The 55,296-nt window shown below is 58.3% G+C and carries 56 protein-coding genes and 1 pseudogene (2 of these 57 running past the window's edge); 24 read left to right on the plus strand and 33 right to left on the minus strand.

What is annotated here, in order from left to right:
- Nucleotides 1-2,444: the 3' portion of a molybdopterin cofactor-binding domain-containing protein gene (locus ACYZTZ_RS12010; protein ID WP_461998338.1), read on the plus strand. The gene continues 1,111 nt to the left of window position 1, outside the view; 2,444 of the gene's 3,555 nt are visible here — the last part of the coding sequence; its start codon lies beyond the left edge, outside the window; it ends in the stop codon at nt 2,442-2,444.
- Between the two features lie 106 nt (nt 2,445-2,550).
- Here the strand turns inward: ACYZTZ_RS12010 and ACYZTZ_RS12015 are convergent, their stop codons facing one another.
- From ACYZTZ_RS12015 to ACYZTZ_RS12025, 3 genes are all read right to left on the minus strand, one after another.
- The gene (locus ACYZTZ_RS12015) at nt 2,551-3,213 is read right to left on the minus strand and encodes a TetR/AcrR family transcriptional regulator (protein WP_461998339.1); all 663 of its coding nucleotides are present in this window, start codon (nt 3,211-3,213) and stop codon (nt 2,551-2,553) included.
- A 53-nt stretch (nt 3,214-3,266) separates the two neighbouring features.
- Entirely contained in the window at nt 3,267-4,715 is a 1,449-nt protein-coding gene (locus ACYZTZ_RS12020; protein ID WP_461998340.1) for a nucleobase:cation symporter-2 family protein, read from the minus strand.
- Between the two features lie 208 nt (nt 4,716-4,923).
- On the minus strand, nt 4,924-5,817 hold the full coding sequence (locus ACYZTZ_RS12025; protein ID WP_461998341.1) for a LysR family transcriptional regulator: 894 nt from the start codon (nt 5,815-5,817) through the stop codon (nt 4,924-4,926).
- A gap of 102 nt (nt 5,818-5,919) precedes the next feature.
- Between ACYZTZ_RS12025 and ACYZTZ_RS12030 the strand changes: the two genes are divergently transcribed.
- Nucleotides 5,920-7,011: a polyamine ABC transporter substrate-binding protein gene (locus ACYZTZ_RS12030; RefSeq protein WP_461998342.1), complete on the plus strand. Its 1,092-nt coding sequence runs from the start codon at nt 5,920-5,922 to the stop codon at nt 7,009-7,011.
- Nucleotides 7,012-7,024: 13 nt separating this feature from the next.
- Entirely contained in the window at nt 7,025-7,984 is a 960-nt protein-coding gene (speB, locus tag ACYZTZ_RS12035; RefSeq protein ID WP_461998343.1) for an agmatinase, read from the plus strand.
- A gap of 50 nt (nt 7,985-8,034) precedes the next feature.
- Here speB and ACYZTZ_RS12040 read toward each other — a convergent pair whose 3' ends face one another.
- Nucleotides 8,035-9,087 (minus strand): aldo/keto reductase, encoded by a 1,053-nt coding sequence (locus tag ACYZTZ_RS12040; RefSeq protein ID WP_461998344.1) that lies wholly within the window; start codon nt 9,085-9,087, stop codon nt 8,035-8,037.
- Between the two features lie 205 nt (nt 9,088-9,292).
- Here ACYZTZ_RS12040 and ACYZTZ_RS12045 point away from each other — a divergent pair, with 205 nt between their 5' ends.
- The 5 genes from ACYZTZ_RS12045 to ACYZTZ_RS12065 all read left to right on the plus strand — a co-directional run bounded on the left by ACYZTZ_RS12045 (nt 9,293) and on the right by ACYZTZ_RS12065 (nt 12,751).
- On the plus strand, nt 9,293-10,009 hold the full coding sequence (locus ACYZTZ_RS12045) for a helix-turn-helix transcriptional regulator (protein ID WP_461998345.1): 717 nt from the start codon (nt 9,293-9,295) through the stop codon (nt 10,007-10,009).
- A 52-nt stretch (nt 10,010-10,061) separates the two neighbouring features.
- Nucleotides 10,062-10,403 (plus strand): nuclear transport factor 2 family protein, encoded by a 342-nt coding sequence (locus ACYZTZ_RS12050; RefSeq protein WP_008069241.1) that lies wholly within the window; start codon nt 10,062-10,064, stop codon nt 10,401-10,403.
- 26 nt (nt 10,404-10,429) lie between these two features.
- Complete coding sequence (zapE, locus tag ACYZTZ_RS12055; RefSeq protein WP_461998346.1) at nt 10,430-11,548, plus strand: cell division protein ZapE; 1,119 nt, start codon at nt 10,430-10,432, stop codon at nt 11,546-11,548.
- A 16-nt stretch (nt 11,549-11,564) separates the two neighbouring features.
- On the plus strand, nt 11,565-12,146 hold the full coding sequence (locus tag ACYZTZ_RS12060; RefSeq protein ID WP_461998347.1) for a DinB family protein: 582 nt from the start codon (nt 11,565-11,567) through the stop codon (nt 12,144-12,146).
- Between the two features lie 113 nt (nt 12,147-12,259).
- Nucleotides 12,260-12,751 carry a GNAT family N-acetyltransferase gene (locus ACYZTZ_RS12065; protein WP_008149916.1) on the plus strand — a complete coding sequence of 164 codons (492 nt, stop codon included), beginning with the start codon at nt 12,260-12,262 and terminating at the stop codon, nt 12,749-12,751.
- A gap of 48 nt (nt 12,752-12,799) precedes the next feature.
- Here the strand turns inward: ACYZTZ_RS12065 and ACYZTZ_RS12070 are convergent, their stop codons facing one another.
- The 3 genes from ACYZTZ_RS12070 to ACYZTZ_RS12080 form a co-directional block, all read right to left on the minus strand.
- The gene (locus ACYZTZ_RS12070; RefSeq protein WP_461998348.1) at nt 12,800-13,006 is read right to left on the minus strand and encodes a hypothetical protein; all 207 of its coding nucleotides are present in this window, start codon (nt 13,004-13,006) and stop codon (nt 12,800-12,802) included.
- A gap of 96 nt (nt 13,007-13,102) precedes the next feature.
- Entirely contained in the window at nt 13,103-15,340 is a 2,238-nt protein-coding gene (locus tag ACYZTZ_RS12075) for a TonB-dependent siderophore receptor (RefSeq protein WP_461998349.1), read from the minus strand.
- 302 nt (nt 15,341-15,642) lie between these two features.
- Complete coding sequence (locus ACYZTZ_RS12080; protein WP_461998350.1) at nt 15,643-15,825, minus strand: DUF6026 family protein; 183 nt, start codon at nt 15,823-15,825, stop codon at nt 15,643-15,645.
- 272 nt (nt 15,826-16,097) lie between these two features.
- Here ACYZTZ_RS12080 and gnd point away from each other — a divergent pair, with 272 nt between their 5' ends.
- From gnd to ACYZTZ_RS12095, 3 genes are read left to right on the plus strand one after another with little or no spacing between them, the layout of a single operon-like run.
- A complete protein-coding gene (gnd, locus tag ACYZTZ_RS12085) occupies nt 16,098-17,078 on the plus strand; it encodes a phosphogluconate dehydrogenase (NAD(+)-dependent, decarboxylating) (RefSeq protein WP_056739989.1) in 981 nt (326 codons plus the stop codon).
- Nucleotides 17,075-18,598, plus strand: coding sequence for a glucose-6-phosphate dehydrogenase (zwf, locus tag ACYZTZ_RS12090; protein ID WP_461998351.1), 1,524 nt, complete (start codon nt 17,075-17,077; stop codon nt 18,596-18,598). The genes gnd and zwf overlap by 4 nt, the downstream gene beginning before the upstream one ends.
- Entirely contained in the window at nt 18,595-19,416 is an 822-nt protein-coding gene (locus tag ACYZTZ_RS12095) for an HAD family hydrolase (protein WP_461998352.1), read from the plus strand. The genes zwf and ACYZTZ_RS12095 overlap by 4 nt, the downstream gene beginning before the upstream one ends.
- A 118-nt stretch (nt 19,417-19,534) precedes the next feature.
- On the opposite strand, the gene nhaB is transcribed toward ACYZTZ_RS12095, so the two are convergent.
- The 3 genes from nhaB to ACYZTZ_RS12110 all read right to left on the minus strand — a co-directional run bounded on the left by nhaB (nt 19,535) and on the right by ACYZTZ_RS12110 (nt 22,914).
- The gene (gene nhaB / locus ACYZTZ_RS12100; protein ID WP_461998353.1) at nt 19,535-21,037 is read right to left on the minus strand and encodes a sodium/proton antiporter NhaB; all 1,503 of its coding nucleotides are present in this window, start codon (nt 21,035-21,037) and stop codon (nt 19,535-19,537) included.
- Nucleotides 21,038-21,115: 78 nt separating this feature from the next.
- The gene (locus ACYZTZ_RS12105) at nt 21,116-22,405 is read right to left on the minus strand and encodes an NHL repeat-containing protein (protein ID WP_461998354.1); all 1,290 of its coding nucleotides are present in this window, start codon (nt 22,403-22,405) and stop codon (nt 21,116-21,118) included.
- 239 nt (nt 22,406-22,644) lie between these two features.
- Nucleotides 22,645-22,914: a hypothetical protein gene (locus ACYZTZ_RS12110; protein WP_282479154.1), complete on the minus strand. Its 270-nt coding sequence runs from the start codon at nt 22,912-22,914 to the stop codon at nt 22,645-22,647.
- 342 nt (nt 22,915-23,256) lie between these two features.
- On the opposite strand from ACYZTZ_RS12110, the gene ACYZTZ_RS12115 reads away from it, so the two are divergent.
- Nucleotides 23,257-24,582, plus strand: coding sequence for a sigma-54 dependent transcriptional regulator (locus ACYZTZ_RS12115; protein WP_129444367.1), 1,326 nt, complete (start codon nt 23,257-23,259; stop codon nt 24,580-24,582).
- Between the two features lie 68 nt (nt 24,583-24,650).
- Here the strand turns inward: ACYZTZ_RS12115 and ACYZTZ_RS12120 are convergent, their stop codons facing one another.
- From ACYZTZ_RS12120 to ACYZTZ_RS12160, 9 genes are all read right to left on the minus strand, one after another.
- Nucleotides 24,651-25,931, minus strand: a complete 1,281-nt coding sequence (locus ACYZTZ_RS12120) for a coiled-coil domain-containing protein (RefSeq protein WP_461998355.1) — start codon at nt 25,929-25,931, stop codon at nt 24,651-24,653.
- A gap of 46 nt (nt 25,932-25,977) precedes the next feature.
- On the minus strand, nt 25,978-26,718 hold the full coding sequence (locus tag ACYZTZ_RS12125) for a hypothetical protein (RefSeq protein ID WP_461998356.1): 741 nt from the start codon (nt 26,716-26,718) through the stop codon (nt 25,978-25,980).
- A 34-nt stretch (nt 26,719-26,752) separates the two neighbouring features.
- Nucleotides 26,753-27,433 (minus strand): C39 family peptidase, encoded by a 681-nt coding sequence (locus ACYZTZ_RS12130; RefSeq protein WP_461998357.1) that lies wholly within the window; start codon nt 27,431-27,433, stop codon nt 26,753-26,755.
- Between the two features lie 62 nt (nt 27,434-27,495).
- Nucleotides 27,496-28,962 (minus strand): heme utilization protein, encoded by a 1,467-nt coding sequence (locus ACYZTZ_RS12135; protein WP_461998358.1) that lies wholly within the window; start codon nt 28,960-28,962, stop codon nt 27,496-27,498.
- Nucleotides 28,963-29,013: 51 nt separating this feature from the next.
- Entirely contained in the window at nt 29,014-29,586 is a 573-nt protein-coding gene (locus tag ACYZTZ_RS12140) for an adhesin (RefSeq protein ID WP_461998359.1), read from the minus strand.
- A gap of 1 nt (nt 29,587) precedes the next feature.
- Nucleotides 29,588-30,025 carry a hypothetical protein gene (locus ACYZTZ_RS12145; RefSeq protein ID WP_461998360.1) on the minus strand — a complete coding sequence of 146 codons (438 nt, stop codon included), beginning with the start codon at nt 30,023-30,025 and terminating at the stop codon, nt 29,588-29,590.
- Between the two features lie 330 nt (nt 30,026-30,355).
- Entirely contained in the window at nt 30,356-30,880 is a 525-nt protein-coding gene (locus ACYZTZ_RS12150) for an AAA family ATPase (RefSeq protein ID WP_461998361.1), read from the minus strand.
- Nucleotides 30,877-31,440, minus strand: coding sequence for a nicotinamide riboside transporter PnuC (gene pnuC / locus ACYZTZ_RS12155; protein ID WP_461998362.1), 564 nt, complete (start codon nt 31,438-31,440; stop codon nt 30,877-30,879). The genes ACYZTZ_RS12150 and pnuC overlap by 4 nt, the downstream gene beginning before the upstream one ends.
- A 98-nt stretch (nt 31,441-31,538) precedes the next feature.
- Nucleotides 31,539-33,173 carry a methyl-accepting chemotaxis protein gene (locus tag ACYZTZ_RS12160; protein ID WP_461998363.1) on the minus strand — a complete coding sequence of 545 codons (1,635 nt, stop codon included), beginning with the start codon at nt 33,171-33,173 and terminating at the stop codon, nt 31,539-31,541.
- A gap of 294 nt (nt 33,174-33,467) precedes the next feature.
- Here ACYZTZ_RS12160 and ACYZTZ_RS12165 point away from each other — a divergent pair, with 294 nt between their 5' ends.
- A complete protein-coding gene (locus tag ACYZTZ_RS12165; protein WP_461998364.1) occupies nt 33,468-34,298 on the plus strand; it encodes an undecaprenyl-diphosphate phosphatase in 831 nt (276 codons plus the stop codon).
- Nucleotides 34,295-34,723 carry a DUF1294 domain-containing protein gene (locus ACYZTZ_RS12170; RefSeq protein WP_461998365.1) on the plus strand — a complete coding sequence of 143 codons (429 nt, stop codon included), beginning with the start codon at nt 34,295-34,297 and terminating at the stop codon, nt 34,721-34,723. Before ACYZTZ_RS12165 ends, ACYZTZ_RS12170 begins: the two co-directional genes overlap by 4 nt.
- On the opposite strand, the gene ACYZTZ_RS12175 is transcribed toward ACYZTZ_RS12170, so the two are convergent.
- A complete protein-coding gene (locus ACYZTZ_RS12175; protein ID WP_008149946.1) occupies nt 34,720-35,079 on the minus strand; it encodes an MmcQ/YjbR family DNA-binding protein in 360 nt (119 codons plus the stop codon). The two genes, ACYZTZ_RS12170 and ACYZTZ_RS12175, sit on opposite strands and share 4 nt — an antisense overlap.
- The gene (locus ACYZTZ_RS12180) at nt 35,076-35,984 is read right to left on the minus strand and encodes a LysR substrate-binding domain-containing protein (RefSeq protein ID WP_046047151.1); all 909 of its coding nucleotides are present in this window, start codon (nt 35,982-35,984) and stop codon (nt 35,076-35,078) included. Before ACYZTZ_RS12180 ends, ACYZTZ_RS12175 begins: the two co-directional genes overlap by 4 nt.
- 129 nt (nt 35,985-36,113) lie before the next feature.
- On the opposite strand from ACYZTZ_RS12180, the gene ACYZTZ_RS12185 reads away from it, so the two are divergent.
- Together ACYZTZ_RS12185 and ACYZTZ_RS12190 are read left to right on the plus strand one after the other, a co-directional pair.
- The gene (locus ACYZTZ_RS12185) at nt 36,114-36,725 is read left to right on the plus strand and encodes an FMN-dependent NADH-azoreductase (protein ID WP_056740026.1); all 612 of its coding nucleotides are present in this window, start codon (nt 36,114-36,116) and stop codon (nt 36,723-36,725) included.
- Nucleotides 36,726-36,904: 179 nt separating this feature from the next.
- The gene (locus tag ACYZTZ_RS12190) at nt 36,905-37,942 is read left to right on the plus strand and encodes an alpha/beta hydrolase family protein (protein WP_461998366.1); all 1,038 of its coding nucleotides are present in this window, start codon (nt 36,905-36,907) and stop codon (nt 37,940-37,942) included.
- A gap of 103 nt (nt 37,943-38,045) precedes the next feature.
- On the opposite strand, the gene ACYZTZ_RS12195 is transcribed toward ACYZTZ_RS12190, so the two are convergent.
- Together ACYZTZ_RS12195 and ACYZTZ_RS12200 are read right to left on the minus strand one after the other, a co-directional pair.
- Nucleotides 38,046-39,233 carry an MFS transporter gene (locus tag ACYZTZ_RS12195; protein ID WP_461998367.1) on the minus strand — a complete coding sequence of 396 codons (1,188 nt, stop codon included), beginning with the start codon at nt 39,231-39,233 and terminating at the stop codon, nt 38,046-38,048.
- Nucleotides 39,234-39,480: 247 nt separating this feature from the next.
- On the minus strand, nt 39,481-41,070 hold the full coding sequence (locus ACYZTZ_RS12200; RefSeq protein ID WP_008149954.1) for an ABC-F family ATPase: 1,590 nt from the start codon (nt 41,068-41,070) through the stop codon (nt 39,481-39,483).
- Between the two features lie 498 nt (nt 41,071-41,568).
- On the opposite strand from ACYZTZ_RS12200, the gene lpxO reads away from it, so the two are divergent.
- Complete coding sequence (gene lpxO, locus ACYZTZ_RS12205; protein ID WP_461998368.1) at nt 41,569-42,468, plus strand: lipid A hydroxylase LpxO; 900 nt, start codon at nt 41,569-41,571, stop codon at nt 42,466-42,468.
- 119 nt (nt 42,469-42,587) lie between these two features.
- Here lpxO and ku read toward each other — a convergent pair whose 3' ends face one another.
- Complete coding sequence (ku, locus tag ACYZTZ_RS12210; RefSeq protein WP_461998369.1) at nt 42,588-43,448, minus strand: non-homologous end joining protein Ku; 861 nt, start codon at nt 43,446-43,448, stop codon at nt 42,588-42,590.
- 203 nt (nt 43,449-43,651) lie between these two features.
- Here ku and ACYZTZ_RS12215 point away from each other — a divergent pair, with 203 nt between their 5' ends.
- Together ACYZTZ_RS12215 and ACYZTZ_RS12220 are read left to right on the plus strand one after the other, a co-directional pair.
- The gene (locus ACYZTZ_RS12215; RefSeq protein WP_461998370.1) at nt 43,652-44,008 is read left to right on the plus strand and encodes a hypothetical protein; all 357 of its coding nucleotides are present in this window, start codon (nt 43,652-43,654) and stop codon (nt 44,006-44,008) included.
- A 51-nt stretch (nt 44,009-44,059) separates the two neighbouring features.
- Nucleotides 44,060-45,211, plus strand: a complete 1,152-nt coding sequence (locus ACYZTZ_RS12220; protein WP_461998371.1) for a PQQ-dependent sugar dehydrogenase — start codon at nt 44,060-44,062, stop codon at nt 45,209-45,211.
- A 52-nt stretch (nt 45,212-45,263) separates the two neighbouring features.
- Here the strand turns inward: ACYZTZ_RS12220 and rimI are convergent, their stop codons facing one another.
- Entirely contained in the window at nt 45,264-46,361 is a 1,098-nt protein-coding gene (gene rimI, locus ACYZTZ_RS12225; RefSeq protein ID WP_461998372.1) for a ribosomal protein S18-alanine N-acetyltransferase, read from the minus strand.
- 92 nt (nt 46,362-46,453) lie between these two features.
- On the opposite strand from rimI, the gene ACYZTZ_RS12230 reads away from it, so the two are divergent.
- Both ACYZTZ_RS12230 and ACYZTZ_RS12235 read left to right on the plus strand, forming a co-directional pair.
- Nucleotides 46,454-48,028 carry a RimK family protein gene (locus ACYZTZ_RS12230; RefSeq protein ID WP_461998373.1) on the plus strand — a complete coding sequence of 525 codons (1,575 nt, stop codon included), beginning with the start codon at nt 46,454-46,456 and terminating at the stop codon, nt 48,026-48,028.
- Between the two features lie 7 nt (nt 48,029-48,035).
- Nucleotides 48,036-48,959, plus strand: a complete 924-nt coding sequence (locus ACYZTZ_RS12235) for a magnesium transporter CorA family protein (protein ID WP_461998374.1) — start codon at nt 48,036-48,038, stop codon at nt 48,957-48,959.
- 145 nt (nt 48,960-49,104) lie between these two features.
- Here the strand turns inward: ACYZTZ_RS12235 and ACYZTZ_RS12240 are convergent, their stop codons facing one another.
- Nucleotides 49,105-49,440, minus strand: a complete 336-nt coding sequence (locus tag ACYZTZ_RS12240; protein ID WP_461998375.1) for a DUF2834 domain-containing protein — start codon at nt 49,438-49,440, stop codon at nt 49,105-49,107.
- 248 nt (nt 49,441-49,688) lie between these two features.
- Here ACYZTZ_RS12240 and ilvA point away from each other — a divergent pair.
- A pseudogene (gene ilvA, locus ACYZTZ_RS12245) lies at nt 49,689-50,684 on the plus strand (threonine ammonia-lyase, biosynthetic); the annotation flags it as partial.
- Between the two features lie 24 nt (nt 50,685-50,708).
- Here ilvA and ACYZTZ_RS12250 read toward each other — a convergent pair.
- Nucleotides 50,709-51,014 carry an NIPSNAP family protein gene (locus ACYZTZ_RS12250; RefSeq protein ID WP_033055038.1) on the minus strand — a complete coding sequence of 102 codons (306 nt, stop codon included), beginning with the start codon at nt 51,012-51,014 and terminating at the stop codon, nt 50,709-50,711.
- 29 nt (nt 51,015-51,043) lie between these two features.
- On the minus strand, nt 51,044-51,526 hold the full coding sequence (eco, locus tag ACYZTZ_RS12255) for a serine protease inhibitor ecotin (protein WP_461998376.1): 483 nt from the start codon (nt 51,524-51,526) through the stop codon (nt 51,044-51,046).
- Between the two features lie 305 nt (nt 51,527-51,831).
- On the opposite strand from eco, the gene ACYZTZ_RS12260 reads away from it, so the two are divergent.
- The gene (locus ACYZTZ_RS12260) at nt 51,832-52,101 is read left to right on the plus strand and encodes a DUF1652 domain-containing protein (RefSeq protein WP_056740112.1); all 270 of its coding nucleotides are present in this window, start codon (nt 51,832-51,834) and stop codon (nt 52,099-52,101) included.
- On the opposite strand, the gene ACYZTZ_RS12265 is transcribed toward ACYZTZ_RS12260, so the two are convergent.
- Both ACYZTZ_RS12265 and ACYZTZ_RS12270 read right to left on the minus strand, forming a co-directional pair.
- Complete coding sequence (locus ACYZTZ_RS12265; RefSeq protein ID WP_461998377.1) at nt 52,098-52,493, minus strand: hypothetical protein; 396 nt, start codon at nt 52,491-52,493, stop codon at nt 52,098-52,100. The genes ACYZTZ_RS12260 and ACYZTZ_RS12265 overlap by 4 nt on opposite strands.
- A gap of 92 nt (nt 52,494-52,585) precedes the next feature.
- On the minus strand, nt 52,586-52,855 hold the full coding sequence (locus ACYZTZ_RS12270; RefSeq protein WP_056740042.1) for a DUF2790 domain-containing protein: 270 nt from the start codon (nt 52,853-52,855) through the stop codon (nt 52,586-52,588).
- A 509-nt stretch (nt 52,856-53,364) separates the two neighbouring features.
- Between ACYZTZ_RS12270 and ACYZTZ_RS12275 the strand changes: the two genes are divergently transcribed.
- Complete coding sequence (locus ACYZTZ_RS12275; RefSeq protein ID WP_056740044.1) at nt 53,365-53,661, plus strand: hypothetical protein; 297 nt, start codon at nt 53,365-53,367, stop codon at nt 53,659-53,661.
- Between the two features lie 119 nt (nt 53,662-53,780).
- Here the strand turns inward: ACYZTZ_RS12275 and ACYZTZ_RS12280 are convergent, their stop codons facing one another.
- The 3 genes from ACYZTZ_RS12280 to ACYZTZ_RS12290 form a co-directional block, all read right to left on the minus strand.
- On the minus strand, nt 53,781-54,134 hold the full coding sequence (locus tag ACYZTZ_RS12280) for a hypothetical protein (RefSeq protein WP_461998378.1): 354 nt from the start codon (nt 54,132-54,134) through the stop codon (nt 53,781-53,783).
- 243 nt (nt 54,135-54,377) lie between these two features.
- Nucleotides 54,378-54,755 carry a hypothetical protein gene (locus ACYZTZ_RS12285; protein ID WP_461998379.1) on the minus strand — a complete coding sequence of 126 codons (378 nt, stop codon included), beginning with the start codon at nt 54,753-54,755 and terminating at the stop codon, nt 54,378-54,380.
- Between the two features lie 2 nt (nt 54,756-54,757).
- Nucleotides 54,758-55,296, minus strand: the 3' portion of a protein-coding gene (locus tag ACYZTZ_RS12290) for a sel1 repeat family protein (protein ID WP_461998380.1). 4 nt of this gene lie beyond the right edge of the window; the window shows 539 of its 543 coding nt (coding positions 5-543); its start codon lies beyond the right edge, outside the window; the stop codon is at nt 54,758-54,760.

The raw sequence follows: 55,296 nt of genomic DNA on the forward strand, positions 1-55,296 counted from the left end.
ACCTCGCCTGGTTGCTGGAGTGCGCAGAAGAGTCGATCGAGATTATTCGCATGGAAGCGTCGGGCTGTTATGGACGTAACTGTGCCGACGATGTCTGCGCCGATGCCTTGCTGTTGTCCCGCGCCGTGGGCAAACCGGTCCGGGTGCAATTGACCCGGGAGCAGGAGCACCTGTGGGAACCCAAGGGCACCGCGCAACTGATGGACGTCGACGGCGGTTTGAACGCCGATGGCAGTGTGGCTGCTTACGATTTCCAGACCAGCTACCCGTCCAACGGCGCGCCGACCCTGGCCTTGCTGTTGACCGGACGGGTAGAGCCGGTGGCGGCGATGTTCGAGATGGGCGATCGCACGTCGATCCCGCCTTATGACTTCGAACACCTGCGCGTGACCATCAATGACATGGCGCCGATCGTCCGGGCTTCGTGGATGCGTGGGGTGTCAGCGCTGCCCAACACCTTCGCCCACGAGTCGTACATCGATGAACTGGCGTCCGCGGCGGGCGTCGATCCGGTGGAGTATCGACTGCGTTATCTGCGCGATGAGCGCGCCATTGACCTGGTGAAATCCACTGCCGAGCGCGCCGCCTGGACCCCGCGCACCGCGCCGATGCAAACCCCGAACGACGATCAGTTCCTGCGCGGTCGCGGCTTTGCCTATGCACGCTACATCCACAGCAAGTTCCCCGGGTTCGGTGCGGCGTGGGCCGCATGGGTGGCGGACGTGGCGGTGGATCGTCAGACCGGTGATGTGTCCGTCACGCGGGTGGTGATCGGTCATGACTCGGGGATGATGATCAACCCGGCGGGCGTGCAGCATCAGATCCACGGCAACGTCATTCAATCCACCAGCCGGGTGCTCAAGGAGCGGGTGACCTTTGAGGAGTCCACAGTAGCCAGCAAGGAGTGGGGCGGTTATCCGATCCTGACCTTCCCCGAGGTGCCGCAGATCGACGTCTTGATGATGCCGCGTCAGGACCAGCCGCCCATGGGCGCCGGTGAGTCCGCCTCGGTGCCGAGTGCGGCGGCGATTGCCAACGCCATTTATGACGCCACCGGGATTCGTTTTCGCGAACTGCCGATTACCCCCGAGCGGGTGCTGGCGGCGTTGAACGCCGGCACCTGTGACGAGCCACCGAAGTCGCCGGCCAAACGCTCGAAGTGGCTGTTCGGTTCTCTGTTTGCGGCGTTCGGCGCGGTGCTCGGTATGGCCGCCACCGCGTGGCCGTTTCACGGTGAAATAGCGCCAATTGCCCCGCCAAGTGCTGGCACCTGGTCGGCGGCAACCCTTGAGCGCGGGCGTTTGCTGGCGGCCGTCGGCGATTGCGCGGTGTGCCATACCGCGCCAGGTGGCGCGACCAATGCCGGAGGCCTGGCGATGCAGACACCCTTCGGCACGCTCTATAGCAGCAACATCACGCCGGATGTGAAGACCGGCATCGGCAGCTGGTCGTACCCGGCATTCGAACGGGCGATGCGCGATGGCATCGGCCGCGACGGGCGCAATCTGTACCCGGCGTTTCCCTACACCGCGTTTCGCAATATCAACGATGCCGACATGCAGGCGCTGTATGCGTACCTGATGTCACAAGCGCCGGTCAGCCAACCGGCGACTGCCAACGACATGCGTTTCCCGTTCAATCTGCGGCCGTTGATGGCCGGGTGGAACTCGCTGTTTCTGCGCCGGGGCGAGATCAGTGTGCAGCCAGAACGTAGCGAGCAATGGAATCGCGGCGCTTACCTGGTCAACGGTTTGGGGCACTGCGCCGCCTGCCATTCGCCACGCAACCTGATGGGCGCGGAGAAGGGCGGTGCGTCTTTCCTGGCCGGTGGCAGCGTCGATGGCTGGGAAGCGCCGGCGCTGAACGGTTTGTCGAAAGCGCCAACGCCGTGGACGGAGAATCAGCTGTTCGACTATCTCAGCACCGGTTATTCCGACGCCCATGGCGTGGCGGCCGGGCCCATGGGGCCGGTGCTCAGTGAATTGGCGAAGTTGCCCAAGACGGATATCCGGGCGATGGCGGTGTACCTGGCGTCACTCAATGGTGCGCAGGCTGAAGCGCAAGTGGTGGAGAAAGCCCCCCGGCCGTCGCCGGTCACGAGCCTGTCATTGAGCAACGGTCAGCGGGTGTTCGAAGGTTCGTGCAAGGCCTGTCACGCGGATGGCCTGGGGCCGAAACTGTTCGGTGTGAGTCCGTCTCTGGCGAGCAATACCAATGTGCACAGCGATCAACCGGACAACCTGATCAAGGTCATCCTGCAAGGCATCGATGCACCGGCCACCAAGGACCTGGGCTACATGCCCGGTTTCAAGGACAGCCTGTCCAACACGCAGGTGGCGGAACTGGCGGCGTATTTGCGTAATCGGTTTGCTTCAAATGCGCCGGGTTGGGAAGGGTTGGAACAGAAGGTTGCACATCTGCGGGCTAATCCCGGCAGCCATTAAAAGCTTCGTCGGATCGCCGCCCGGAGCAAGCCCGCTCCCACATTAGATCTCTGGCGGGCATAGATCGAATGTGGGAGCGGGCTTGCTCGCGAAGAGGCCGGCGCTGTTAACGCTGATCCTGATCCTGTTCGGGCAACCGCATCACCCCCCGCACCACCAGATCCTTGATAAACCCCAACCAATCCTCCCGCTGCCCCTTGTCCGCCAAATCCTCCCCCAGGAAGGAACTGAGGGTGTGCAGGTTGGAGTTATAGAAGTAGCAAAGCGAGGCGATCATCAAATACACATGCTTGATGTCCAGATCCTGACGAAACAAACCCTGAACCTGACCCGCCGCAATGATTGGCCGCAATACGCCGACGGCTTCTCCCGACAACCGGCGCAACTCGCTGGACTGTTGGGCGTGCTTGCCGTTGTGCAGGTTTTCGTTGCTGAGGATGGCGACGAATTCCGGGTGTTCGACGTAGTAGTTCCAGACGAACGCCACCAGATCCTGCAGGGCCACCAGCGGAGTGTTCAGGTCCAGCTTGAGCTGGCTTTCGGCTTTGTTGAATTGCTCATAGGTGTGTTCCAGTACGCAGATGAACAACTGCTCTTTGCTGCCGAAGTAGTAATAGAGCATGCGGTCGTTGGAATCGGCCTCGCGGGAAATGCTCTCCACCCGCCCCCCGGAGTAGCCGTCGCGGGTGAATACCTTCACGGCCGCTTCGAGAATCCGGGTTCGGGTTTGATGGGCCTGAGCGGCCCGGATGCCGGTTTTCTTGTTCAACGTGCGGTCAACCTTCTGCCAAGCGGAGTCGCAACGAATGTAGCACGGTCCCTTTAGCGGTTCAGGCTGGCGGCTGTTTCAGTGGCCGGCGGGTTTTCCATGACCCGCAGGATCGAAGCTTCCGGATCGAAATCGTCTTCTTCCAGCTCAAAGAATTCTTCAGGCAGGAAGATATTCAGCACGATGGCGCACAATGCGCCGACGGTGATCGGCGATTCGAAGATGTTGTGCAGCGCCTTCGGCAACTCGCGCAGCACTTCCGGAACCGCCGCGACACCCAGGCCCATGCCGAGGGAAATCGACACGATCAGCATGTTGCGCCGGTGCAGGCCGGCTTCGGCGAGGATCTTGATTCCGGCGACGGCGACGGTGCCGAACATCACCAGTTCAGCGCCACCGAGTACCGGTTTGGGCATCAACTGCAGCACCGCGCCGATCATCGGGAACAACCCCAGCAGCACCAACAAACCGGCAATGAAGAACGCCACGTAGCGGCTGGCCACGCCGGTGAGCTGAATCACGCCGTTGTTCTGGGCGAAGGTCACCATCGGCATGCTGTTGAACACGGCGGCCATGGCCGAATTGAGGCCGTCGGCGAGTAGTCCGGACTTGATCCGACGGAGGTAGATCGGGCCTTTGACGGGCTGCCGGGAAATCATCGAGTTGGCGGTCAAGTCACCGGCGGCTTCCAGCGGCGACACCAGGAAAATCACCGCCACTGGCACAAACGCCACCCAATCGAAATTAAAACCGTACTTGAACGGTACCGGCACGCTCATCAAAGGGATGTCGGGCAGGCTGGCGAAATTGACGTCACCCATCAGCCAGGCCACGACATAGCCGAGGGTCAGGCCGATGACGATCGCACCGAGGCGCAGGAACGGCACATCGACCCGGTTCAACACCACAATCGTACCGAGCACCAGGGCCGCCAGGGCCAGGTGACTGGCCGCGCCGAGGTCCGCCGCACCGAAACCGCCGGCGATGTCGGTCATGGCGACTTTGATCAGCGACAGGCCCATCAGCGTGATGATCGTGCCGGTCACCACCGGGGTGATCAGCATCCGCAATTTGCCGATGAACTGGCTCAACACCACTTCGATGAAAGCAGCGAAAAAACACACACCAAAGATGGTCGACAGGACCTCATCGGTGCCGCCGCCCCGGGCCTTGACCATGAAGCCGGCACTGAGAATCACGCTGATGAATGAGAAGCTGGTGCCTTGCAGACACAGCAGGCCGGAACCGATCGGACCGAAACGTCGTGCCTGAACAAACGTGCCCAGCCCCGAGACGAACAGCGCCATGCTGATCAGGTACGGCACTTCGCTTTGCAGGCCGAGAGCGCCCCCCATGATCAGGGTCGGAGTGATGATGCCGACGAAACTGGCGAGTACATGTTGCAGGGCGGCGAAGACGGTGGCGGTCAGATGCGGACGGTCGTCGAGGCCGTAAATCAGGTCGTTATTGCGCGGGGCAGGGGCTTTTTCAGAGGCGGTCATGGTGGTGTGCGTGCCAGAAGGCGGGCCGGGTCAAAAAATGGAGGCGCAGGATGCCAGAAAGACTATTTTGTGGCGAGCGATGAGCCCGATACCTGCACAATCCCTGTGGGAGCGAGCTTGCTCGCGAAGAGGGAGTGTCAGGCGACATTGATGCTGTCTGGTGCGCCGCTATCGCGAGCAAGCTCGCTCCCACAGGGATCGTGGGTAATCAGGCGAACGCCGCGAGTAGATCCTCTTCAAAAGCTTTTTGCGCATCCCCCGGCACCTGGGCGCGATGGCGGGCCAGATGAAACGCCACGTCGAAACTCATATCGGCACGGCGCACGGCGCGCAGCAATTCCTTGTCTTCCCAGCTGCGAGCAAAGTGTTCGGGTAAGTAACCGACATGCTTGCCGGAGAGAATGAAGGCGAGGGTGCCTTCGACTTGCTCCGAGCGCGCCGAACACATCTTCCCCTGGAAGGGTTCGTCGCTGCGCAGGAAGCGGTAAGGGTGATCGACCCGATCGCAAGCCTGTAGCGCTAGATCGTCAGGTGCATCATCGGTGAACAACGGATGGCCGGCGGCGCAATACAGGTGCTGGGTTTCGGTAAACAGTTCGCGGTAGTCAAAAGCGCTTTGCACTTGTGAGAAATAGCCGATTGCCAGGTCCAGTCGTTGTTGCAGCAGCAACCGTTCCATTTCGCCGGGCATGGCGCTGATCAATTCGATGCGGACCGATTCGTCCCGTTCACGAAAGCGCCGGATCGCATCGGCCACCCGTTGCAGCACGGATTGATCGAGCGCTTCGGACAGCCCCAGACGAACCTCGCCGATCAAGCGCCCGGCCACGCCGTTGGATTGATGGCGGAAGGCTTCGATGGACTCGAACAGGCTGCGAGTCGCGCTGAGCAGTTGTTCGCCCTTGGGCGTGATCTTGAAACCACCCTTGCCGCGACTGCACAGGCGATAGCCGAGTCGGGTTTCCAGTTTGGCCATTTGCTGGCTGATGCTCGACTGGCTCAAACCCAACTCACCCTGAGCCGCGCTGAAACCGCCGCACTCCACCACGTTGACGAACAGGCGCAGCAGTTGCAGATCGAGATCGTGGAGTTGGCCGAGCATCAAACATTACTCCGGGATAAAGTCAGGATAATTAACTTGGTATTTTACCAATGTATCCGACGACGCATTCTGCATCCACTTCATCTGGTCAGGTGTTTCGTCATGGCTCCCATGTTCAAGCTGTGTTTACCCGCGCTGTTCCTCGCCATGGCCGTATCGGCCCAGGCCGAGGAAAAAGTCCTGAATCTCTACAGTTGGTCCGATTACGTAGCACCTGAAACCTTGCAGCGTTTCGAGCAGGAAACCGGTATTCACGTGCGCTACGACACCTTCGATTCTTCGGAGGTGCTCGAAACCAAATTGCTCACCGGGGGCAGCGGTTATGACGTGGTCGTGCCGTCTTCCAGCGTGCTGGCTCGTGGATTGGCAGCCGGTGCGTTGAAAGAGATTCCCCACGAAGGCCTCAAGGGTTACGCCAACCTCGATCCGGATTTGCTGGAAAAACTCGCCGCTGTCGACCCCGGCAACCGTTATGGCGTGCCCTACACCTGGGGCACCCTGGGATTGGGGATGAATGTCGAAGCCGTGAAGCAGCGTTTGCCGGACGTGCCGCTCAACAGCCTGGACCTGCTGTTCAAGCCTGAATACGCCAGCAAACTGAAAGACTGCGGCATTGCCATTCTCGACTCGCCTCAGGAAGTGATCGGCCTGGCGCTGCATTACCTGGGTAAAAATCCCTACAGCACCGACAAGGCTGATCTGACAGCCGCCGAGGCGCTGTTGCATCAGCTGCAACCCAATGTGCTGTACGTCGCGACCGGTCGGCAGATCAGCGATCTGGCCAACGGCAGCGTTTGCCTGGCGCTGACCTACAACGGTGACGCCAGCATGGCCGCCGATCAGGCGCGCAAGGCCAACAAGCCGTTCGAAGTGGCGTACCGGATTCCGCAAGAGGGCACGCTGGTCTGGCAGGACAACCTGGCGATCCCCAAGGACGCGCCTCACCCCGAAGCCGCCCGCGCCTTTATCGAGTTCATGCTGCGACCGGAATCCGTCGCGGCACTGACCAATGAACTGTTCTTCGCGACGGCCAACCAGGCCGCAACACCGCTGGTGGATGAGGCGGTGCGCACCGACCCGGACATCTACCCACTGGCTGACGTGCGTGGCCGGTTGTACGCCGATCGCAGCATGAGCCTCAAGGACCTGCGTCAACGCACTCGCTTGTGGACCACTTTCCGTAGCCGCCAATAATAAGGAACCTGAGATGGACGTCCCGATGCAAAACGATCAGGCCATGACCCGCGACAGCCTCTACGGCACTGCCGCCGAAAGTACCTACGCCGGTATCACCAGTTTCATGCGTCGACGCTACAGTCGCGACTTGCGCGGCGTCGACGTAGCGGTCAGCGGTGTCCCGTTCGACACCGCCACCAGCAACCGTCCCGGTGCGCGTTTCGGACCACGCGGCATTCGTGCCGCGTCCACCGGGATTGCCTGGGAACGCCATTGGCCATGGGCCTTCGACCCGTTCGACCATCTGGCGGTCATCGACTTCGGCGATTGCGACTTCGATTACGGCACACCGCAGTCGGTGCCGGAAAGCATCGAAGCCCATGCCGAACACATTCTCAACGCCGGTAGCGCGATGCTGACGTTCGGCGGGGATCACTTCATCACGTATCCGCTGCTCAAGGCTCATGCGCGCAAACATGGTCCGCTGTCGTTGATCCACTTCGACGCCCACAGCGACACCTGGCCGGACGAAGACGGCAAGCGCGTCGATCACGGCACGATGTTCTGGCACGCGGCCAAGGAAGGGTTGGTGGATCCGTCGCGTTCGGTACAGATCGGCTTGCGCACCACCAATGACGATCACCAGGGTTTCCAAGTGCTGGATGCGCGACAAGTGCATCGACGTGGTGTTGATGCGATTGTCGAGGCCATTCGGGCGCGGGTCGGTGATCACCCGGTGTACCTGACGTTCGACATCGACTGCCTCGATCCGGCCTTCGCTCCAGGCACCGGAACGCCGGTGTGCGGCGGCTTGAGCACGGTGCAGGCGCTGGAAATCCTCGGCGGCTTGCGCGGGATTAATCTGGTGGGGATGGACGTCGTGGAAGTGGCACCGGCCTACGACAGTGCGGACATTACCTCACTGGCAGCGGCGACGTTGGCGATGGAAATGCTGTGCCTCTATGCGGCTAAACACAAAGTCGACCGGTAACACACAAACCAAAATGTGGGAGCAAGCTCCCTCCCACATTTCGATCTGTGTCAGGCCACTGGAATGATTGGCAGATCCAGGGTTTCAGCCCCGGTAAATCGCGCCATCGACCCGGCAATGGATTCATGGGGCACGCCCATCGCCACAGCACTGACACCCTCAAGTCGCGACACCTGTTCAGCACTCAACTGCACATCCAGCGCACCCAAGGTCGCATCCAGTTGCTCACGGGTGCGCGAGCCGAGAATCGGAATCAGCGCCGTGGTCGAACGCTGGGCTTTTTCCCGCAGCCAGGCAATGGCGACGTGCGTCGGGCTGGCGCCCAGTTCCTCAGCGACGGCCAGCAAAGTGTCAAGCAGGGCGGTTTCACGGGCACTTTTCTCGGCGTGGATCAGCATGCCGAGTTTGGCGGCGCGGTTGTCGCCATCGTTGGTGCGGTACTTGCCGGTGAGGAACCCGCCACCCAACGGTGACCATAACGTAGCGGCAAGGCCCAAGGCTTCGGCCATCGGCAGCTGTTCACGTTCGGCGGTGCGTTCGGCGAGGCTGTATTCCACCTGAATCGCAGCAATCGGTGAGAAACCGCGAACCTCGGCCAGCAAATCAGCCCGAGCGATGCGCCACGCCGGGAAGTTCGACAGCCCGGCGTAATGAATCTTGCCGGCGCGCACCAGATCGTCGAAACCACGCAGGATCTCTTCCATCGGCGTCACGCCATCGCTCATGTGGGCCCAGAACAGGTCGATGTGGTCGGTGTTAAGTCGTTTCAGGCTTTCTTCCACGGCGCGAACCATGTTCTTGCGGTTGTTGCCGGTGTGGGAAATGCCCGCAGCCGGCGTGGTCCCCAAGGTGTATTTGGTGGCGATGACCAGGCGATCCCGTTCCGCTGCGATGAACTCGCCGAGCATGGCTTCCGACTGGCCAGCCTGATAGCCGTTGGCGGTGTCGATGAAATTGCCGCCGGCCTCCAGGTAGCCATCAAAAATGCGTTTGGCTTCGTCGCGCTCGGCGCCATGGCCCCAACCGGTGCCGAAGTTACCAGCGCCCAACGCCAGTTCCGAGACCCGCAAGCCGGTTTTGCGGCCGAAGACTTTGTAATGCATGGGATGACTCCTGAAGGAAAAAGCGTTGGGGGGCGAATATAAATGTCTAGCGACATGTATTTAATATGATGCGAGTAATATTCACAGTCAAGACGCTTTTCCGTTCGCAAGAGAAAGGCCGACCACCGGCCAAAACGCTACTGCCACTTTCTGACAGGGTCCTCTGCTAAGCTCCGACAACTTTTACGGACAGAGCCTGCCGATTGTGTCGCGTACCACTCGTTTACTGACCTTGTTGCAAGTGCTGCGCGGCAAAAGTCGTCCGGTGACCGCGGCGACGCTTGCCAGCGAATTGGAGATTTCCGAGCGTACGCTGTACCGCGACATCGCCGAACTCACCGCCCTTGGCGCGCCAATCTACGGCGAAGCGGGGATCGGTTATGTGCTGCGCAGCGGTTTGTTTCTGCCGCCGTTGATGCTCAACGCCGATGAAACCGAAGCCATCGTGCTGGGGTTGCGCTATGTGGATCAGCGTGGCGATGAGGTGTTGAGCAAGGCTGCGGCGGATGCGCTGGCCAAGATTGCTGCGGTATTGGCGCCTGAAGCGCTGGACGCGTTACGCAACCCGACGGTGTTGCCGGGGCCGCCCGGGTATGGCTTCGCGCCCAACGCGGTACCACTGAATGTGTTTCGTCAGGCCATCCGTGATCAGATCAAGCTGCACATCGATTACGCGGACGCCCATCAGGTGCCGAGTCAACGGCTGATCTGGCCGCTGGCCCTGGGGTTTCTGAACGAGGTGCGAATCATCGTCGCCTGGTGTGAGTTGCGCAGCGCCTATCGAACCTTTCGCACTGACCGGATCTCGGCAGCGAACGAGCAGGGCGAGCGTTATCCGGGGCGGCGCAGCGACCTGTTGCGCACCTGGCGCAAGCAGATGCAACTGGACGAAGCAGGGCGCTTCACTCCTGACAAGAACTGACACAGGCTTGTTTTAGCATGGCTCCAGAATCAACAAACAAGGAGCCGTAACCATGTCCAATCCCGCCTCTTCACTGGCACCCGCCATCGCCGCCTACATTGCTGCCGCGAATGCCCGCGACACCTCGCGGGTCGCCAGTTTTTTCGCCGAGGATGCCAATGTGTTCGATGAAGGCCAGCATCAGGTCGGCACACACGCCATCGCGCAATGGATGCAAGACACCGCCCAGCGTTACCAGCCACGGGTTGAAGTACTCGACGTGCAACTGCGCACCGGCAAAGTGCTGGTGCATAACCTGATCTCCGGAACGTTTCCGGGCAGCCCGCTGGAATTGCGCTACATGTTTCGCCTGAATGAACAGGGCAAGATTGCCCGACTAGACATCTCTCTCTAACCAGGGCGCATGGCATACTGCCGCGCATGAATGTCGACTCCCCCTTAAGCGCCTGGCAACACGCCATCGAACAGAAGGGCTTCGTCCAGGACGAAGCCCAGGAACATGCCGTCTGGGCGCTGCAGAAATGCTACGAGGCGCTGCATGAAGGGCGCACGCCGATCACTGGCGTGTACCTCTGGGGTCCGGTCGGGCGCGGCAAAACCTGGTTGATGGACCAGTTTTACCAAAGCCTGAAGGTCCCGGCCCGCCGCCAACACTTTCACCACTTTATGGGCTGGGTGCATCAGCGTTCGTTTCAGCTGACCGGCACCGCCGACCCGTTGAAGGCGCTGGCTCGCGAACTGAGCGAGGAGGTGCGGGTGCTGTGTTTTGACGAACTGTTCGTCAACGACATCGGCGACGCCATCATTCTCGGGCGTTTGTTTCAGGTGATGTTCGAGCAGGGCGTGGTGGTGGTCTGTACCTCCAATCAGCCACCGGATCAGCTGTATGCCGATGGCTTCAATCGCGACCGGTTCGTGCCCGCCATCGAGGCCATCAAGAAACATATGCAGGTGATTGCGGTGGATGGCGGCGAAGATCATCGCCTGCATCCCGGCAAAGGTTTGCAACGCTACTGGGTGGCGGCACCGGGGCAACCCAGCGCTCTGGGTGAAGTGTTCAAGGCATTGACCGTCGGCCAGTCGGTGTCCAGTGATCCGATCAAGGTCGGCTACCGCTCACTCAATGTCGTGCAGGCCAGTCCAACCGTACTCTGGACTCGTTACGCCGATCTTTGTGAGCAGCCGTTTGCCGCCATGGATTTCATCGCCCTGTGCGACACCTTCAGCGCTATTCTGTTGAGTGACGTGCCCAACCTCAGCGCGCAAAAGCGCGAAGGGCGCATTGCCCGAGGCACTGAAGACGGCGTCGAGCGGGTGGTGGCGGGCGATCGCGAGTTGCCACAATTGTCGGTGCATGACGACGGTGTACGGCGTTTCATCGCCCTGGTGGACGAGTGCTACGACCGCAAGGTGCCGCTGTGCCTCGAAGCGCAGGTGCCCATGGAATCGTTGTACACCGAGGGTTATCTGGAGTTTCCGTTCCGCCGCACCCTCAGCCGTTTACAGGAAATGCAGCTGCAACGTTTCGCCGAAGCTTGAACAAGGAGCCGCGAACATGAATCAGCCTCTGTCGCACCATTTGCTGACCATGGCCTATCAGAACGCCTGGGCCAATCATCGACTCGCCAAGGCCTGGAGCCAGTTGAGCCCGGCCGATCTGGCGGCACCGCGGGTCAGCTTCTTTCCCAGCCTGCGCGCCACCCTCAATCACATCCTGACCTGCGACTGGTTTTACCTGGATGCGCTGGAGCGGGAGTTGCGCGGCGATGACCCGCATCCCGAATGCTATGTGTTTTTCAACCAGGACGAGCCGTTTGCGCACGCAGTAGACCTCAAGCGCGAACAAGCGCAGGTGGACCTTCGACTGATCGCCTATTGCGAGCAAATGCGCGATGCAGACCTCGGGAAGGTCGTGACCATCGCCCGGGACACGCCGCAACATGACAGCCGCTTGCGCCTGCTGTCCCATCTGTTCGAGCACCAGATCCATCATCGCGGGCAGGTTCACGCCATGCTCAGCGGCACCTCGGTCAAACCGCCGCAACTGGACGAGTTTTTCTGTGCCGGTGAGTCAGGCCTGAGGGCTGAGGATTTTGCCGAGCTGGGGTGGACCGAGGCGCTGATCTGGGGCGCTTGAGCGAAAAATTACAGCAGGATCCGGTTGTCGACACGGCTGTGCCCGCGATATTGTCGGTCGGCCCTTCAGTGCGAGATGCACTGGGGCGACTTAACGTGTGAACGAGGGTGGAAATGGAATCCGCAGAAATTCTTGTACTTCAGGCCAGTTACACCAATCCGGTGCATGCCGAGGCTATTGGGCTGGTGCTAAATGCTTACGCCGAAGACCCGATGGGTGGCGGCCACTCCTTGCCCGCCGACTTGTTGAAGCAACTGCCGGCGGAACTGGCCAAACGTCCTCACGCGTTCAGCGTTCTGGCCTTCGTCGGTGGCGAGCCGGCCGGGCTGGTCAATTGCTTTGAAGGTTTCTCGACCTTCGCCTGTCGCCCGTTGGTCAACGTGCATGATGTGTGTGTGGTGTCGAAATTTCGTGGCTTGGGGTTGAGCCAGAAGATGCTGCAAAAGGTCGAGGACATCGCTCGCCAGCGCGGCTGCTGCAAAATCACGCTGGAGGTGCTGGAAGGTAATGCAGTCGCCCAGGCGTCCTATGGCAAGTTCGGTTTTGCCGCAGGCATGTTCGACCCGGCGCACGGTCGGATGCTGTTTTGGACCAAGGCGCTTTAAGGTATTACGAGCAAAGAAAAAGGGCGTCCATCAGGACGCCCTTTGTCGTTACGGTTTGTAGTGCTCTGTCACTTGCGCGGTTTGATCGTCAGGAACTCTGATTTCAGTGGTGTTGCTGGCGCTACTTTGATTCGCCTCTTGGCTCAGTCGCAGGCTCTCAAAGTAATACCGCATGCGTTCAGCGCCACCTTCGGCGAATGCAGCTGTTGAACTGAAGATCATCAGGCCGGCGAGGATCATGGTTGTACGTTTCATGGTGTGCCCCACTACGAGTTGTCGGGTCCTTTCGTCCATGAAGCAATGTCGAAGGGACATTATCCGCCGATTCCGTCAAATGGGAATTACCTGCGCCTAGAGCTTCCAGTCCAGGCTCAGGGTCACCGTGCGCGGGTCACCCCAAAACACACCGTTGTAGAACCCGACGTTATCGTAATACTTCTTGTCGAACAGGTTATCGACGTTCAGCGAGGCGGACAGGTGCTTGTCGAACTCATAACGCGACATCAGTTTGACCACGGTGTAGGCCTCCTGCCGGATCTTGGTCCTTTCGGTGATCACCGCACCGTCAGCACTACGTCCCACCGGGCGACTGGCGGCGCGGAACACATCGCTCTGCCAGTTCACCGCGCCACCGACGGTCAGTGCCTGCCAGTTGCCGGGCAGACGATAGGCCGTGGAGAGCCGGAACATATTCAGCGGCTGGTTGGTATTGGCGCGTTTCTTTTCGCCATTCGCCGAGTGGGTGTAGGTGTAGCCGGCCGTCATGTTCCAGCCGGCCATGACCTCGCCCGAGAGCTCAGCTTCGAAGCCCTGAACCTTGTTGCCTTTGCCGCCTGACTTGAAGAACTCCTTGCCGGTGACCGGGTCCGGTGGCACCGAATCGTCGACTTCGGCAACGTTGTCCTGTTTGCTCCAGAACAGCGCGGTAGCGAGGTTGAGGCGCTCTTCCAGCAGGCTGCCCTTGAGCCCCAGTTCATAGTTGCTGCCCACCACCGGTTCGAGGTATTTGCGATGGCTGTCGCGGTTGTCTTGCGGGTTGAAGATGTCGGTGTAACTGACGTACGCCGTGTATTCGGGGGTGAGGTCATAGAGGAGCCCGGCGTAGGGCGTCCACATGTCGTTGTGTTCCTGGCTGCTGGCATCGACGCTGCTCAGTTGCAGGTTGTCGTCGTACTTGTTGGTCTTGCTCGACACTTTCCAGCTGCCATAACGACTGCCGAGTACGGCATGCAGGTCATCCGTCAGGCTCAGGCGAGTGGCAAGGTAACTGGCCTTCTGGCGGGTACTGTCTTTTGAGCCTGAAAGGCTGGTGACCGTGTCGGGGAACTTGGCGATGTCGCCCATGTATTTCCAGTCGCGGATGCTTTCGTAATCCGCCGCCCTGGGGCCGTCCACCATGTACGGGGAATCTTCCCGGCGCTCGGCCTCGCCATAGCCGATCATCATTTCGTGTTCCCGTCCGAACAGCGAGTAAGGGCCGGCCACGTTGAAGTCATAAGCCTTCATTTTTTGCGTACTGAGCATGTGGCTGACGTTGGCGCTCATGCCACTGCGATCAGCCTCGGGGAACCCGCCGCCGCCGTAGTAGATCTTGCCGTCGGTGTCGCTCTCGCGATGGGTGTAGGCGGCCTTGGCGTGCCAGCCGGCACCCAGTTGGTGTTCCAGCGTGGCGAACGCGGTTTTGTCCTTGAGCGGCCAGGAACTCCACGACGTGGCCATGTTGGTGGAGCGTCCGAGGTTGGCCTTGCCACCGTCAGCGTTCCAGTACGGCACCGTGCCCCAGGACGTACCCTGGACGTGTTTGTTCTGATAGTCGTAACCCACGGCCAACACGGTGTCATCGGTCAGGTCGGCTTCGAGAATGCCGTAACCGACCTCCCGTTGTTGCTGGTACTTGTCACGGAACGAATCGCTGTCGCGATAGGCCAGCACGCTGCGTCCGCGCAGGCGGCCGTCGAAAGCCAGCGGACCGCCGACATCCAGATAACTGTAGTAGTCGTCATAACTGCCGCCGCTGACCCCGGTCTGGACTTGCCACTGCGCCGTCGGCCGTTTACGCACCATGTTGATGGTGGCCGACGGGTCGCCCGCGCCGGTGGTCAGGCCGGTGGCACCGCGGACCACTTCGATGCGGTCGTAGATGATGGTGTCTGAATCGGACTTCATGTAGCTGAAGGTGTTCAGCATGCCGTCGATCTGGAAATTGGTGATCGAGTAACCCCGGGACGAATAGCTGACCCGGTCCGAATCGTTGTGCTGAACGACCACGCCGGTGGTCTGGCTCATGGCTTCAGACAGCGTGCCGAGTTTGAAATCGTCCATTTGCTGGCGCGTGACCACGGACACCGATTGCGGCGTTTCCTTGATTGACAGGTTCAAGCGCGTCGCAGTGCTCATGGCGCCAGTGGTGTACGACTCGGTGTTTTCCGTGGTGCTGGCCAAACCTTGGGCGGTCACATTGGTGGCGCCCAGTTCGAGGGTGCGGCCAGGCTCTTTGTCAGGGCCGGTTTCAGCCAGCAAGTCGGGGCACAGGGCGGCACTGCACAGGCCCAGGGTAAAGGTCATGGAACGGGTGATAGGCGCGAACATCGCAGCCAACTCCTTGTCGTCGATGGAAAAATTCCGTTTGTTCAAAGACGAAGGGGAGAGGCGGGATTTAGCACTAAACGAGAATAATTATTATCTTTGCGATATTGCTGACAGTTGAATCCCTGTGGGAACAAGCTCGCTTGTTTGTTTAGACTTGAAGGGGTGGGCGCGGATACCGAACGGCCATAGGGCGCGGGAGTATCAACAGGCAGATGTGAAAACTTAGTGAGTGGCCGGGTTTGTCAAAAGGGGGATGGCAGGTCGGAAACAGCAGTGGGCTGCTTCCGAATCAAGCGAGGGGATCAGGCGTGAGGCACACGGTGAGTGACGGGCAAAGGCTGGGCCTGATTGCTTTGTGTCAACAAGCGCAGTTGCGCGAGCTCCTGCTTCAACTGGTCGTTCTCGTCTTTCAACTGGCGTAATTCATCGCGACGGATCGTGACGTAAAGGGTTTGTGCTGGCCGTGCTGCGTGTACTGTGCCCATTGCTCACCTCGCAAATGGCTGCCTCAACTGTAAACCTGCCCCGAAATCGGGTGCTGACTTACTATCGGCGCTGATTTTGATTTCTTTTGCCCCGGAAGGGAACTTTTTTATTTTTCATGGTCGTTGTGTCTTCGGCGCGATTACCGACGTTATCAATCTGGATCGGGCACAATGCCCGGAAACTATGTGCCAACGCTCTGGACTAACCCTCATTAGTCGCGTTGGGCTATAACCTTTGACACACATTTATTTGTAGTAGGGAGCATCAGCACATGCAACTCGGGATTATTGGACTGGGCCGCATGGGCGGCAATATTGCGCGGCGCCTGATGCTCAACGGTCATACCACCGTTGTTTACGACCGCAATACCGCCTTTGTCGACACCCTGGCCGCAGAAGGCGCCTCTGGCGTCATCGACCTTCCGGCGCTGGTCGCTGGCCTGGCCAAGCCACGTGCGGTGTGGGTCATGCTGCCGGCCGGCGCACCGACCGAAGACACCATCGACACCCTGAGCACCTTGCTCGAAGCTGGCGATACCATCATCGACGGCGGCAACACCTTCTATAAGGACGACATCCGCCGGGCGAAAACCCTGTCGGAGAAAGGCCTGCACTACGTCGACGTCGGCACCTCCGGCGGCGTCTGGGGCCTGGAGCGTGGTTATTGCATGATGATCGGCGGCGAAGCCGAGGTAGTTAAACGCCTTGATCCGCTGTTCGAGAGCCTTGCACCGGGCCTGGGCGACATTCCTCGGACCAAGGACCGCAAGTCCGAAGACGATCGTGCCGAGCGCGGTTACATCCACGCAGGCCCGGCCGGTTCGGGGCATTTCGTGAAAATGATCCACAACGGCATCGAATACGGAATGATGCAGGCCTTCGCCGAAGGCTTCGACATCCTCAAGACCAAGGCCAGCACCAACCTGCCGGAAGACCAGCGTTTCGACCTGAACGTCGGCGACATCGCCGAAGTCTGGCGTCGTGGCAGCGTCGTGTCGTCCTGGTTGCTCGACCTGACCGCCGACGCGCTGGCCAGCGATCCGAAACTCGATGGTTACTCCGGGTCGGTGGCAGACAGCGGTGAAGGTCGCTGGACCATCGAAGCCGCCATGGAGCAGTCGGTGCCTGTACCGGTGCTGTCGAACTCACTGTTCTCCCGCTACCGCTCGCGCGGGCAAGGCACCTTTGGCGACAAGATTCTCTCGGCCCAACGCTTCGGCTTCGGCGGTCACGTGGAGACTTCGAAAAAATGACCCGTCTGATCCGCAATAAATCCAAGGCAGAACCCGCACCACCGACCACGCTGTTTCTGTTCGGTGCCCATGGTGATCTGGTCAAGCGTCTGCTGATGCCGGCGCTGTACAACCTGAGTCGTGACGGTCTGCTTGGTGATGGACTGCGGATCATCGGCGTTGACCACAACGCCATCACCGATGAAGCCTTTGCGAAAAAACTCGAAGACTTCATTCGGGCCGAAGTGGCCGCCAAGGTCGGCAAGGGCGATCAAGCCCTTGACCCGGACTTGTGGGCCAAGTTGGCCAAAGGCATCAGCTACGTCCAGGGCGACTTCCTGGACGACAGCACCTATCAAGCGCTGGCGGCAAAAATCGCCGCCAGCGGCACCGGCAACGCCGTCTTCTACCTGGCCACCGCGCCACGTTTCTTCAGTGAAGTGGTGCGTCGTCTCGGCGCCGCCGGCTTGCTGCAAGAGTCGTCAGAAGCGTTTAGAAGGGTAGTAATCGAAAAACCCTTCGGGTCCGATCTGCATACTGCCGAAGCCTTGAACGCTTGTTTGCTCAAGGTGATGACGGAAAACCAGATCTACCGGATCGATCACTATCTGGGCAAGGAAACCGTACAGAACATTTTGATCAGCCGGTTCTCCAACAGCCTGTTCGAAGCGTTCTGGAACAACCACTACATCGACCACGTACAAATCACCGCCGCCGAAACCGTCGGCGTGGAAACCCGTGGCAGTTTTTATGAACACACCGGCGCCTTGCGGGACATGGTGCCCAATCACCTGTTCCAGTTGCTGGCGATGGTCGCGATGGAGCCGCCGGCCGCCTTTGGCGCCGATGCGGTACGCGGCGAGAAAGCCAAGGTGGTCGGTGCGATTCGTCCCTGGTCGGTCGAGGAAGCGTTGGCCAACTCGGTGCGCGGCCAATACGCGCCCGGCGAAATCGACGGCAACGAGTTGCCGGGGTATCGCCAGGAAAACAACGTGGCGCCCGACAGCAATACCGAAACCTACGTCGCGCTGAAAGTCATGATCGACAACTGGCGCTGGGTCGGCGTGCCGTTTTACCTGCGCACCGGCAAGCGCATGAGCGTGCGCGACACCGAGATTGTCATCTGCTTCAAACCGGCGCCGTATGCGCAGTTCCGCGATACCGAGGTCGATGAGTTGCAGCCGACCTATCTGCGAATCCAGATTCAACCCAACGAAGGCATGTGGTTCGATCTGCTGGCCAAACGGCCCGGCCCGGCGTTGAAAATGGCCAATATCGAACTGGGCTTTGCCTACAAGGATTTCTTTGAAATGCAGCCGTCCACCGGCTATGAAACCCTGATCTACGATTGCCTGACCGGCGATCAGACGCTGTTCCAGCGCGCCGACAACATCGAGAACGGCTGGCGCGCCGTGCAGCCATTCCTCGACGCCTGGCAGCAGGACACGAGCGTGCAGAGCTATGCCGCTGGCGAAGACGGCCCGCAGGCTGCAGAAGATCTGCTGACTCGCGATGGTCGCGTCTGGCATGGCCTCGGATGAGTGATACAACGTCGCACCCCATCCGTTTTCTGCTCAGTGACATGGACGGCACTTTGTTGCTGCCCGATCACAGCCTCAGCCAACGCACGATTGAAGCGGTCCGTTCCTTGCGCGAAGCAGGCGTGTTCTTCAGCCTGGCCACCGGCCGTCCACCCAAAGCCATGTTGCAGCAGATTGAAGCCCTGGGCGTCGACCTGCCAACGGCAGCCTTCAATGGCGGCACGATCGTAAACCCGGACGGCAGTTTGCTGGTCGCGCATTACTTGCCGGCGACGGCGGCGTTGACGGCGTTGGCGTTGTTTGCCGACCGGCCGGACATCGAAATCTGGGTGTTCAGTGGTGGCGACTGGTTGCTGAAAGATCCGAACGGCCCAATGGTGCCTCGTGAACAGCACGGCCTGGGTTATCCGCCAGTGGTGGTGGAGAGTTTTGAGCCGTACCTGGAACGCATCGACAAGATCGTCGCCACCAGCAACAACACGCAGTTGTTGATTGAGCTGGAAGCGCTCCTGCTGCCCAAAGTGGAAGGCCAGGCACAGGTCTCACGTTCGCAGCCGATTTATCTTGATGTGACCGCGATACAAGCCAACAAGGGTGCAGCGCTGGCGACACTGGCCGAATTTCTCGGTGTGCCGCTGGAGCAGACTGCGGCGCTGGGCGATGGCGGCAACGACCCGGCGATGTTTCACCGCGCAGGCTTGTCGATCGCCATGGGGCAGTCGGAAGAGGCGGTGAAGCGCCAGGCGGACGTGGTGACGGGCGCCAACACCGAGGACGGCGCGGCCCAGGCAATCGAGCGCTACATCCTCCCTCACTAACAACACACAACCAATGTGGGAGCGGGCTTGCTCGCGAAGAGGCCGTGTCAGGCAACATCAATGTTGAATGACACACCGCTTTCGCGAGCAAGCCCGCTCCCACAGGTTTGGTCGGTGGTTACAGCCAGAAACTCACTGCATACCAGCCAAGAACACCCATCACCACGGTGTACGGCAACGCCATCCACACCATCCGTCCGTACGACAGGCGAATCAATGGTGCGATCGCCGAGGTCAGCAGGAACAGAAACGCAGCCTGACCATTGGGCGTCGCCACGCTCGGCAGGTTGGTTCCGGTGTTGATCGCAATCGCCAGTGTCTCGAAATGCTCACGGCTCATGTGGCCAGAGATGAAGGCCTGTTTCACTTCGGTGATGTAAATGGTCGCGACGAACACGTTATCGCTGATGGCCGACAGCAAGCCGTTGGCAATAAACAGCATACCCGGCTGTTGATCCGCTGGCAGCGCCAACACCCACTGGATCAAAGGCGTGAACAGTTGCTGATCGTGAATCACCGCCACCACCGCGAAAAACACCACCAGCAGCGCTGTGAACGGCATGGCGTCCTTGAACGCGTTGCCGATACGGTGCTCGTCGGTGATGCCAGTGAATGCGGTGATCAGCACGATCACCATCAAGCCGATCAGGCCGACCTCAGCAATGTGGAACGCCAGCCCCGCAATCAGAATCAGCGCCGCCAATCCTTGCACGATGAGCGCTGCACGTTGGCGCGAGGTGCGTTCGGCATTGTCTTCGGCGGCGTAATTGGCCAGAACCGCACGCACGTTGTCCGGCAACAGCGTGCCGTAACCGAACCAGCGAAGTTTCTCCAGCAGGACGCAGGTCACCAGGCCTGCCACCAGGACTGGCAATGAAACCGGGGCGACTTTCAGAAAGAACTCAGAGAAGTGCCAGCCCATCTCGTGGCCGATCAACAGGTTCTGCGGCTCACCGACCAATGTGCAAACACCGCCCAGTGCGGTCCCCACGGCACCGTGCATCAGCAGGCTGCGCAAAAAGGCGCGGAATTGTTCGAGGTCGGCGTGATGGAGTGTGGGCAGGTGCTGGTCATCGCCAAACTCGCTGTCCTGACGCGGATCGTTGCCGGAGGCGACGCGGTGATACACCGAGTAAAACCCGACGGCTGCACTGATGATCACGGCGGTCACGGTCAAGGCATCAAGAAACGCCGACAGAAACGCCGACAGGAAGCAGAACATCAACGCCAGCAGCGCCTTGGAGCGAATCCCGAGCAGCAGTCGTGAGAACAGAAACAGCAGCAGGTCTTTCATGAAGTAGATGCCGGCCACCATGAACATCAGCAGCAGGATCACCGGGAAGTTGTGCACCAGTTCGTCGTAGAGTGCCTGGGGCGTGGTCATTTTCAGCAACAGTGCTTCGATCAGCAGCAGGCCGCCGGGCATCAACGGATAACACTTGAGCGCCATGGCCAGGGTGAAGATGAACTCCAGCACCAGCAGCCAACCGGCCACCACCGGGCCGACGGTCCACAACACCAGTGCGTTGAGAATCAGGAAACCGACAATGCTTGCCTTGTACCAGCGGGGTGAATGCCCGAGAAAATTGTGCGCGAACGCCTGAGCCATTGAACCGGGCATCGGCTACTCCTTGTATTAAGAAGCGCGCAACTTGCCGTAAGCGGAAGGGAAGATCAAGTGCAGGAAAGCTGTGCAGGCCTACCGCAGATAGCGTGCGACGATCGCTCGATAGTTGCCGTCCAGTGAATAGCCTCCGACGACGATGTTTCCATCGGCCTGCATGACCACGGAAGTCGCGGTATCCAGGCTGCGGCCCAGGCGGGTGCGAACCCAGCCGGAGCCATTGCCGAAGCTGCGATCGAGCTGCCCGTCGGGCATATGCCGCGCCAGAATGAAATCCGCCTCGACGCCACCGATCGTGGCCCCGACCGTCACCACGCAGCCGTCCGGCAGCGCCTGTGCGTCGGTCCACTGGCAGCCACTGTGACCGATTTCCAGCAGTTGGGCCTGGCCTCCATTGCAATGAATGTCCGGGCGACCATTGCTGTGTACTTTCAGTGCCAGGCAATGCATCGGGTCGCGGCTGCTGCCAAAACACTGCACATCGCCATTTTCCTGTTGGACGATCCGGCTGACCTGAGCGCTATACCCACGTGCCTTGAAGGTCATGAAACCATCCACGGCAAAACAATCGTCGAGCCTGCCGTCGGTGTGATAGCGGGCCAGCAGACCTTCTTCAGGGAAGTTGATCGACCCGCCCACCAGGATCCGGCCGTCTCGTTGCACCATCAGGCTGCTGAGCCAGGTATTCATCAGCAAGTGCCTGACAATCACGAAGCCACGACCGTTGAAGGTGTCGTCCAGCGAGCCGTCGGTGTTGAGTCGTATCAGCATGCCGACATGATCGGACAGTTCGAAGTGATGATTGGCCTGCAGCAGGATTCGACCATCCTCCTGCACGCAGATATCACAACCTTCTGCGCCCGATACGCCAGGGGGTAGCCAAGTGTCACGCACGCCTTGGGAAAGACCGCCCGGCAGACGCACGACGCAGCGGCCATTGTCGCCAAAACATTGAACCGGCCGACCGTGCTGATCGAACAGGGCGAGGGCGGGCAGTGTCCGGTGAGCATTTTCGTAGTGCAGGCCGGCCACCAGAATGTGCCCATCGGGCAGTACGTGGACTTTGCCGGCCATGGCCTCGAAGCCGTGTTGAAATTGCCCGATGACGCTGCCTTGATTGCCGAACGCCAGATCCGCCGAGCCGTCCTCGAGCAAGCGAGCCAGGCCGAAGCGACTGCCGCCTGGCGTTCCGACCTTGGCCGCCACCAGCAACCTGTCAAGTGAATCAATCGCGACCCCGTTGGCCATGCTTGAGAGGCTGCCAGCGAAATACACCTGGGTTTTGCCAGACGAGGCAAAGGTTGTATCAAGTTTCCCGGCGTCACTCAGTGTTGCCGGTAATGCAAACGCGGTCTGGATTGACATGCACGCAGCTCCTTGCGAGTCGTCCTGAACCGGGAGTTTGGGTGGCGACTGTATAAGGAAACATTCAATCCCTGAACGCCTGGATGCACAACTGTCATAACTAACAGGCGGAGGGTCGTTGTGTGCCAGAACAGTGTCTTTTCGAACCACTGACAAGCCTGCCAAGTAGTTAGGCGCGTGCAAGTTCGAAGAATAATCGGGGGAGGGCGCGGGTTACCGTTGGGTAACCCGCAAAACGCTTAGTGTGGCATCGACCACGATAGGAGTTTGTAACCCTCCTCGCTCAATTCCGCACGTGCCGCTTCAAGCAGGCATTCAAGTTGCGCAGGATCGGTATAGGCACTGCTTGGGATCTGCTTACGGCCGATGCTGCGGGTGTTGGTGCGATCGATAACGGTCAGGCTGAGTTCGCCATTGCCGTCTTGTGGGGCCCAGGCCACGCATTGGAACGGTTGGAATGCGCGGTCGGCAATCAAAAGAGCTTCGTTGATGCGGAGCGGGGCGTTCATGGGTTTTTCTCTCTGTATGCCCAATCAAGTGATGTGCCGTCGGTTGGGCTTACCGTTCGGCTGGTTACTTGTACTGATGCCCGCAACCGGGGGGCGGGTCACATACAATTAAAAGAAATATCAACTTTCTTTCATTGGCTCAAGGTGTGGACAGGGTTTGAAAGCTGAATGAAAGGCAGGACTCGTTAGGCCACTAACTAAGTCACCTCTTATAACTAATAACGCAACCGCCCTATAGTCAAACGGTACAAGGTCACGTCAAATTATTGCTAACGTTACAGCCAGGTCCGCCAAACGACTGTTTTTAATAAAATTTCATAAATTTGGCGCCAAGGAACAGTCATGATCGAAGCGCCTGCCTTACGACGTCTGTTAGTAGTGGACCCTTGCGACGACTGTCATCGTCTGCTGCCGGTTTTACGCTCTGTGGGTTGGGACGTTGACAGCTGCACCCTGGAAAACGTTGCCGATAAAACCTGCGATGTCGGCCTGTTGCGTTTGCAGCCTTTTCACCTCGAACGCCCGGAAGCCGTCAAAGAGCTGATCAGCCGTAGCGGTACCGAGTGGATCGCCGTACTCAACCAGGAAGTCCTGCGATTGCAGAATGTCGGGGACTTTGTCTGCGAATGGTTCTTCGATTTCCATACCTTGCCATTCGATGTATCCCGGGTTCAGGTGACGCTGGGCCGAGCATTCGGGATGGCACGCCTGCGTGGGCAGGGCACGGTTCACATTGATCAGCCTGAGCACGAGCTGCTTGGTGACAGCAAACCCATTCGCGAACTGCGCAAGTTGCTAAGCAAGCTGGCGCCCACCGAGTCTCCGGTGTTGATCCGTGGTGAAAGCGGTACCGGTAAAGAACTGGTCGCCCGCACGCTCCATCGACAATCCCAACGTCACAGCAAACCCTTTGTCGCGATCAATTGCGGCGCAATTCCCGAACACTTGATCCAGTCCGAACTGTTTGGCCACGAGAAGGGTGCTTTCACTGGCGCCCATCAACGCAAGGTCGGGCGGATCGAAGCGGCTAACGGCGGCACGCTGTTTCTCGACGAAATCGGTGATCTGCCCCTGGAACTGCAGGCGAACCTGTTGCGTTTCCTCCAGGAAAAGCACATCGAGCGGGTGGGCGGCAGTCAGCCGATTCCCGTGGATGTGCGGGTGTTGGCGGCGACCCATGTCGATCTTGAGGCCGCGATCGAGAAGAAACGCTTTCGTGAAGATCTGTATTACCGCCTGAACGTGTTGCAGGTCGCGACCGCGCCCCTGCGTGAGCGCAATGGCGATTTGTCGATGCTGGCCAACCACTTTTCCCATTTCTACAGCCATGAAACCGGCCGCCGTCCGCGCAGCTTCAGTGAAGACGCCTTGATTGCCATGGGCAAGCATGACTGGCCGGGCAATGTGCGCGAGCTGGCCAACCGGGTACGTCGCGGGTTGGTACTGGCCGAAGGCCGGCAGATCGAAGCGCGAGACCTGGGGCTGATCAGCCAGCAGGCCATTGCCGCGCCGATGGGCACGCTGGAAAACTACAAGCACCGGGCAGAGCGCCAGGCCTTGTGCGATGTACTTAACCGCCACAGCGATAATTTGAGCATCGCCGCCAAGGTGCTGGGGATATCCAGGCCTACCTTCTACCGTTTGTTGCACAAGCATCAGATACGTTAGACGCAAGATCTATAGTAAAAAAAAGCCCCGCCGGGATTGAAGTCGCAGCGGGGCTTTGTTGTCGTGGATTAGAAGTAGTACGGGAATTTCAGGCTGAAGGAAAAGTCTGGCGAGTCGTCGGTCAGTCCGATGGACAGGTTGGGAACGATTGTCAGGTTATTGGTTGCTGCCAGGGTCATGCCGATGTTGAAGTTGGCCGAGTTGTAATCGCTGTTGGTAATCGATTGCCAATCGCCACCGTCCGGCTTGATCTTGCTCTTGCGGGCGAACTGATCGGTGAACGAGAACGACATACTCATTTTCTCGTTCAAGGCGAATGCAATGCCGGCGCCGACCTGCCAGGAATCGCCCAGTTTCACGTCCCCGCGTACCTTGGAGTTGACCTGAGGGCTGATGTCGCTGAAAGAGTCTTGCATGTTGTAGGTGTAGGCCAGGCTGCCGAACAGCACGGCCGGGTCGAAGGTCTTGACCAGCGAAATACCCGGGGTGATCGACCAGATACCATTGCCGGTAGGCAAGTCCTCGGGTACCGAGAGGTTATCGTTGTTCGGGTCCTTGATCAGCTTGATGCCGTATGGATCCTTACCGGTAGGCGCCTTGACGCGCAGTGTAGCGACCGCGTCGGGCAGGCTGGCCGACTCATCCAGAAACTTGTAAGCAACGCCAAAGTTCACATCGCCGATGGTCGGGTCGCGGGTAACGGTTGAGTCCGACGTCACCGGGCCTGCGCCACCTGCGCCACCGGAGGAATACGTTGATTCGCGATAAACCACGGGGACGTTAATGTCGAACTGCCAGCGTTGTGCCACGTTGTAGCGGCCGGTCAGGTCCAGTGTCCAGTTATCCGCCTTGATACGGTCGATATCGATGTTGCCAAGAAAAATCGAGTCCAGTGCCAGAAAGCCATTGAGCGTCAGCGCACGGGTATCGTAGTGCGTGTAGGTCAGGCCCGTTTCGAGGCTGAACTTGCCGCCACCGAAGAAGCCGCTGGCTTCGTCATACAGGTTGGAAACACTTTGCGCAGGCTCCGAGTCATCCTTGAGCGATTGGCCGTATGAACTGCCTGTGGTTCCCGGCGCACCGGCGGCCACCGTCTGGCCACCCTTGGGCGCTTCGGCGGGGGATTTGGTCAGGCGTTTGGGAGCCGGTGTCGCAGGTGTTTCTTCGACTTGGCGAACGCGTTGCTCGAGTACCATCAGCGCGTTCTGTTGTGCTTCGTAACGCTGTTTCAACTCCATGAGTTCTTGTTTTAGTATCTCGACCTGGGGGTCCGGTGCTGCGTATAGCAGTGTCGCCGGGGCCAGGCTACTCAAACAAACGATAGCTCTGAACGTTAACGATCGGTGCATGGGTTAGCCGTCCCTTCTGACTTCATCTGATGAGACTGAGCGTAGATCAGAATCCTTGAGTGCGAAGACCTTTGAGCTGGTCAAGGTTGCCGTTCAGCGACCCGCCTGTCGCTGCGTTGTCACGCAGTACGACATTGAGGGACGTGAGGTTGCGGACCTGGTTACCACCGCCGAGCAAAGTCGTATTCTGCATCAGCCCACCCTGGGCCAGGCGTTGTACGGTACTGCCCTGGTTGTTGTTGGCCACGATGTTGAGTTGCACACCCGTACCGGCCGAGGAAATGCTCAGCGAGCCCGCGCCATTGGCGCCGACCAACGTCGAGCCTGCGGCCAGCGCCTGGCCCTGCTGTTGCGTATCTGGCGCTTGGTTAGCCTTTGTGACGTTGATATCAACGTTGTTGTAGGCAGTGTTATGGTCGCCGGCAGCACGCACGACTTGAGTGACACCTTCGGTGGTGTTGAGGCCGCTGCCGCCAGTGACGGTACCGGTGCCTTGCGAACTCGCTGAGCCATTACCTTTTTCGTTGATGATCGACACATAGAACTGTGGCGTGATGGTCGATTGTTGAATTTGCATCGAGGAAGTTGCCCCGATCACTTCACCGTTGGCATTTTGCCAAGTGCTGGTCATGACAATGCCGAAACTGACGATCCGTCCCGGCATGACATAGCGGCCTCGCAGGCTCGCCAATTCCTGATCGTTCAGTTCAATGGGTTTGAATATCTGTGCCTGGGTCGGCAGGCTGGCGGCCAGGCAAACCACGGCCAGCCAGATTGGAGTCTTCATTGGAATGCTCCCGGAGCGTCGTGCTCCCTTGTCATTAGAAGAAGTCGCTTTGGATGAATCCGAAATCCATCAACTCTGCGTCTTGCACCGGGCTGAAGGTGTTGATGCGGTTCTTGGCGGTCAGTGGCAGGGGTGGGTCGAGCAACGCATTGGTTTTGTCGTAGCCCTGGCCGATGACGGCAAAGATGATGCCGTTCCAGCCTTTTACAAAGTCGTCGACTTTGTAACGTTTATGACCGAGTACCGGATCTCCGATATATACCCAGCCCTCATGGACTTTTTGCATGACCACGAAATGTTTGTAGCCGCGGATATCCATGAGCACCACAACCGGAATTCTGATCTGGCTCAACGTTTCCGTCGCTACCCGGTAGCCACGGGCCCGCATGCCGATACTTTCCACGTAGCGCTTCATGTCGAGCATGGAAAAACCCTGGACGCGGACAAGATCCTGATCGGAGTTTGACAACATGCCTTCGATGATTTGTTCTTCGTTTACGTCCAGCCAATAGGCCTGGCGCAATACGGTCGCCAGCGCAGCTGCGCCGCAACTGAAGTCGGTTTTCTGTTGCACCAGGTCGGCAAATTTACGCTCGCGTATGCTCTGGATCGGCTTATACACCACCGCGCCGCCCGGCAGGACGGAAAGCGGCAGTTGTGCAGCCTCGATCACACTGGCCACGCAAAGCAAAAATGCCAAGGCGATAATGCGCATAGTGGGACGCCTTCTGGTTGTGTTGAAAAAGGCCCCCATAAGGGGGCCTCAAGAGACAACAATTAGAACGACTGGTTGGCAATGGACAGCGAGTTGCTTTGTTGGTTACCCACACCGGCAGCCACGTTGACGCCCAGGTTGCCACTGCCACCATTCACCGAACCGCTCAGGGTTGCAGTGTTGGTCACAGGGTTGGCCCAGCCAGTTGGAGTCAGCACTTGATAGGAATAGGTGTTGCTCAAATCAAATGAACTGCTCTCACTGAAGCTTCCCGCTTTTGCGAACTCGGATTCAGACGATTTGCTGCCCGATTTTTCGAACGAGGAGGCGTTCGATTTCTCGAACGACTTATCGAACGATTTTTCGAACGAGGAATCGCGCGATTTGTCGTACGAGGAGTCGCGAGACCTGTCGTACGAGGAGTCGCGAGATCTGTCGAACGAGGAATCGCGCGATTTGTCGAACGATTTGTCTACCGATACGCTAAGCGATGCGTCAAGCGATGCGGTAAGCGATGCGTCGGAGCTGCTGCTGCGAGTGCGATCGCCACGGCCATTATTGACGGTAGTGGAATGGGAAGCCGCCGCAGCAGCGTCCAAAGTAGCGCTCAAGGAAGCATCCAAGGATGCACTCGAAGAACCGCTTGCACTACTGCTGTTGGAACCGCTCGCAGAACTGCTGTTAGAACCGCTCGCAGAACTGCTGTTGGAACCGCTCGCATTGCTGCTTTTCGAACCGCTTATATCAACGCTAAGGGAGCCGCTGGAATTAGAGCTCTTGGCACCGGCCGCGGCCCAGCTCGAAGAAGCGCTTTGACTGCCGCTAACATCGAACGACTTATCTTTAGAGAAACTACCGCTGGCCGTTTTGGTTACCGTAATAGTATCCACGCGGTAGGTCCGATCAGCGTTGTTATTCACGGTCAGGCCAGGACTGCTTTGATCGGCAGAGGCGCTGGCTGATGCGTTACCCAGTGGGGCATTGGAGTTGGCAATTGCCATGGTGTTTTTCTGTTGGTTGAGGTCGCCACCAGCAATGTTGACCCCCATATTGCCGCTGCTGCCATCGGCCGATCCGCTCATCACAGCAGAGTTTTGGGTGCCGTAGTTCCAGACCTTGTTGTTGTTGCCGTATTGCGTGACTCGAGCGCTGGCGTCGGCATTGCCGAACACGAAGCTGTTATCGAGGCTGGAGGTGGAACCCGCGTTTGCGATGGCGGCCGCGTTGTCTTGTTGGTTGCCGGCGCCTGCTGCGACGTTAACGCCGACGTTGCCGCTCGCGCCTGAGGCAGAGCTGCTCATCTCGGCGGAGTTCTCAGTCCCTTCGTTGTAGACGCGGTTGCCGGTACTGGTCTGCTTATCGTGCGCAGTGGCGGTCGCGTCGGTATGGATCACTGTTGGAGGAGGGGTGTGGTGATTGTTGTGATGACCATGGTGATCACGCCGATCGTTCTGTCCAGCTTGTGCAGCAACAGCCAAGACCGCAGCGATTGCAAAAACCAGAGGTTTTATTGCCATCGAAGGTTTCATGGTGGTTCTCCGTACTTATTTTAGGTTAAGTGTTGTACCTACCTGTTTGGGTCAATCCGTGACCCGTACGCTCAGGGTATTGGCCGTTCGGTTTCCCACCCCGGCGCTCTGATTCAACTGGATCACCCCACGGCTACCGGTGAAGGCCTGATCGCTGGTAGCGACCTGGCGATAGCCTGGTGCAGAGTCAGTTGGATCGGAGTTGGTGATCAGCGTCACGTTCTGTTGCCTGAGGACGCTGTCGTCGATGCTTTGCGGCTGTGTACCGATGCTTATCCGCAGGGCATTGGCTTGCTGGTTGCTGGCGCCCGCGCTCTGGTTGACGCCCAGTACGCCGGTGCCGTGGCTGAAGGAGTCGCCTTGAATGCTGGATCGAGCATCGATCCTGGGGTCGACCACCGTACGCAGCCGTTGGCGAATCTGTGTGGTCGCGCTGGCCCCATGGCCAACGGCGATGGCCCGGGCGTTCGCCTGCTGCTGCAGGTCGCCGGCAGCCTGGTTGACCCCGAGGTTGCCCTGGTACTGGGCGCCCGAACCGTCGATGTTGGCGTTATCGATGACGGGGGATTGGGCGAAGGTCGATGCACTGCAAAACATGGCGATTATCAGCAGCGTACGATTCATCTTAACGGTCTCCCGTTATGACTTTCAGAGCACCCAGGCCTTGCTGGACGCTTGAATTGACCATGTTGGCAATACCGTTGCCGGCATTTCCCGAACGTCCAGCGGGGAGGTTGGAAAGCTGGGTCTGGTTGCTGATATTGCCGCCCAGGTTGTTGGTGTTTTGAGTGATCAGGCGGGAGATGCCTGCACCACTGGCGACACCGGCAAAGTCGCCGTCGCTCAACTCGTTCGTTTGACTGAGGATTTGTTTGGACGGGTTGGCATTGGCGGTCGTGGGGCTAGGGTCGGGAATCATCGGCGCACGCGTTGCCATGCGTGGTTGGACATCACGTTTGATAATGATGATGCCGTTGTCAGCGTGTACAGGCAGGCAGACACTTGAGCCCAGTGCGCATCCAATCAGCAGGAGGCTATAAATGTTGTTTTCAAGTTTCCCCACGGCGGCAATTCCTTCTGTAAGTGGAACGCTGGCCCTTATCAGCGTTGCGAGGAAGAGAGCAGAAGGTGTGCCGGTTTTCGTTTTTCTTTTGAAAACAGTTGGTTGGCTTTAATTGTCGAGGTGGTCAATAAGTTTTGTAACGCCACTGAGACAGAACCACGCAAAAACGCCGTCCATGCTGGCGGTATTGCTCGCTAAGGGCGCTGAAGGCAGGTTGTATCAGTGGCTTAACATTTTCTTGCAGGAGTGCTTGAGCCGCTTCAATTCGCGGGTTTGCGCAGGGGATGGTGTTTCAGGAATGGACATTTTCGGCAGGGCGGGGTACCGCTGTCAGGTCTTTAGCAGGCGCGTCACAGCCTCGAATGCTGCATCCTTGCGCTGCTTCCAATCACCTTGCAACACCTGGCAAGGCTGGCGGTGCAGGTCAAGCCATTGTCGGCTGGCCTGGAAAAACGCCTGGCGTTCTGCCAATTGCGGTTGGCAACGCTGCCCATCGTCATACCAGGCCACGGTTTCAGGGCTCAGCAGCAAATGCAGGTCGTAGTGCCGTGCCAGCAATGCTTGCTCGATCCACGTCGGGCAAGCGCCAAACAAGGTCTGGCTCCAGAGGATGTTGCTCAGCAAGTGAGTGTCGAGAATCAGCAAATGCGGCTGCCGGGCGCGTGCCTCATCCTCCCATTTCAGCTGCCCTCGGGCGATTTCCGGAATGTCGGCCAGGCAGGTGTCTCGTGGGTTTTGTTCGATGAACCAGCGTACATATTCGTCTACCAGGACCCCGCCGAAATGCTGTTGTAACTCGGCTGCCAGCCAACTCTTGCCACTGGACTCGGGGCCTGTGAGTACCAGAACTTTCATGTGCGCAACGCCGGATCGGCCCGCCATTCCCGCCAGCCTTGCACAGCAATCAGGGCGAACAGCGCGTAGAGCCCAGCAGTCAGGTACAGGTCTTTGTAGATAAACAGCCCGACGAAGATCACATCCAGGGTGAACCACAGCGGCCAGCATTGAACGCGTTTTTGCGCCATCCATAACTGCGCCACCAGGCTGAAGCCAGTCAGTGCCGCATCGAGCCAGGGTTGTGCGGCATCGGTCCAGTTCGCCATTGCAGCGCCCAGCAACAGACTGCCGAGCGCTCCAATGACCAGACTGATAGCGACCGATTTACCGTCGAGCAGGCTGACCTGCCGACCATGGTGCGCGCCCCCCGCATGCGTCCACTGCCACCAGCCATAGAGCTGCAATGCGGCGTAGATCACCTGCAGGAGCATGTCCGAGTAGAGCTTCACCTCAAAAAAGATCCAGCTATAAAGCAGCACCATGACCAGGCCGATCGGCCAGCACCAGGGGTTCTGTTTGACCGTCAACCAGACGGCAATGACACCGAGGGCGGCGGCAAACAGTTCAAGCCCGGACATGGAGGTTCCTTGGGGGAAGTCGAAGAGGGGGCGGATTGTAACGGCAGGCGCTGCCAAGTAGAACTGGCGTGCGCCGCCCTTTGTAGCAGGGGCTGTCGTTACACCCGGAACTGCTTGAGCAGCCCGTTCAATTGCTCACTCAATTCCTTCAGATGAACGCTGGCCACGCTCGACTGTTCGGCCGCCAGCGCCGTGCTGTGGGACAAACCGGCCGCCTGGGTGACGTTCTGGTTGATGTCCTCGACCACATGCGCCTGTTGCAAGGTTGCGCTGGCGATGGAAGCGTTCAACCCGTTGAGGTTGCGCAGCGCCTGGGCAATGGCATTCAGGCTTGCGCCGGCCAGACCGGCCTGCTCGATGGTCGACTGCGATGCACGGCTGCTGTCGCCGATGACTTTGACCGCCGCTTCGGAGTGGCTTTGCAGGCGTTCGATCATCGACTGGATCTCTGCCGTGGACTTCTGGGTACGCTGGGCCAGCAGTCGCACTTCATCGGCCACCACCGCAAAACCTCGACCTTGCTCACCGGCCCGGGCGGCTTCGATGGCTGCGTTGAGGGCCAGCAGGTTGGTTTGCTCGGCGATGGAGCGGATCACTTCGAGGACGCTGCCGATCTGTGTGCTTTCGGCGGCCAGGGTGCGAATCACTTCCACCGCCTGATCGATGGTCGACGACAGCTTGTCGATCTGTTGCAGGCTGCCATCGATGTTGACCTGGCCTTGCTGCGCCTGAGACTCGGCATCGCGCATTTCGCTGGCGGCGTGCTCGGCGTTTTTCGCGACGTCGTGCACGCCATACGTCACTTCATTGATGGCTGTGGCCACCAGTTCCATTTGCTGGGACTGTTGCTGACTGCGTTGCTGGGCCTGGGCGGCGTCGTTGCCCAATTCGCTGGAAGACTGGCCCAGGGCACTGGCGGACACTTGCAGTTCACGGATCACCAGTCGCAGCTTGGCGGTGAAGGCGTTGAAGTGGTGTGCCAGTTGCGTGACTTCATCCTGGCCATGGGTGTCGAGGCTGTGGGTCAGGTCGCTCTCGCCGCTGGCGATGTTGGCCATGGCGTTCACGGTTTCCTGCAGTGGACGCACGATGCTGCGAGCAATCAGGATGACCAGCAGCGCCATGATCAGGGCAATCACCAGCCCAACGAGCGAGGCCTTCCAGACCTGGCCATAGAACTCGGCCTGCATGTCATCGATATACACGCCCGAACCGATCACCCAACCCCAGGGCTCGAAGAGTTTGATGTAGGAGGTTTTTTCTACCGGTGCACTGGCGCCCGGTTTCGGCCAGCGATAGTCGACGGTGCCGGCACCTTTGGACTTGGCGAGGGCGACCATTTCGTTAAACAGGGCAAAACCGTCCGGGTCGCGGATCGCCGAGAGGTTCTGGCCATCGAGTTTCGGGTTGGCCGGGTGCATGATCATCACCGGCGTCAGGTCATTGATCCAGAAGTAGTCGTTCTGGTCATAGCGCAGACCGCGAACGGCGCTCAGAGCCTGCTTCTGTGCAGCATCGCGGGTGAGCGTGCCGGCGGTTTCGAGGTCGTGGTAATAGGTCAGAATGCCACTGGCGGTTTGCACCACATGCTGGGTTTTCTGAGCCTTGGCGTGGTACAGGTCATCGTGAATCTGCTTGAGCATCAAGACGCCCAACGTCATTAGCATCAGGACGGCCACGATCAAGATGAGCCACAAACGCCGGCTGATCGACATACTGCGCAAGCTGTTCATAACGCTGTCACTCCGGTTTCTTTTTCTTGTAATAAATGATCGCCAGCATCCAACCACACTTTGCCAATCGGTCATATCCGACCCAAGTCCAATAACGCGGCAGCGTTAATCAGACTTGTCTGATAGGATTTCGGCCCCGCGCGGAAAAACCTGAATCCAAGTTGATTTTTCACGGAATTTTTATGGTTCCGTCTGGATTCTATGCGCGCGGTGCAGCAGCGACGCTGACCGCAATCAACGTTCTGAAAAAATATTTACGAGGCATGCCGTGACGCATCGCTTCTTGGGGGATTGATGGATCTTTGGACGGCCTTACAGGCATTGATTTTGGGCGTTGTGGAAGGGCTGACGGAGTTTTTGCCGATTTCCAGCACCGGACACCAAATCATTGTGGCGGATTTGCTCAACTTCGGTGGCGAGCGAGCCATCGCTTTCAACATTATTATTCAGCTGGGGGCGATTCTGGCGGTGGTGTGGGAGTTCCGCCGCAAGATCATCGATGTGGTGACCGGTTTGCCAACGCAGCCCGGCGCTCGCCGCTTTACCGCAAACCTGCTGATTGCCTTCATGCCGGCCGTGGTACTGGGGGTAATTTTTTCCGATTTGATCCACAAATACCTGTTCAATCCGATCACCGTCGCGACGGCGTTGGTTGTGGGCGGGATCGTCATGTTGTGGGCCGAAAAGCGTCAGCATGAAGTGCATGCCGACACCGTTGATGAGATCACCTGGAAAGATGCCCTGAAAGTCGGCTTCGCCCAGTGCCTGGCGATGATTCCCGGTACTTCGCGTTCCGGCTCGACGATCATTGGTGGCTTGTTGTTCGGGCTGTCGCGCAAGACCGCTACCGAGTTCTCGTTCTTTCTGGCGATGCCGACCATGGTCGCTGCGGCCGTTTACTCGGGCTACAAATACCGCAGCCTGTTCGTCCCGTCGGACTTTCCGGTGTTCGCGATCGGCTTCGTGACCGCGTTCATCTTTGCAATGATTGCCGTCAGGGGCTTGCTCAAGTTCATCGCCAGCCACAGCTACGCCGCGTTCGCCTGGTACCGTATCGTATTCGGCCTGGTCATCCTGGCCACCTGGCAGTTTGGCTGGGTTGACTGGGCCGCGGTCAAGCCATGAATGACGCCAGCGCGCGCAACAACCCCGGACGCAAACCCGCTGGAGAGGTCCGCAATCTTCAGCTGAAACTGTTGGTGTTTGCGGTGCTGTGCGCGCTGCCGCTGTTTGGCTCGATGTCGTTGTGGCTGCGTGGGGTTTCGGTGATTCCCCTGGCGGCGTACGGGGTCGTCAGCCTGCTGGCGTTCTTGCTGTACTGGAGCGACAAACGCAAGGCGCGCGCCGACCATTGGCGCACACCCGAGAACGTGCTGCATGCGGTGGAACTCGCCGGCGGCTGGCCGGGCGCCTTACTGGCCCAGCAGGTGTTTCGGCACAAGACGCGCAAGATCTCGTATCAGTTGGTGTTCTGGATCATCGTGCTGATGCATCAGGTGTTCTGGATCGACCAGCTGTTTCTCGGGGCCCATCTGTTCGCGCTGCTTTAAAGCAGCAGTCCGACCTGAGTGCGCTTGGGCAACTTGCTCACCACCAATTGATGGGAACGCTGCAACAAGCCTTGCAGCTCTTCAGGGCCCAACGGGTAGGGCGTTTCCATGATGATCCACTGAGCCCGCGCCAGATACGGCGCCGGGCGGATTCCCGGGCGGTCGCAATGACCGAGAAACAAGTCCTTGTCGACCTTGAAGGCCAGGGATTCGCCCCGCAGGTTCTGCAAGGCAAACATCTTGTTCCCTGCAATCGAAAACACCCGTACGCCACCCCACTTGTAGTCTTCCCGCGCACCCGGCAGCGCGAGACAGAATTGCGCGACATCCTCTTCGCTCATACGTCCAGCCTTCATATCAGTCGGTCCCCACAAGCATTGAATGATTCGATCAAATGGTCGAGCCAGGCGCGTACGGCCGGCATCACCCCGCGTCGATGAGGGTAGACCGCTTGCAGCCAGCCGCCAGGCAACGACCAGTCGGGCAACAACTGCACCAGCGAGCCGTTTTCCAGTTCCTGCTCGCAATACATCATCGGCAGCATGGTAAAACCCTGGCCGGCGAGAGTGCAGGCCTTGCGCACGATAAAGTCATCGATGCCCAATCGCGCTTCGAGGGTGAGATCGCAGCTTTTGCCCTGTTGGTCGAGCAGGCGGATATGCACCAGGCGGTCGGCTTCCAGGGCGCCGAGCACGGGCAGGTTTTTCAGGTCTTCGGGGTGGTTGATTTCACGCCCGTGCAAAAAACCGGGGCTGGCGACCATCGCCATCTGCGCCTGGCGCAAACGTCGGGTGACCAGCAGCGGATCCTCATCCCCCAACTCACGCACCCGTAGCGCCACATCGACGCCCTCGGTCACCAGGTCGACGCGGCGGTTGAGCAACATGACCTCCAGTTGAACCTGAGGATACTTCTCAAGGAAGTCGCTGATCACTGTCGGCAGAATTTCGTGGGCCAACCCGACGGGGCAGGACACCCGCAAACGCCCGCGAGGTTCGCTGGACATGCTGGCGACGGCTTCATCGGCCATTTCAGCTTCCAGCAGCATCGCCTGACAGTGCCGCAGGTAACGTTCGCCCACGGCGGTCAGCTTGAGTTGTCGGGTGGTGCGTTGCAGCAAGCGCGCGCCGAGGCGCTCTTCCAGCTCGGCGATGCGCCGCGACAATCGCGACTTGGGAATTCCGAGCAAACGCCCGGCCGCCGCGAAGCCACCGGCTTCAACCACTTTGGCGAAGTAGTAGAGATCATTGAGGTCTTGCATGGTGTGAGCTCGATTGTTCTATCAGTAGGACGAACTATCGCATTGTTGCCGTCTAATCAGCTATTGGTTTCGCCTGTAGGATTCTCCCCATCAGATCGCCTCATAGCGATCCTCACCTGGAGATCCCACATGAAACTGCTGCATATCGATTCGAGCATTCTTGGTGACAACTCGGCTTCCCGTCAGCTGAGCAGCGAAGTCGTTAAAGCCTGGCAAACCGCAGAGCCGACTGCCGTAGTGACCTACCGCGACCTGGCCGCCGATGCCATCAGCCATTTCTCCGCCACGACCCTGGTTGCCGCCGGCACCACCGCTGAGCTGCGTAACGCCGCCCAGCAACACGAAGCCGAGCTGAGCGCCACCACCCTGGCCGAATTCCTCGCCGCCGATGCCGTGGTGATTGCAGCTCCGATGTACAACTTCACCATCCCGACCCAACTCAAGGCCTGGATCGACCGCATCGCTGTTGCCGGTCAGACCTTCCGTTACACCGAAGCCGGCCCTGAAGGCCTGTGCGGTGGCAAGAAAGTCGTGATCGTATCGACTTCCGGCGGTCTGCATGCGGGTCAGGCCACAGGTGTGGCTCACGAAGAGTACTTGAAGGTGCTGTTCGGCTTCATCGGTATCACTGACCTCGAGTTCGTCCGTGCCCATGGCCTTGCCTACGGTGACGAAGTCCGCACCAAAGCCATGAGCGACGCTCACACGCAAATCAGCGAGCAGTTGTTCGCCGCTGCGTAAGGCTTCTGTAAAGAAAATCAAACAGCTCGGGCAATACCCAAAAAACTCTGTATTCTGATCACGCAAGTGCCAGATACGGAGTTTTTTGTTTCTGGCTGTTTCGGAATTTCATTGAATAGTGGCCCGAGTTATGCTTTCGAGGATTAACGTCCCCGGTCAGTAGCCAGGTGGAGCCTCCCATGGTGCGTCTTTGTGCAACCTTACTGATTTGCCTGCTCAGCAGCCTGAACTCAGTGCACGCCGCGCCTGCGCCGCATCCTCACTGGAGCGTCGGTTTCCATGAGATGAGCTTTCTCGACCCTCTGGACTTGCAACCGATGCGCGCCATCGCCTTCTATCCCTCCAGCGACAAGGAACACTCCAGCATCCTCGAGGGCTACACGGTCGAAGCGGGCGAAGACACCCGAGTCGCCATCGGTCGTTTCCCGATGCTGATGCTGTCCCACGGCAACACCGGAACCCCGCTGGCTTTAAACGATCTCGCCACGTCGCTGGCACGCAAAGGGTTTGTGGTGGTGGCGGTGATCCATCCCGGTGACAACTCCAAAGACCACAGCCGCCTTGGTACTTTGAGTAACCTTTACGGTCGGCCCATCCAGATTTCCGAAGCCATTACCGCGACGCTGGGTGATCGAATGCTCGCGCCCTTCGTCAATGCCGATCAGGTGGGTGTGATCGGTTATTCGGCGGGCGGGGAGACGGCGCTGATTCTGTCCGGCGCGACACCCGACCTGGACCGTCTGCGCCGCTATTGTCAGGAGCGCCCGGACGACCGCGATGCCTGCAACACCCAAGGCGAATTGATTGCTGACCGCGATGACTTGCAACCGGTGGCTGACCCACGGGTTCGCGCCTTGCTGCTCATGGCGCCGCTGAGCCTGAAGTTTGGCCGCCATACCCTGGCCGACGTGCATGTGCCGGTGCTGCTCTACAGCGGCGACGGCGACAAACTGGTGGCGTTCGACAAGAATGCCGCGGCCCTGGCGCGCAAACTGCCGATCGCACCGGACTTCAAGTTGCTGGCGGGGGCAGGGCACTTTGTGTTCCTGGCGCCTTGCAATGAAGAGCAGATCCTCGCCATGCCGGCGCTGTGTACCGATGCCGATGGTGTCGACCGCAAAGACATCCATCGCAACATGATTTCCGAAGCGGGTCGTTTCTTCTCTCATGCGCTTGGCAAACCGACCCGGGCCGGAATGCAGACGGCGGATCAGTAATGTGGGAGCGGGCTTGCTCGCGAAGGCGGTGTATCAGTCAGTATTAATGTCAACTGACCCACCGCCTTCGCGAGCAAGCCCGCTCCCACAGTGGATTGCAGTGTCAGTCCATGGCGCGGCGTTTCAGTAACAGGGTCAAACCGAGTCCTGCCACCGACAACAACGCCGCGCTGAAGAAAATCCACGTGTACCCCAGGTTCAGCGCCACCGCACCCATCAACGGCCCGGCAATCGCCAGCGCCAGATCGAAAAACACCGCGTAAGCACTCAATCCCGCCCCGCGACTGGAATTGGGCACTTGCTTGATCGCTTCGACTCCCAGCGCCGGATACACCAGTGACAGACCGAACCCGGTCAGGCCTGCGCCGATCAGCGCATAACCGGTCGAAGGCGCGAGCCACAGCAACACCAGGCCCACCGTTTCAATGCACATACAGGCAATGGCCGAGGTGAACCCACCGAAACGGCTGATGCTGGAGATGAACAACAGTCGCGCCAGGATGAAACACACGCCGAACACCGTCAGGCAATAAGCCGCGCCGGCCCAGCCACGGCTGACGTAATACAGGGTAATAAAGGTGGTTAACGTGCCATAACCGATGGAGGCGAGGCTCAGGCTCGCGCCGAACGGCGCAATGCGCCCGAACACCGCCCAGAACGGCAGGCGCTCGCCGCGAATCACCGGCACCGAGGGTTTGTTTCGGATCAGCAACAACGCCGCCAGCGCCAGCACCGACAGCGCGACCCCAAGACTGGCGAACCCCAGCTCGCCGACCATCACCACGCCCAGCGGCGCACCAATAGCGATGGCGCCGTAGGAGGCGATGCCGTTCCAGGAGATCGATCGCGCGGTATGTTCAGCGCCCACCTGACCCATGCACCAACTGATGGTGCCGACCCCGATCAATCCCTGGGCAATCCCCAGCAACAAGCGGCCGGCGATCAGGATCAACAGACTCAGCAACGGAAGACTTTGCAGCAGCGTTGAAATCAACGTCAGCACGCCGCTCAACACAATCCCCGATAACCCGTAAACAATCGCCCGCTTGGTGCCGATGGTGTCCGACAGGCGCCCGGCCATCGGGCGGCTGAGCAGGGTGGCCAGGTACTGCGATCCGATGGTCAGCCCCGCGATGATCGCGCTGAAACCCAGTTGCTCATGGACATAGCCCGGCAACACCGCAATTGGCAGGCCGATGCAGAGGAACGCAATAAAGGTATAGAAAACGATGGAGACGATCTGCAGGGTGATCGCCATGGAGCTTTGTGGGGGCAGTTGCTGCACAGACATGAGGGCTCGTTCGCGGGCGGCGGTGGGAGAACTGCATCATGGCGCGGGCGCAAAATAAAAGAAAGCAGGCTAACTATATTCGTAGGGTTTGAGGGCCTCTTCGCGAGCAGGCTCGCTCCCACAGTTGGAACGCATTTCCCTGTGGGAGCGAGCCTGCTCGCGAAGGTTTCTGAACCAAAGTATCCCTTGACCCTTGAATGCAAAAAGCCCCGTCACATGGACAGGGCTTTTCAGTTTCAGCAGCTATTTAGAACACAACGCCCTGGCTTCGCAGGTAATCGTCATAGGTGCCGCTAAAGTCGATCACGCCGCTAGGGCTCAGCTCGATAATGCGGGTCGCCAGGGACGATACGAACTCACGGTCGTGGCTGACGAAGATCAGCGTGCCCGGGTAGTTCTCCAGCGCCAGGTTCAGCGCCTCGATGGATTCCATGTCCAAGTGGTTGGTCGGTTCGTCCATGATCAGCACGTTCGGCTTTTGCAGGATCAGCTTGCCGAACAGCATGCGACCTTGCTCACCACCGGAGATGACCTTGACCGACTTGAGGATCTCATCGTTGGAGAACAGCATGCGGCCGAGGGTGCCGCGAACGATTTGCTCGCCGCCCTGGGTCCATTGGCCCATCCAGTCGAACAGGTTGCAGTCGTCTTCGAAGTCGTGCGCGTGGTCCTGGGCGTAGTAGCCCAGTTCCGCGGCGTCGGTCCACTTCACAGTACCGGCATCCGGGGTCAGTTCGTTGACCAGGGTGCGCAGCAGGGTGGTTTTACCGATACCGTTCGGGCCGATGATCGCCACGCGCTCGCCGGCTTCAACCTGGAAGCTGAAGTCCTTGAACAGTGTCTTGCCGTCGAAGCCTTTGGCCATGCGCTCGACGATGACCGCTTGGCGGTGCAGCTTCTTGGTTTGTTCGAAACGGATGAACGGGCTCACGCGGCTCGAAGGCTTGACCTCGGCCAGCTGGATCTTGTCGATCGCCTTGGCGCGGGACGTGGCCTGCTTGGCTTTCGAGGCGTTGGCCGAGAAGCGGCTGACGAACGATTGCAGCTCGGAAATCTGCGCCTTCTTCTTGGCGTTGTCCGACAGCAGCTGCTCGCGGGACTGGGTCGCCACGGTCATGTACTCGTCGTAGTTGCCCGGGAACAGGCGCAACTCGCCGTAATCCAGGTCAGCCATGTGGGTGCACACGCTGTTCAGGAAGTGACGGTCGTGAGAGATGATGATCATCAGGCTGGAGCGCTGGGTCAGGATGTTTTCCAGCCAGCGGATGGTGTTGATGTCCAGGTGGTTGGTCGGTTCGTCGAGCAACAGCACTTCAGGATCGGAGAACAGCGCCTGAGCCAGCAATACGCGCAGTTTCCAGCCAGGGGACACTTCGCTCATCGGGCCGAAGTGCTGCTCGATGCCGATACCCAGGCCCAGCAGCAATTCGCCAGCACGGGATTCGGCGGTGTAGCCGTCCATTTCGGCGAATTCGGTTTCCAGTTCTGCAACGGCCATGCCGTCTTCTTCGGTCATTTCCGGCAGCGAGTAGATGCGGTCGCGTTCGGCCTTGACCTTCCACAGCTCTTCGTGACCCATGATCACGGTATCGATCACGGTGAATTCTTCGTAGGCGAACTGGTCCTGGCGCAATTTACCCAGACGCACGTTCGGCTCGAGCATGACCTGGCCGCCGGACGGCTCGAGGTCGTCGCCGAGGATTTTCATGAAAGTCGACTTGCCGCAACCGTTGGCGCCGATCAGGCCGTAGCGGTTGCCCGCGGCGAATTTGACCGAAACGTTTTCGAATAGCGGCTTGGCGCCGAACTGCATCGTGATGTTAGCTGTAGAGATCAAAGGTTTTTCCTGCGAAGCATTCAGAGTAGCTAGGGTTGCGGCAGTACCGATTCAGTACCCGTTTCCGTTATTCGAACCACAGGAAATGCATCCCGGTCAGAAGCGGAAGGTCCATCTGGCAATAAGTGGACAGCAGCATATGGAGCGCTTGGCCCGAGTCGAAGTGCGCTGAGACGGGGTTCATTCCCGTCATCAACCAAGGGGGGCGCGTAATGTTTGGCGGCGATTGTACTGGTCTGGCTCTTTAAACGATAGGGCGTTAAGGCCGCACGGCCACTTTGGCAGCATCAGTGGACAGATTTTCACCGTTGAAGGTTAACTATTGGTTACAAACTGTGGCTAAAATGCCATCTATCAACCTGATGCCGACAGTCGGCATGGGCTCAAGGACGTGCCATCGGGACCGTTGTTTCGTATTCAGACACTGCACAAGACCCTTGGGCCGATTGGCCGGCAAGGGACGCAGTTTGTTCATTTCTGACGTGTGACGATTTTTTCGTGAAATTAATCATTGCCGCTATTTACGTTGTATCCATTGCGTACGTTCACTTGCGCGGACGTGTGCGCCACAAGCTGGGCCGCCAACTGAGCGACCACTCGACGTTTCTGGCGCCGATCAACTGCTTCCTTTATCTGTTCTCGAAAATCCCCAACAAGCCTTATCTCAACCCGGCCGACTTTCCTGATTTGAGTCCGTTGCAGGACCATTGGGAAGAAATTCGCGCCGAGGGCCAGAACCTGCTCAGGGCCGGGGAGATCAAGCGCTCAAATCAATACGACGACGTCGGCTTCAACTCGTTCTTCAAGACGGGCTGGAAACGTTTCTACCTGAAGTGGTACGGCGACAGCCATCCTTCGGCCATGAAACTCTGCCCGCGCACCACCGAACTGGTGCAAAGCATCGGCTCGATCAAGGCCGCGATGTTCGCCGAGCTGCCACCGGGTTCGAAACTGGTCCGTCACCGCGATCCGTATGCCGGTTCCTACCGCTATCACCTGGGCCTGGAAACACCGAACGATGCCGGTTGCTACATCAACGTCGATGGCGAGAACTACCACTGGCGCGACGGTGAAGCGGTCATGTTTGATGAGACCTTCATTCATTACGCCGAAAACACTACCGAGCAGAACCGCATCATTCTGTTCTGCGACGTTGAGCGGCCGATGAAGTATCGCTGGGCGGCGGCGTTCAATGGCTGGTTCAGCCGGAATGTGATGTCGGCGGCGGGCGCACCGAACGATGCGGGTGACAAGACCGGCGGCATCAACCGCTTGTTCGCCAGAATCTACAAGATTCGCCTTCGCGGCAAAGCGCTCAAGAAGCGCAACCGCAAGCTCTATTACCTCGAAAAGTGGGCGATTTTTGGTGGCTTGCTGGCGATTATCGTCTTGATCTAAAGATTGTGTCACGGCGTATGGCCCCTTCGCGAGCAAGCCCGCTTCCACATTAGATCGCGGTCAACTGTGGGAGCGGGCTTGCTCGCGAAGAGGCCATAACATTCACCGCAAACTTTCAATCAGCCACGAGAAGTCTTCGTGGCTTTTTTGTGTGCGGCGGGTTTCGCGGCCGGCTTCGTTTTGCCTGTGCTCTTGCCGCCGAGGCTGCGTTTAAGCAGCTCGGTCAGATCGATAATATCTGCGGTTTTGCGTTCCTCTTCGCCAGTCGCTGTTTCGACATCTTCGATCTTGCCTTCATTAGCCTTCTTCTCAACCAACGCCATGATCTTGTCTTCAAAACTGTCGCGATAATCCTCGGGTTTCCAGTCTGCGCTCATGTCCTGAACCAGTCGTTTGGCCATATCGAGTTCACCTTTGGCCAGTTCGGGCTTGGTGACTTCACTGCCTAGCTCAAGCGTATCCAGACTTCGCACTTCGGCGGGCCAGCGCAGCATCACCAATACCATCGCCGATTCCAGCGGCATCAGCGCGGCGAGGTGCTGACGCGTGTGCAGCACCACATGGGCCAGGGCGACTTTATTGGTCTTGCTTAACGTTTCGCGCAACAGCGCATAGACCTTGCCACCGCGCTTATCCGGCGCGAGGTAGTAGGGCGTATCGATGTTTTGCAGGGGGATCTGCTCGCTGTCGACAAAGGAAAAGATGTCGATGGTCTGAGTGGACAGCGGGTGCGCCGACTTGATTTCCTCTTCGCTGAGGACCACATACCGACCCTTTTCATACTGCACACCTTTGACGATGTGTTCCTTGGTCACTTCCTTGCCGGTGACCTTGTTGATTCGCTTGTAGCCCACCGGGTCCATGCTGCGGCTGTCGAGCCAGTCGAAATCCACCCCATGCGAGGATGTCGCCGAGACCAGCGCCACAGGGATATGCACCAGCCCGAAACTGATCGCGCCTTTCCAGATTGCCCGTGCCATGGTCGTCTTCTCGCGAGTGATGTTCAGGTGACCGGTGACGCTGTGCAAAAGTTTCAGTGGGCTGCGACCCGGTCCTGCGGGCGTATCGGCGGCCGGGTCAATTCGTGTTACATCTTGTGAAGGAGGTTTTAGTTAACAAACTCGAACCCCGGGCGTAGCGTGATATCGAAGTTCCTATCCACTCTGATGTCGAGAGGCTCCCCATGAACAGATTTGTGCTCGGCTGCACCGCGTTGGCGTTGAGTGCCTGGCTGAGCAATCTGGCCCAGGCTGACACCGCATCGCCACCTTCTTCACTGCTGTTGGCCCAGAGCCCGACAGGCAACGCCAGCAATCCTTACAACAGCCCGATTCGCCGGGCCAATCCCAACAGCATGCAAGGCACGCAACCCAGCGCGCCGGCCATCCGTGGCCCAAACACAGTGCCCGTGCCGCGGCCACCGACGCTTGACAATGGAGGCATCGGCAACCGCTATCCCCAAGGTCGGCCGCCTCCCGCCACCCCACCGACATTCATTCCCAATCCACCTCATCGAGACGCAGACACCAGCAACCGTTGAACGGCACGACAGCGTTCTTGCCAGCCATTCGAACGACAAAAGGAATCGTGCATGTTGCGTAAAACCCTTCTGGCCACACTGTGTGCCAGTGCACTGATCACCGTCACGGCGCCCGCTTTCGCGGCGCCGACCCAGAATCTGAAAAGCGAACAGGGCACCCTAGAGGTGACGACAATGACCAAGGGGCTCGAACATCCCTGGGCCTTGGCGTTTCTTCCCGATCGCCAAGGGATGCTGGTGACCGAACGGCCCGGCAACCTGCGGGTGATCAGCGCCGACGGTAAACTTTCCGCTCCGCTCAGTGGTGTGCCAAAGGTCTGGGCCAAGGGGCAGGGCGGCTTGCTGGATGTGGTGTTGTCGCCCGACTTCAAGCAAGACCGCACGGTCTATCTGTCGTATGCCGAAGGCGGTGGTGAGGGCGACAAGGCCGGGACGGTGGTTGGTCGCGGACGTCTGTCTGACGACCTGACAGCCCTCAAGGATTTCAAAGTGATTTTCCGCCAGGAACCCAAGCTTTCAGTCGGTAACCACTTTGGTTCGCGCCTGGTGTTCGACCGCGACGGCTATCTGTTCATCACCCTTGGCGAGAACAACGACCGGCCGACCGCCCAAGACCTCGACAAGCTGCAAGGCAAGGTCGTGCGGATCTACCCGGACGGCAAGGTGCCGGATGACAACCCCTTTGTCGGTCAGGCCGGCGTACGCCCGGAAATCTGGTCCTACGGTCATCGCAATCCGCAAGGCGCGGCGCTCAATCCCTGGACCGGCACCCTCTGGGAAAACGAGCACGGTCCCCAGGGGGGCGATGAAATCAACATTATCGAGCGTGGCAAGAACTACGGCTGGCCGATGGCAACCCACGGCATCAACTATTCCGGCCAGCCGATTCCGGAAGCCAAGGGCAAGACCGCCGAAGGCACCGTCGCCCCGCACCACGTCTGGGAAAAGTCCCCCGGTCTCAGCGGCATGGCTTTCTACGACGCTGACCGCTTCAAGGCCTGGCAGCACAACGTGTTTATCGGCGCGTTAGTGAGCCAGGAGTTGATCCGCTTGCAGTTCGATGGCGACAAGGTCGTTCACGAAGAGCGATTGCTGGGCGAACTCAACAAGCGCATTCGCGATGTGAGGCAGGGGCCGGATGGGTACTTATATGTGCTGACCGATGAAGACGATGGAGCCCTGTACAAGATTGGACTGAAGTAACCGACACCTGTGTAGCAGCTGCCGAAGGCTGCTGCTACAGGGATTGTGAAACTCATGATCGGGCGTACAGGACCACTGCCGCCCGCAACTTGCCTCGCCCAAAGCTGCACATTTTTTCGAACTCCCCATGGCTGACCGGCAGATGCTGGCAGTCCATGGGTTGGCGATGCTGGCTGTGATCGACATCCGGGTCATGCAGGTAGACGAACTCTTCATCGCAATCGGTGACGATCACCCAATGCGGCGATTTGGAACGGGTCAGTCGATAGCTGCTGATGAGCACCAGCGGTTGTCCGCCACCGTCTAGTAAACCCGGAAGATCCAGCGGCCCTCCGATCACCTGTTCGACGTCAGTGGTGTGTAGCTGCGTGGTGAACTCTTCGTGCACTAACCGCATTACCTCTTTTTTATGCGCATCGCGTACGCCATCGAGAAACAGTGGCCCAGTCATGCTCAGTTGCAGTCGCACCCGAAACCCTCGTCGCGATGCCGCCAGCGCCAGGCCTTGAGGGCTGCAGCCACCATGGCCGGAGGTCATGAACACGGTGGTTGCCTCCCGCCAGATCTGCAGTTCTTCGCGACGCTCCAGCACGCGACCCGCTTGCAGCGCGCCCATGGCCATCAGCAGACAGGCCGGGCCGCAGGTGAAATCGGTGGTCTGCGGATACCAGGGCACCTTGATGTTGCGCGAGTCACGGTGCTGGAGGATGCGCTTCTCTAGCCGCAGCGCATCGGCATGGTCTTGGTAATAGTCGTGAATCAGGGCAAAGCGTCGGTAACCGTTGCGCTCATACAGGGCAATTGCCGTCGGGTTGTCGATGCGTACTTCCAGCCGCAGGTAGGCGCAGTCGTGTTCAAGGGCGCAGGCCTCGATGCGCTGAAGCAATTGCCTGCCCAGGCCGCTGCCGCGTGCTTCGGAGGCGATCGCAATCGAGTAAAGGCGCGCCAGCGAAGTACCCCGGTGAAACAGCACCACGGCGTAACCGATGAGGTGCTCGCCACGCTGGGCCACCAGCAGGTGCCCGTGGGCCCGTGTGATCATCCATTGAAAACTGCGACGGTTAAGCCGATCCGTGGTGAAACAGTGTTGTTCGAGTTCCAGCAGTGCCGGTAAGTCTTCAACCAGCGCCAAGCGAAAAACCAGATTCATATGACCACCGTAAAAGTTGCGTAACGAAACGGGACTTTTTAAAAAGTTCGTGCTTAATAGGAAAGGTCTTGTTCTCCAACGGATCAATCACTATGTCAGCGGTACAGGGTCATTGGCGCGAAGTATCCGAGCAAACTTTGCCGGCAGCAACTTATTTAAGTGACGGTGTTAGAACTTCCAGCCAGTTGATTATCATCGTCGAACGCAAGGAAGACTGGGCCTCCTACTTCCCCAGTGAAGACATCGTGACGGCTCAGGAATACCTCGAAAAAAACCGTGACGACGAGCGGGGCAAGCGGGTCCAGGTGATCAACCTGTGCCGCAGCTATAAGTACCTGGGGCACGGTTACTACTGCTCGCTGCTGGCCGAAGCCCGTGGGCACAAGGTGATTCCGTCGGTGAGGACCATCAGCGAACTGACTCGAAAATCCTTGTACGGCCTGGCCCTGGATGATTTGGATAAAACCCTGGAAAAAGCCCTCAGTCATCATCTTTACAGCGATACCGAAGGCTTTACCCTGACACTGTATTTTGGCAAGACTCATATCGAGCCGTTGCAGGATCTGGCACGACAGTTGTTTGAAGTCTTTCCGTGTCCGATATTGCTAGTTGAGTTTCGACGAACTAACGGCTGGCACATCGAAGGCATAAAGTCCGGTGCCTTACATAAGTTGCGCGAAGATCAGGAAGACCAGTTCGCTCACTCCCTCGACAGTTTCAGTCGCAAGATCTGGCGCGTACCACGTTCCCGGCGTTTGGCCCGTTATGACCTGGCCATCCTGCACGATCCCCAGGAAGCGTTGCCGCCGTCGAATGCCAAGGCGCTGGATAACTTCGTCAGGGTTGGCAAGACGTTGGGCATAGACGTCGAGCTGATCGAGCGCAAGGACTACGCGCGTATCGCCGAATACGACGGGCTGCTGATCCGCGAGACGACCAGCGTCGACAACCACACCTACCGTTTTGCCAAGAAAGCCGAGAGCGAAGGGCTGGTGGTGATGGACGACCCGGCGTCGATCCTGCGTTGCACCAACAAGGTGTACCTGACCGATCTGCTCAAGAGCCATCAACTGGGCATGCCCGCCACCGAGATTCTCTATAAAGAGCGACCGGAAGATTTTGAGCGGGTCGGCGAGCGCCTCGGTTTCCCGTTGGTGTTGAAGATCCCCGACGGTTGTTTCTCTCGGGGCGTGATCAAGGTCGAAAGCCAGCAAGCCTTGCTCGAGGCCACGGCCGAGCTGTTTGAGCATTCGGTGCTGTTGCTGGCTCAGGAATTCTTCTACACCGAATACGACTGGCGCATCGGCGTGCTCAACCGCAAACCGATTTTTGCCTGCCAGTACTTCATGTCCAAGGGCCATTGGCAGATCTACAACCACAAGGCCAAGGGCCAGGACATCAATGGCGAATGCCGCACCTTGGCGGTTCACGAAGCACCGCGGGCGGTTGTGGAGCTGGCGGTGAAGACCGCGAACCTGATCGGCGATGGCCTCTACGGTGTCGACCTCAAGCAGTCCGGCGACAAAGTGGTGGTGATCGAGGTCAACGACAATCCCAACATGGACGCCGGCATCGAAGACGCTTACTTGCAGGACGATCTGTATTCACTGGTGCTGGAAGAGTTCGTCCGTCGCCTGGAACTCAAGCGCCGCGGCCAGGCCTGGTGAGCGGCGGATGATCAAGCGCTTTCAACTGATTCACGGCGCCCTGCAAGCGGTCGAACGGCTGGACGCCGACGTGATGTTGTTCAGCAATCCCGATGCGGCCGAACGGGATCTGCTGCACAGCCATTTCAAAGTTGATGAACACGCCCTGGCCTCGGCCTTGGACCCCGACGAGGTGTCACGCATCGAGTTTCACCCTGATAACCTGTTCCTGATCTGGAAACGCCCGGAAAACTATTCCGGTGCCGGCAGCCTGGCCTTCGAAGTGTCGTCGTGCGGTTTGCTGTTTTCCGAGCATCGTTTGCTGGTGATCGCCACCGACGACTCGCCGCTCAGTGGCCTCGGCCTGCGCCAGCCTCTGAACACGCCGCTGGATGTGTTGCTCGACCTGTTGTTCAACAACATCCATCACTATTTGGGCCACTTGAAGGTGATCAAGATGGTTGCCCGGGAGTTGCAGCAGAAATTCAATGCGTCAATGCAGAACCAGCACCTGATCCAGATGTTCAACCTCAGCGAAAGCCTGATCTATTACATCAATGCGATTCACAGCAACGGCGCAGTCCTGACCCGGTTGCGCAATCACGCGGCAAAGGAACAATTCAGCGCCGAAGCCATTGGCCTGATCGACGACCTGATCATCGAAAACAACCAGTGCTACAAACAGGCGGAAATCTACTCCACGGTGTTCTCCGGGCTGATCGACGCCCGGGGCAACCTGATGAACAACAGCATGAACAACCTGCTGCGCAAACTGACGTTGATCAATGTGGTTTTTCTGCCGCTGAACCTGATTGCAAGTATCGGCGGCATGTCCGAGTTCAGCATGATGACGGCGGGCGTGCCGTGGTGGGTTTCGTATCCGCTGTTTCTGACCGCGATGATAATGGGGGCGGGAGTGATGGTGCTCGGGCTCAGGCGGTTGGCGAAATAACTTCGATGGCTGTGAGACTGCCATCGCGAGCAGGCTCGCTCCCACTTTAGATCTTCTGTGAACACATCATTTGTGAATGCCAGAGATCCAATGTGGGAGCGAGCCTGCTCGCGAAGGCAACCTCAACAGCACAACAACTCCTGGATCAGACCTCTTGAGGTGCTTCAGCGGACTTTTTCTGATCCTGAGCCCCCCGAACCACCAGATACAACAATGGCCCGATGGAGACGAAAATAGCGGTGATCAAAAGGTAGGGAACCACCGACCACCCCGACTGCCCACGCTTGCGCGCATCCGTGTACATCCATATGCCCGCGAGCGTCGCCAGCAGGTACAAATCAATCACCACCTGCGCCGTGTCGGGGCGCGACATCAGGCTGATGCCGAAGTCGATCAATGACTGTTCGGCCTGAAGCATCACCGAAACGGTGTAGCCGGCGAACGCAATCAGGGCAATGAGGGGCAGGGCGACAGACTTCATGGTTTCCTTCCTTGGGACGATGAGCAGAGTCGTCAGCCTACAGAGGCCGAGTAAAATTGGCCATTGACTTGCCATCAGCGTCCGGCTAATTTCCGGACATGACTTCCACTGTATTGCGCTGCCAGCCAAGCATTATTACCGCCATTCCTTATTTGGCGGGCTAGCTCACGACTGCAGCACCCAACCCGCCCTAGAGGCGGGTTTTTACTTTCTGCCTCCTGGGTTCCGATCAACGTCAGGAGACGACCATGAGCAGCACCACCGCCCAGCAGACCTTGCTTGAGCACTACGTGAAAAAGATCCTCGCCGCGCCGGTGTATGAGCTCGCGGTGCGTACGCCGCTGCAACCAGCACCAGCGTTGTCCGAGACGCTCGGCAATCAGATCCTGCTCAAACGCGAAGACCTGCAACCGACCTTCTCCTTCAAAATCCGCGGTGCCTACAACAAACTGGTGCAACTGAGCGATGAGCAAAAGGCACGCGGCGTGATCACCGCTTCGGCAGGTAATCATGCTCAAGGCGTGGCATTAGCAGCCCGTGAGCTGGGAATTGCGGCGACCATTGTCATGCCGTGCACGACGCCGGAACTGAAGGTGCTCGGTGTGCGCAGTCGGGGTGCCGATGCGGTGCTGCACGGTGAGAGTTTTCCGTTTGCCCTGGACTATGCGCTGAACCTGGCGCGGCAAACCGGTCGCACCTTTGTCTCGCCGTTCGACGACCCGGACGTGATCGCGGGGCAGGGCACCGTCGCCATGGAAATCCTGCGTCAGCATCAAGGTCCACTGGACGCGATCTTCGTCCCGGTGGGAGGTGGCGGCCTGATCGCCGGTATCGCGGCGTACGTCAAATACTTGCGACCTGAAGTCCGCATCATCGGCGTCGAGTCGGAGCATTCCGCCTGTTTACATGCGGCATTGCAGGCCGGCGAGCGAGTTGTCCTGCCGAACGTAGGCACTTTCGCCGACGGTGTCGCCGTCGCCCAGATTGGTGCTTACGGTTTCGAAGTCTGCCGGTTCTGTGTCGATGAGGTGTTGACGGTCAGCAACGACGAACTCTGCACCGCCATCAAGAATATCTACGACGATACCCGCTCGATCACCGAACCTTCGGGTGCCTTGGCCGTGGCCGGAATCAAAAAATACGTGGCGCAAACCGGTGCCCGTGATCAGACACTGGTAGCGATCGACTCGGGCGCGAATATCAATTTCGACAGTTTGCGCCATGTGGCCGAGCGCGCCGCATTGAGCGGCGCCCCGGCGTGAGCGGTATCAGGCCAGCAGCGGGCGCAGGAAGGTCCGCTCATAACTGACGATAAACTTCTTCTCGACCAGCGAAGCTACGAGCGCGGTGCTTTCGGCGTCAGTCATCGCGATATGCCGGTAGCTTTCGTAGTCCGCCAGCGAAGGAAAGCTGAACAGGCAGTAGGCGATATTGCTCGCGCCCTCGGAAGGCAGGAAGTACCCGTGGTGCGTACCGCCCAAACGCTCGACGATGCCGAGCCAGGCCTTGGCGTAGGCTTCGAATTCGCTCAGTTGATACGGATCGATCACATATTTGACGTGGCAGGTAATCAAAATGGCGCTCCTGTAACGGGATAGAACGGTTATTCCTGGATGGCTTTCTCGACCTTGCTCGACGCCGACCAGATCCGGTAGCGAACTTCGACGTCTTTGGGCACGTAGAGCACGATCGGCAGTTTGCTGTTGTAGCGCAGCATGAAACCGTCACCGACCACCGGCACAAAGTCCTTTTTACTTTTGCCGTCCGGGCAGGCCATCTGCGTGCTCATCGGGCCGATGACATTTTCCAGTCGGTAGAACGGGTAGCCCCAGCCTTCGAGGTTTTTCTCCTCGAGAATGCCGCCCAGGCGTTGGCGATTGCAGTCGACGGTCAGGGTTTTACCGGCGAGGATTTCGACCTGGTAGCCGTCTTCCTGAGTCTGTGGGGCAAGATGAATGACCTGGCGGGTGAAACCGCTCTCGGGTTTCGGGAACGGCGCAACCTCTTCGAGTTTCGCGGCGTGAGCGATGGTCGACAGTCCGGCAAAAATCAGCCCGACGGTAGTGATACAGGTCAAAGAACCCATGATGCCTCCTTGCGTGCGAGTGGGGTCAGCGGATACTGAATTGATTGGCCGCATTCTCACTGGCGTGGTCGGCCAATGCAAACGTGTCGCTGGATGTATGCAAATTGCAGGGGCACCACAACGCCTTTCTTGCAGATTGCATGGGCTATTTACGCGCGGTTTCGCTAAATCGTTGATTTACCGATGAGCTGCAGTGCGAAATCCAAGGCATGTTTTATGCTGTAGCTGGTCTTAAGCTGACCGGGGATTTCATTGCGTCAGTATCGATCGTTGCTTGGAAGTCTCACATAAAGGAGAGGGTCGTCATGTTTCTTTCTGCCTTGGAACTTCGCAATATCATTGAAAGCAGTTTTTTGCCGAAACGTTGTCAATGCACGCTGTCGCCGGACCTGTCGATGACCGTTAAGGTGTATTCCGATCGTCAAACCGATCATCTCGATCTAATGAAGACAGGAATAAATGCCAAACAGCTAAATGGTTGTCGAGAAATCAATGACCTGATCGCTGGACTGCGCTCTGACATGCAGCACCAAACCATTGCCCAGACCCTGCATCCAGACAGAAAAGCGCTTTAACCCACGGTTTCGAGTTCCATCGACACGCGCTTGGTCTGGAGAAACGCCAGGCCCAGCGCCAGTTCGACCACCACCGCCAGCAAAATGCCCGGACCGGCATGGCCATTGAGCCATTCGCCGAACCCCAGTGCTGCCAACCCCCAGCAGCCGACCATGAAGCCATTGCTCAGCGCATGGCGGGTGGTCGAAGGCGCCTCGTTTCGAACCAGATAAAACATCACGCCCAATGCCGCGAACAGCATTGCACTGCGCCGCGCGACAACGCCCACCGCCAACGAGTATTCGATGCTCCAGATTGACAGCAACCTGTCCGGCATCAAACCCCAGACCAAGGCCAGCAGAAAACACAGCGCGGCGGTAAAGGTCGACAAGGTACGAAACGATAACTGCATGGCGAATCCTTGCGGCAGTGGGGGGAGGCGCTAGAGCATAGCGCCAGAACCCCTCACCGGAATACCGCAAAGTGTTGAATCAGACCTTTCCGTCAGTTCTGATAACTGCAGGCGTCGGAAAGTTTACGGTAGGAGATTTCCGCAGGTTTGCCCGAGGTGCTATCGATGTACTTCATGTCGGCTGTGACCACTTTGCAGTCCAGCGTCGACGGTTCGGTCAAGGTAATGACCTTGCCCACGTGCAGCGGCATACCGTAGTGGTACGGCACCGCCTGAGAGTTCGAAGTGTCATTGGCCTGGGCCAGGCCGGCAAACGCGGTGCAGGCGAGGGCGGTGGTGATCAGCAAGGTGCGCATGTTCATGAACGATCTCCGATGCAGGCTTAAAGTCAGCTCGACGTTTAGGCGTCGAACCTGCCGCACTGGGCGTCAGAGAACTCTGAGGGCGTGCGGTCCAGTAAAGTTTTGGACCGCGGGGTTAAGCGATGGTTAACCCGACTGAATGCCGCCTGTCGTGAGGAGGTTTCTGACAGAGGTTTCATGTAGGTAAAAAAACTGAGGGAGGTTCGGCCCGTTCCTACACGGTCGGACTCTTTGTCGTCTTTCGCCGGCAAGCTGCCAGCGTTTACTGTTTGACCTCGCTGCAAAATCAGCGAACAGGTTTGGTCACCTGAGAACAGTGCACATATGTGTGCCATGATTCGCCTTACGGACATCTATGTCCTTATGGCGCATTGCTGTGGCGGCTGTGTGCAGGACGCCTTCGGGCGAGCTGAGTTACTGTTCTCGGTTGACCAAGCCTGTATACAGTCCGCCTCCCATCGTTTGGTCACGGTGCTGGCGGTTACTTCAAAACAGACGAGTAACTTACTATGCCAACGCTAAATCCATTCCCCGATCGCTATCGCTCAATCAAAAGCAGCGTTACCGAGACAAGCCCAATGGTCATCGACACCGAGGCCAATCCCCAAGACATTCTCGAAGCCGCTTTACAGCGTGTCCGAGCCGCCAGCCAGTTACTTGAAACGCTCCATTGCCAATGCTTCAAGAACGGTGATGTTCAAGATATTCCGCACATTACTCACGCGCTTTATCTGCTGACGCAAGATGGGTGCGATTTGCTGCTGGTTGCGCAGCAGCAGATGATGGGGTGGAAGGCGCCGGTCTGACGCTATGCGGTAAAAAAGTGGAAGCAGTAAGACTTTAGGAAGAATCAATTCTTTCTATTTTGCTGCTTCCTACTTTTGTGGATTGGTAGCCATGCTGGTCAGGCGACATCCAATTGGCCTTAGAGATTCAGCTTGTCAGGAAAGAATGACAGGGGGGCTTGAGTCGCCTTCCATTCTTTCGTAAACTCTTTAGCTTCTACTATCTGTTCAGATGTCATTTTTTCGGCAATTTTTTGGAGTTTACTTTCGGCCATCTCCCGCAAACCACCGCCGCCATCTAGCTCCCCCAGCAAATATATAAGTGCATATCCTTTAATAATGTCGAATGGGAAGCCGTACAGGTCCGGTTCGTGGGCAAGGTCTGATCCATAACCATAGACAGTGGATGCATAGCCTGCAAAAGCCGCTTGTTCATTCCAATACCGATAACCTTCAATGTCTCCTTTCTCAAACAAAATTGCTCCATATTCCATCATCGATCTTGGATTGCCACCTTCGGCCGATGCTTTAAACCATTTCTCAACCTCTTCTCCTCGCTTTCAAGGTAAGAAAAAGCCTTTTCCTTGTTTATAGATTACGCCCATCCAATATTGAGAAAGTGCATGGCCCGCTATAGCTGACTTTTCAAGCCATGATTCGTCCAAGGTCAATTCGTACATAATATACATGGCCTCCGCGTCACCCTGGATCGCTTTCGGCAATGCTATTTTTTCAGCTTAATTTAACCACTCGACTGGCATTTTTTGATTAGGAGGGCAGTTGTCTGAAAGTGTGCAAAGATCCTTCACTATGCGCCCAAGTTGAATCATTGCGTATAGATCACCTTGGGCAGCGGACGCCTCGTACCACTTCCGAGCTTCAGGATTAATATAGTGATTTTTCCTCCTGAGCGATTCTCCCAGATAATACTGCGCTTCATGATCGCCGGCTTCCGCGGCAATGGTCAGGAAGGGGGTAGCAGTAACAGCTTTGTATTGATTGTAGAGAATTATTCCCCGCGCTTTTGCTGATCGTTGCTCCGAGGAAAGTTCGGCGGATGCTGGATTTGCAAACGCAATAATCAACAGTGCGGTAAATAGAGTTTTCTTAATCACCGTTAATGGCTCAACTTTTCCGGAAAAAACGACAGGGGTGGATGAGTTGCTTTCCAGTTTTTTGCAAATTCGTTAGCTTCTGAAATTTGTTCCGGTGTCATTTTTTCGGCAATTTCCGGAAGAGTTTCATTTACGTAAACCTGTACATCTCCGCCACCGTCAAGTTCAGATAGTAGCGAGGTCAACGCATAACCTTTAACCCTATCTAATGGGAAGTCATAAAGCGATGGCGAATGGGCTGAATATGCGCCGTAACTGCTGACGCCTGACTTGTACCCTTTTTTAGCTGCTTCGATAATCCAATGGCGAGCGACTGTTAAATCACCTTGATCTTCATAAATAAACGCAGCGTATTCCATCATTGCAGGGGGGTATCCTCCTTCTGCAGATAGTTTCAGCCAATTTCCAACCGCCTCATGCCGCTTCCACGGCAAGAAGAAACCGTCTCCTTGCCTAGTTCCAATTGCCATCCAGTATTGAGCTAATGCATATCCAGAATTTGCAGATTTCTTAAGCCATTCATCCTTAAGCGTTAGTTCAT

The sequence above is a fragment of the Pseudomonas sp. LB3P58 genome, from assembly GCF_054897895.1.

Bases quoted from the DNA above. Each gene is read 5' to 3' on its own strand.
- ACYZTZ_RS12020 (WP_461998340.1), bottom strand. From the start codon at position 4,715: ATGACCGCCTCTGAAAAAGCCCCTGCCCCGCGCAATAACGACCTGATT.
- ACYZTZ_RS12025 (WP_461998341.1), bottom strand. From the start codon at position 5,817: ATGCTCGGCCAACTCCACGATCTCGATCTGCAACTGCTGCGCCTGTTC.
- ACYZTZ_RS12030 (WP_461998342.1), top strand. From the start codon at position 5,920: ATGGCTCCCATGTTCAAGCTGTGTTTACCCGCGCTGTTCCTCGCCATG.
- speB (WP_461998343.1), top strand. From the start codon at position 7,025: ATGGACGTCCCGATGCAAAACGATCAGGCCATGACCCGCGACAGCCTC.
- ACYZTZ_RS12040 (WP_461998344.1), bottom strand. From the start codon at position 9,087: ATGCATTACAAAGTCTTCGGCCGCAAAACCGGCTTGCGGGTCTCGGAA.
- ACYZTZ_RS12050 (WP_008069241.1), top strand. From the start codon at position 10,062: ATGTCCAATCCCGCCTCTTCACTGGCACCCGCCATCGCCGCCTACATT.
- zapE (WP_461998346.1), top strand. From the start codon at position 10,430: ATGAATGTCGACTCCCCCTTAAGCGCCTGGCAACACGCCATCGAACAG.
- ACYZTZ_RS12060 (WP_461998347.1), top strand. From the start codon at position 11,565: ATGAATCAGCCTCTGTCGCACCATTTGCTGACCATGGCCTATCAGAAC.
- ACYZTZ_RS12065 (WP_008149916.1), top strand. From the start codon at position 12,260: ATGGAATCCGCAGAAATTCTTGTACTTCAGGCCAGTTACACCAATCCG.
- ACYZTZ_RS12070 (WP_461998348.1), bottom strand. From the start codon at position 13,006: ATGAAACGTACAACCATGATCCTCGCCGGCCTGATGATCTTCAGTTCA.
- ACYZTZ_RS12075 (WP_461998349.1), bottom strand. From the start codon at position 15,340: ATGTTCGCGCCTATCACCCGTTCCATGACCTTTACCCTGGGCCTGTGC.
- ACYZTZ_RS12080 (WP_461998350.1), bottom strand. From the start codon at position 15,825: ATGGGCACAGTACACGCAGCACGGCCAGCACAAACCCTTTACGTCACG.
- gnd (WP_056739989.1), top strand. From the start codon at position 16,098: ATGCAACTCGGGATTATTGGACTGGGCCGCATGGGCGGCAATATTGCG.
- zwf (WP_461998351.1), top strand. From the start codon at position 17,075: ATGACCCGTCTGATCCGCAATAAATCCAAGGCAGAACCCGCACCACCG.
- ACYZTZ_RS12095 (WP_461998352.1), top strand. From the start codon at position 18,595: ATGAGTGATACAACGTCGCACCCCATCCGTTTTCTGCTCAGTGACATG.
- nhaB (WP_461998353.1), bottom strand. From the start codon at position 21,037: ATGCCCGGTTCAATGGCTCAGGCGTTCGCGCACAATTTTCTCGGGCAT.
- ACYZTZ_RS12105 (WP_461998354.1), bottom strand. From the start codon at position 22,405: ATGTCAATCCAGACCGCGTTTGCATTACCGGCAACACTGAGTGACGCC.
- ACYZTZ_RS12110 (WP_282479154.1), bottom strand. From the start codon at position 22,914: ATGAACGCCCCGCTCCGCATCAACGAAGCTCTTTTGATTGCCGACCGC.
- ACYZTZ_RS12115 (WP_129444367.1), top strand. From the start codon at position 23,257: ATGATCGAAGCGCCTGCCTTACGACGTCTGTTAGTAGTGGACCCTTGC.
- ACYZTZ_RS12120 (WP_461998355.1), bottom strand. From the start codon at position 25,931: ATGCACCGATCGTTAACGTTCAGAGCTATCGTTTGTTTGAGTAGCCTG.
- ACYZTZ_RS12125 (WP_461998356.1), bottom strand. From the start codon at position 26,718: ATGAAGACTCCAATCTGGCTGGCCGTGGTTTGCCTGGCCGCCAGCCTG.
- ACYZTZ_RS12130 (WP_461998357.1), bottom strand. From the start codon at position 27,433: ATGCGCATTATCGCCTTGGCATTTTTGCTTTGCGTGGCCAGTGTGATC.
- ACYZTZ_RS12135 (WP_461998358.1), bottom strand. From the start codon at position 28,962: ATGAAACCTTCGATGGCAATAAAACCTCTGGTTTTTGCAATCGCTGCG.
- ACYZTZ_RS12140 (WP_461998359.1), bottom strand. From the start codon at position 29,586: ATGAATCGTACGCTGCTGATAATCGCCATGTTTTGCAGTGCATCGACC.
- ACYZTZ_RS12150 (WP_461998361.1), bottom strand. From the start codon at position 30,880: ATGAAAGTTCTGGTACTCACAGGCCCCGAGTCCAGTGGCAAGAGTTGG.
- pnuC (WP_461998362.1), bottom strand. From the start codon at position 31,440: ATGTCCGGGCTTGAACTGTTTGCCGCCGCCCTCGGTGTCATTGCCGTC.
- ACYZTZ_RS12160 (WP_461998363.1), bottom strand. From the start codon at position 33,173: ATGAACAGCTTGCGCAGTATGTCGATCAGCCGGCGTTTGTGGCTCATC.
- ACYZTZ_RS12165 (WP_461998364.1), top strand. From the start codon at position 33,468: ATGGATCTTTGGACGGCCTTACAGGCATTGATTTTGGGCGTTGTGGAA.
- ACYZTZ_RS12170 (WP_461998365.1), top strand. From the start codon at position 34,295: ATGAATGACGCCAGCGCGCGCAACAACCCCGGACGCAAACCCGCTGGA.
- ACYZTZ_RS12175 (WP_008149946.1), bottom strand. From the start codon at position 35,079: ATGAAGGCTGGACGTATGAGCGAAGAGGATGTCGCGCAATTCTGTCTC.
- ACYZTZ_RS12180 (WP_046047151.1), bottom strand. From the start codon at position 35,984: ATGCAAGACCTCAATGATCTCTACTACTTCGCCAAAGTGGTTGAAGCC.
- ACYZTZ_RS12185 (WP_056740026.1), top strand. From the start codon at position 36,114: ATGAAACTGCTGCATATCGATTCGAGCATTCTTGGTGACAACTCGGCT.
- ACYZTZ_RS12190 (WP_461998366.1), top strand. From the start codon at position 36,905: ATGGTGCGTCTTTGTGCAACCTTACTGATTTGCCTGCTCAGCAGCCTG.
- ACYZTZ_RS12195 (WP_461998367.1), bottom strand. From the start codon at position 39,233: ATGTCTGTGCAGCAACTGCCCCCACAAAGCTCCATGGCGATCACCCTG.
- ku (WP_461998369.1), bottom strand. From the start codon at position 43,448: ATGGCACGGGCAATCTGGAAAGGCGCGATCAGTTTCGGGCTGGTGCAT.
- ACYZTZ_RS12215 (WP_461998370.1), top strand. From the start codon at position 43,652: ATGAACAGATTTGTGCTCGGCTGCACCGCGTTGGCGTTGAGTGCCTGG.
- ACYZTZ_RS12220 (WP_461998371.1), top strand. From the start codon at position 44,060: ATGTTGCGTAAAACCCTTCTGGCCACACTGTGTGCCAGTGCACTGATC.
- rimI (WP_461998372.1), bottom strand. From the start codon at position 46,361: ATGAATCTGGTTTTTCGCTTGGCGCTGGTTGAAGACTTACCGGCACTG.
- ACYZTZ_RS12230 (WP_461998373.1), top strand. From the start codon at position 46,454: ATGTCAGCGGTACAGGGTCATTGGCGCGAAGTATCCGAGCAAACTTTG.
- ACYZTZ_RS12235 (WP_461998374.1), top strand. From the start codon at position 48,036: ATGATCAAGCGCTTTCAACTGATTCACGGCGCCCTGCAAGCGGTCGAA.
- ACYZTZ_RS12240 (WP_461998375.1), bottom strand. From the start codon at position 49,440: ATGAAGTCTGTCGCCCTGCCCCTCATTGCCCTGATTGCGTTCGCCGGC.
- eco (WP_461998376.1), bottom strand. From the start codon at position 51,526: ATGGGTTCTTTGACCTGTATCACTACCGTCGGGCTGATTTTTGCCGGA.
- ACYZTZ_RS12260 (WP_056740112.1), top strand. From the start codon at position 51,832: ATGTTTCTTTCTGCCTTGGAACTTCGCAATATCATTGAAAGCAGTTTT.
- ACYZTZ_RS12265 (WP_461998377.1), bottom strand. From the start codon at position 52,493: ATGCAGTTATCGTTTCGTACCTTGTCGACCTTTACCGCCGCGCTGTGT.
- ACYZTZ_RS12270 (WP_056740042.1), bottom strand. From the start codon at position 52,855: ATGAACATGCGCACCTTGCTGATCACCACCGCCCTCGCCTGCACCGCG.
- ACYZTZ_RS12275 (WP_056740044.1), top strand. From the start codon at position 53,365: ATGCCAACGCTAAATCCATTCCCCGATCGCTATCGCTCAATCAAAAGC.
- ACYZTZ_RS12280 (WP_461998378.1), bottom strand. From the start codon at position 54,134: ATGGAATATGGAGCAATTTTGTTTGAGAAAGGAGACATTGAAGGTTAT.